The organism is uncultured Thiodictyon sp. (assembly GCA_903837595.1).
Classification (GTDB): Bacteria; Pseudomonadota; Gammaproteobacteria; order Chromatiales; family Chromatiaceae; genus Thiodictyon.
On the sequence record CAILVI010000099.1, the window covers coordinates 1 to 57,671 of the forward strand.

The 57,671-nt window shown below is 63.8% G+C and carries 37 protein-coding genes and 2 pseudogenes (1 of these 39 running past the window's edge); 26 read left to right on the forward strand and 13 right to left on the reverse strand.

Annotation, left to right across the window (positions count from 1 at the left end):
- The first annotated feature begins 194 nt into the window (after positions 1–194).
- From QZY44_RS05460 to QZY44_RS05485, 6 genes are all read left to right on the forward strand, one after another.
- On the forward strand, positions 195–443 hold the full coding sequence (locus tag QZY44_RS05460; protein ID WP_295443344.1) for a DUF433 domain-containing protein: 249 nt from the start codon (positions 195–197) through the stop codon (positions 441–443).
- A complete protein-coding gene (locus QZY44_RS05465) occupies positions 440–631 on the forward strand; it encodes a DUF5615 family PIN-like protein (protein ID WP_295443347.1) in 192 nt (63 codons plus the stop codon). The genes QZY44_RS05460 and QZY44_RS05465 overlap by 4 nt, the downstream gene beginning before the upstream one ends.
- A gap of 349 nt (positions 632–980) precedes the next feature.
- Complete coding sequence (locus QZY44_RS05470) at positions 981–1,232, forward strand: type II toxin-antitoxin system ParD family antitoxin (protein ID WP_295443350.1); 252 nt, start codon at positions 981–983, stop codon at positions 1,230–1,232.
- Positions 1,225–1,515, forward strand: coding sequence for a type II toxin-antitoxin system RelE/ParE family toxin (locus QZY44_RS05475; protein WP_295443353.1), 291 nt, complete (start codon positions 1,225–1,227; stop codon positions 1,513–1,515). The genes QZY44_RS05470 and QZY44_RS05475 overlap by 8 nt, the downstream gene beginning before the upstream one ends.
- A gap of 379 nt (positions 1,516–1,894) precedes the next feature.
- Entirely contained in the window at positions 1,895–2,365 is a 471-nt protein-coding gene (locus tag QZY44_RS05480; RefSeq protein ID WP_295443356.1) for a type II toxin-antitoxin system VapC family toxin, read from the forward strand.
- A 1-nt stretch (position 2,366) separates the two neighbouring features.
- Positions 2,367–2,552, forward strand: a complete 186-nt coding sequence (locus QZY44_RS05485) for a hypothetical protein (RefSeq protein ID WP_295443359.1) — start codon at positions 2,367–2,369, stop codon at positions 2,550–2,552.
- 317 nt (positions 2,553–2,869) lie between these two features.
- On the opposite strand, the gene QZY44_RS05490 is transcribed toward QZY44_RS05485, so the two are convergent.
- Positions 2,870–6,550 (reverse strand): ATP-binding protein, encoded by a 3,681-nt coding sequence (locus QZY44_RS05490; RefSeq protein WP_295443361.1) that lies wholly within the window; start codon positions 6,548–6,550, stop codon positions 2,870–2,872.
- Positions 6,551–6,922: 372 nt separating this feature from the next.
- Here QZY44_RS05490 and QZY44_RS05495 point away from each other — a divergent pair, with 372 nt between their 5' ends.
- From QZY44_RS05495 to QZY44_RS05510, 4 genes are read left to right on the forward strand one after another with little or no spacing between them, the layout of a single operon-like run.
- Positions 6,923–7,654: a CerR family C-terminal domain-containing protein gene (locus QZY44_RS05495; RefSeq protein ID WP_295443364.1), complete on the forward strand. Its 732-nt coding sequence runs from the start codon at positions 6,923–6,925 to the stop codon at positions 7,652–7,654.
- A complete protein-coding gene (locus QZY44_RS05500; protein ID WP_295443366.1) occupies positions 7,651–8,799 on the forward strand; it encodes an efflux RND transporter periplasmic adaptor subunit in 1,149 nt (382 codons plus the stop codon). The genes QZY44_RS05495 and QZY44_RS05500 overlap by 4 nt, the downstream gene beginning before the upstream one ends.
- A complete protein-coding gene (locus tag QZY44_RS05505; protein WP_295443369.1) occupies positions 8,800–11,985 on the forward strand; it encodes an efflux RND transporter permease subunit in 3,186 nt (1,061 codons plus the stop codon). It begins immediately after the preceding gene.
- Complete coding sequence (locus tag QZY44_RS05510; protein WP_295443372.1) at positions 11,982–12,893, forward strand: Rpn family recombination-promoting nuclease/putative transposase; 912 nt, start codon at positions 11,982–11,984, stop codon at positions 12,891–12,893. Before QZY44_RS05505 ends, QZY44_RS05510 begins: the two co-directional genes overlap by 4 nt.
- A gap of 356 nt (positions 12,894–13,249) precedes the next feature.
- Here the strand turns inward: QZY44_RS05510 and QZY44_RS05515 are convergent, their stop codons facing one another.
- The 3 genes from QZY44_RS05515 to QZY44_RS05525 all read right to left on the reverse strand — a co-directional run bounded on the left by QZY44_RS05515 (position 13,250) and on the right by QZY44_RS05525 (position 16,348).
- Entirely contained in the window at positions 13,250–13,858 is a 609-nt protein-coding gene (locus QZY44_RS05515; RefSeq protein WP_295443375.1) for a hypothetical protein, read from the reverse strand.
- Complete coding sequence (locus QZY44_RS05520) at positions 13,851–14,537, reverse strand: uracil-DNA glycosylase family protein (protein ID WP_295443472.1); 687 nt, start codon at positions 14,535–14,537, stop codon at positions 13,851–13,853. The genes QZY44_RS05515 and QZY44_RS05520 overlap by 8 nt, the downstream gene beginning before the upstream one ends.
- Positions 14,538–14,674: 137 nt before the next feature.
- On the reverse strand, positions 14,675–16,348 hold the full coding sequence (locus QZY44_RS05525; RefSeq protein WP_295443474.1) for a glutamine--tRNA ligase/YqeY domain fusion protein: 1,674 nt from the start codon (positions 16,346–16,348) through the stop codon (positions 14,675–14,677).
- A gap of 553 nt (positions 16,349–16,901) precedes the next feature.
- Between QZY44_RS05525 and QZY44_RS05530 the strand changes: the two genes are divergently transcribed.
- The 4 genes from QZY44_RS05530 (at position 16,902) to QZY44_RS05545 (ending at position 27,306) form a co-directional block, all read left to right on the forward strand.
- On the forward strand, positions 16,902–18,575 hold the full coding sequence (locus QZY44_RS05530; RefSeq protein WP_295443378.1) for a hypothetical protein: 1,674 nt from the start codon (positions 16,902–16,904) through the stop codon (positions 18,573–18,575).
- A 140-nt stretch (positions 18,576–18,715) separates the two neighbouring features.
- The gene (locus tag QZY44_RS05535; protein WP_295443381.1) at positions 18,716–21,253 is read left to right on the forward strand and encodes a carboxypeptidase-like regulatory domain-containing protein; all 2,538 of its coding nucleotides are present in this window, start codon (positions 18,716–18,718) and stop codon (positions 21,251–21,253) included.
- A gap of 913 nt (positions 21,254–22,166) precedes the next feature.
- On the forward strand, positions 22,167–25,970 hold the full coding sequence (locus QZY44_RS05540; protein ID WP_365303396.1) for an Ig-like domain-containing protein: 3,804 nt from the start codon (positions 22,167–22,169) through the stop codon (positions 25,968–25,970).
- 151 nt (positions 25,971–26,121) lie between these two features.
- Positions 26,122–27,306: an aminotransferase class I/II-fold pyridoxal phosphate-dependent enzyme gene (locus tag QZY44_RS05545; protein ID WP_295443383.1), complete on the forward strand. Its 1,185-nt coding sequence runs from the start codon at positions 26,122–26,124 to the stop codon at positions 27,304–27,306.
- Here the strand turns inward: QZY44_RS05545 and QZY44_RS05550 are convergent.
- The 4 genes from QZY44_RS05550 to QZY44_RS05565 form a co-directional block, all read right to left on the reverse strand.
- Positions 27,294–28,583, reverse strand: coding sequence for a CBS domain-containing protein (locus tag QZY44_RS05550; RefSeq protein ID WP_295443386.1), 1,290 nt, complete (start codon positions 28,581–28,583; stop codon positions 27,294–27,296). The genes QZY44_RS05545 and QZY44_RS05550 overlap by 13 nt on opposite strands.
- A 16-nt stretch (positions 28,584–28,599) precedes the next feature.
- Positions 28,600–28,941, reverse strand: coding sequence for an STAS domain-containing protein (locus QZY44_RS05555; protein WP_295443389.1), 342 nt, complete (start codon positions 28,939–28,941; stop codon positions 28,600–28,602).
- A gap of 69 nt (positions 28,942–29,010) precedes the next feature.
- A complete protein-coding gene (locus QZY44_RS05560; RefSeq protein WP_295443391.1) occupies positions 29,011–32,496 on the reverse strand; it encodes a carboxypeptidase-like regulatory domain-containing protein in 3,486 nt (1,161 codons plus the stop codon).
- The gene (locus tag QZY44_RS05565) at positions 32,454–34,901 is read right to left on the reverse strand and encodes a LamG domain-containing protein (protein ID WP_295443394.1); all 2,448 of its coding nucleotides are present in this window, start codon (positions 34,899–34,901) and stop codon (positions 32,454–32,456) included. The genes QZY44_RS05560 and QZY44_RS05565 overlap by 43 nt, the downstream gene beginning before the upstream one ends.
- Before the next feature lie 490 nt (positions 34,902–35,391).
- Here QZY44_RS05565 and QZY44_RS05570 point away from each other — a divergent pair, with 490 nt between their 5' ends.
- Together QZY44_RS05570 and QZY44_RS05575 are read left to right on the forward strand one after the other, a co-directional pair.
- Positions 35,392–36,432 (forward strand): ABC transporter substrate-binding protein, encoded by a 1,041-nt coding sequence (locus tag QZY44_RS05570; RefSeq protein ID WP_295443399.1) that lies wholly within the window; start codon positions 35,392–35,394, stop codon positions 36,430–36,432.
- On the forward strand, positions 36,429–38,819 hold the full coding sequence (locus tag QZY44_RS05575; protein WP_295443402.1) for a SpoIIE family protein phosphatase: 2,391 nt from the start codon (positions 36,429–36,431) through the stop codon (positions 38,817–38,819). The genes QZY44_RS05570 and QZY44_RS05575 overlap by 4 nt, the downstream gene beginning before the upstream one ends.
- Before the next feature lie 188 nt (positions 38,820–39,007).
- Here the strand turns inward: QZY44_RS05575 and aceA are convergent, their stop codons facing one another.
- Positions 39,008–40,315, reverse strand: coding sequence for an isocitrate lyase (aceA, locus tag QZY44_RS05580; protein WP_295443404.1), 1,308 nt, complete (start codon positions 40,313–40,315; stop codon positions 39,008–39,010).
- Positions 40,316–40,619: 304 nt separating this feature from the next.
- Between aceA and pdxH the strand changes: the two genes are divergently transcribed.
- Both pdxH and QZY44_RS05590 read left to right on the forward strand, forming a co-directional pair.
- Positions 40,620–41,264, forward strand: coding sequence for a pyridoxamine 5'-phosphate oxidase (gene pdxH / locus QZY44_RS05585; RefSeq protein ID WP_295443407.1), 645 nt, complete (start codon positions 40,620–40,622; stop codon positions 41,262–41,264).
- 1 nt (position 41,265) lies between these two features.
- Entirely contained in the window at positions 41,266–41,619 is a 354-nt protein-coding gene (locus QZY44_RS05590; RefSeq protein WP_295443410.1) for a hypothetical protein, read from the forward strand.
- Between the two features lie 167 nt (positions 41,620–41,786).
- Here the strand turns inward: QZY44_RS05590 and QZY44_RS35630 are convergent.
- Together QZY44_RS35630 and QZY44_RS35635 are read right to left on the reverse strand one after the other, a co-directional pair.
- Positions 41,787–41,921: pseudogene (locus tag QZY44_RS35630) on the reverse strand (DUF1778 domain-containing protein); the annotation flags it as partial.
- A gap of 56 nt (positions 41,922–41,977) precedes the next feature.
- A pseudogene (locus tag QZY44_RS35635) lies at positions 41,978–42,055 on the reverse strand (hypothetical protein); the annotation flags it as partial.
- Between the two features lie 237 nt (positions 42,056–42,292).
- On the opposite strand from QZY44_RS35635, the gene QZY44_RS05600 reads away from it, so the two are divergent.
- The 4 genes from QZY44_RS05600 to QZY44_RS05615 all read left to right on the forward strand — a co-directional run bounded on the left by QZY44_RS05600 (position 42,293) and on the right by QZY44_RS05615 (position 45,564).
- Positions 42,293–42,511 (forward strand): DUF433 domain-containing protein, encoded by a 219-nt coding sequence (locus QZY44_RS05600; RefSeq protein ID WP_295443415.1) that lies wholly within the window; start codon positions 42,293–42,295, stop codon positions 42,509–42,511.
- A gap of 95 nt (positions 42,512–42,606) precedes the next feature.
- On the forward strand, positions 42,607–42,813 hold the full coding sequence (locus tag QZY44_RS05605) for a hypothetical protein (protein WP_295443418.1): 207 nt from the start codon (positions 42,607–42,609) through the stop codon (positions 42,811–42,813).
- The gene (gene pbpC, locus QZY44_RS05610) at positions 42,813–44,939 is read left to right on the forward strand and encodes a penicillin-binding protein 1C (protein ID WP_295443421.1); all 2,127 of its coding nucleotides are present in this window, start codon (positions 42,813–42,815) and stop codon (positions 44,937–44,939) included. Before QZY44_RS05605 ends, pbpC begins: the two co-directional genes overlap by 1 nt.
- Positions 44,940–45,018: 79 nt before the next feature.
- The gene (locus QZY44_RS05615) at positions 45,019–45,564 is read left to right on the forward strand and encodes a gamma carbonic anhydrase family protein (RefSeq protein ID WP_295443424.1); all 546 of its coding nucleotides are present in this window, start codon (positions 45,019–45,021) and stop codon (positions 45,562–45,564) included.
- A 569-nt stretch (positions 45,565–46,133) separates the two neighbouring features.
- On the opposite strand, the gene QZY44_RS05620 is transcribed toward QZY44_RS05615, so the two are convergent.
- Positions 46,134–48,596, reverse strand: coding sequence for an ATP-binding protein (locus tag QZY44_RS05620; protein WP_295443427.1), 2,463 nt, complete (start codon positions 48,594–48,596; stop codon positions 46,134–46,136).
- A gap of 120 nt (positions 48,597–48,716) precedes the next feature.
- Positions 48,717–52,184, reverse strand: a complete 3,468-nt coding sequence (locus QZY44_RS05625; protein WP_295443430.1) for an acyl-[ACP]--phospholipid O-acyltransferase — start codon at positions 52,182–52,184, stop codon at positions 48,717–48,719.
- Between the two features lie 313 nt (positions 52,185–52,497).
- On the opposite strand from QZY44_RS05625, the gene QZY44_RS05630 reads away from it, so the two are divergent.
- The 4 genes from QZY44_RS05630 to QZY44_RS05645 form a co-directional block, all read left to right on the forward strand.
- The gene (locus QZY44_RS05630) at positions 52,498–52,998 is read left to right on the forward strand and encodes a hemerythrin family protein (RefSeq protein ID WP_295443433.1); all 501 of its coding nucleotides are present in this window, start codon (positions 52,498–52,500) and stop codon (positions 52,996–52,998) included.
- A gap of 607 nt (positions 52,999–53,605) precedes the next feature.
- Positions 53,606–54,178, forward strand: a complete 573-nt coding sequence (locus QZY44_RS05635; protein ID WP_295443436.1) for a hypothetical protein — start codon at positions 53,606–53,608, stop codon at positions 54,176–54,178.
- A gap of 204 nt (positions 54,179–54,382) precedes the next feature.
- Positions 54,383–55,510 carry a CHAP domain-containing protein gene (locus tag QZY44_RS05640; protein ID WP_295443439.1) on the forward strand — a complete coding sequence of 376 codons (1,128 nt, stop codon included), beginning with the start codon at positions 54,383–54,385 and terminating at the stop codon, positions 55,508–55,510.
- A gap of 297 nt (positions 55,511–55,807) precedes the next feature.
- Positions 55,808–57,671: the 5' portion of a hypothetical protein gene (locus QZY44_RS05645; protein ID WP_295443442.1), read on the forward strand. The gene runs 755 nt beyond the window's last position; 1,864 of the gene's 2,619 nt are visible here — the first part of the coding sequence; it begins with the start codon at positions 55,808–55,810; its stop codon lies off the right edge, out of view.

Sequence of the window (57,671 nt, forward strand, 5' to 3'; positions counted from 1 at the left end):
GGAACTGAGTTTAGAATTGAATTTGCGAAATAGATTGCGAAGCCAGGTGCTCTACAAACGTTTCCGTTGAGGTACTTATCTGCTGGCGTCGAGCGATCCTATTTCGGCACCAGGCAAAGCGGCCGGGCACGAGTTGTATTCTGAAATTGAATTCGCCCCTGGCCCTTGAACTACTCCGACTTGAGGGTAAGACGATGTCCAAAGACGAGTTGCTGGCACGTATTTCGGTCAACCCGGGCGTCTGCTTCGGCAAGCCTTGTATCAAGGGGCATAGGATTTGGGTGTCCTTGGTCCTCGATCTGCTCGCCGGGGGCTGGAGCCATCACGAGATCCTCGATAATTATCCGGGCCTCGACGACGCGGATATCCTCGCGTGTATCGCCTACGGCGCGGAGATGACCCGCGAGCGGTATATTGACATCGAGCTTGCGCACTCGGCATGAAGATCAAACTGGACGAGAACCTTGGCCAACGCGGGGCCGAGATTTTCCGCACCGCTGGACATGATGTCGAGACAGTGGCGAGCGAGCGTCTTTCCGGCGCGACCGATCGGGAGCTGATTGGCATATGTCGCCGAGAGGACCGTTGCCTGGTCACGCTGGACCTGGATTTCAGCAATCCGCGGTACTGAGGCTGCCGCACCGCGCGACGGATACCGATTTGTGGGCGGCATGTGAGGTCTTGGTCAGGGGGCTGCGGATCGCACCGCTCGAGGGCAGGCTATGGATCGTGCACCGCGGCATCATCCGCGAATACCGGCCGGAGCAGGACGGGCCTTAGGGAATACCGGCGGAATACGCAAAAAGGGCGTCAGGCTCGACTTGTTTTGCTGGCTGATCAAAGTGAATTCGACCCTGGCCACTTTCCCGTTGGGGGCGCCTTCCCCCCTTTCCCCCTAAGAAGGCGCAAGTTCGTTCCGGATCGCTGCGACCGGTGCTACCATGATGGGGTATCTTTAGGTAATCGGGGGAATCTGCATAATGTCTGAAAACACAAGCATTTTTCTGAGCGACCACTTCAAGGGATTCGTCGAGCATCAAGTCCGAAGCGGACGGTACGGCTCCGCCAGCGAAGTCGTGCGCGCCAGCCTGCGACTGCTCGAGGAGCGCGAGCAACAGCTCGAAGCCCTGCGCCAAGCGCTGATCGAAGGCGAGGCGAGCGGCGAGGACTCCCCGCTCGATATGGTCGAGATCTGCCGCGAGGCGCGCAGGGAAGCGGGCTTGGATGTCTGAGATCGTCAAGCGCCCCCGTGCCAGGCAAGATCTGAAAGCGATCTGGCGCTACAGCTTCGAGCAATGGGGCGAGAAGCAGGCCGACAAGTATCTCGCCGAACTGGCCGCCGGGATCGCCCGGCTCGGCGACAACCCTTTGCTCGGCAAGCCGCGCGATGACCTGCGCCCCGGCTATCGGTCCCTGCGGATCAACGAGCACATGGTTTTCTACATGCTCACGCCTTCGACAGTTCGCATCGTGCGGGTGCTGCACGCGGGAATGGACCCGGACCGGCATGTCTAAGCCTGTGTAATTGACTCGCCGAGGTCATCTAGCGAAGGAACGGAGTCAGGTCTTGCAATCAAGCGTTCGCGCATCATCTCGCAGATACTTGATTGCAAAGCCGATTGGGGAAAGACCGCGATATTCCGATTAATAAGGAGCCAAGCTCAATGAATTTCCCGCCGGGGACCTGACCGCATATTTGGCGGTTGCATTGGCAGAAAGCTTGATCAGCAGGCGCGCGATTCCAGCCGAGCGCGAATGATGATGCACTGTCTGTTGCTATCGGGAGTCTATGGGCTCAGGTTGTCCCTTTTGCCTCGCGTCAGGGAAGAGGAAAGAGTCGAGGCGCCGATCACTTGGCGCGCCGACGGCGTATGCAATAGACCAGGAGATGGCCTTGAAGCCAAAAGTTTATGTGGAAACGTCTATCCCAAGTTACCTGACCGCTTGGCGAAGTCGGGACATAGTTATCGCCGGCAACCAAGAGACAACGAAAGAATGGTGGGACAGGCGCGACGACTTTGAACTCTTTATTTCAGAATTTGTGATAGAGGAATCGTCAGGCGGCGCCCCGGAAGCAGCCGCGAGAAGATTGGAAGTGCTAAGCGGAATTCCTGAAATCGAAATCTCGGCAGAAGTAGAGTTGATTGCAGAACGATTGCTGCTACACGCATCCTTACCGCCAAAGGCCAAAGTAGACGCACTCCATATTGCCATGGCAGCCATTGGTGGCATGGACTATCGGCTGACTTGGAATTGTGCACATATTGCAAATCCGGCTTTTCGCGTCAAGATTGATGCGGTTATCCGCTCTTTCGGGTACGAACCGCCAATCATCTGCACACCACTTGAAATCTTGGAGATCTAAGATGAAAGCGAATCCAATTATTGAAGAGATCCACAATACGCGAAGAGAGTACGCTGAACGGTTCGGTAATGATCTGCACGCGATCTGCGAAGATGCGCGCCAGAAACAGGGGCGTCAAGGCCGCCGTGTCGTGCCGGCAAGTCCTAAACCTGCTGAACATCAAGACATTAATAGTCACGCAGCCTAATCAACAAAGTGCCAGCGGCCTTGATCAGCGTTCTGGCCACCGGAGGTCGAGGCTTTAGCCGGTCCGGCGTGCAGGCGCCACAGACTTTTCATGGAATGTCGAGAACCTCCACCGGCTAAAGCCTCGACCTCCGATTGCAGAACGACCGCCACTGGTCGGGACGATCATCAAGGCCGTGCCAGTGATGCAGAACGTAGTCCGAGGGCGTCACCACGATATCCACGGCGGTGCTCAAGCCCTCCAGCGCACGATAAATGCGCGCAGACTCGGCCCGCGGCGATGCAACCTCATCTTTCTCGACCAAGAGGTCAAAATCGCTAATCGATGTTGCCCGAGTCGGGCGATAGGCGATCCGGGCCGGGGTCCGGCTCGGCCTCCTCATCCTGCCCCACCACCCGCGCCTCCAACAGCCGCCGCCCCTCCTCAACGCTGAAGCGGTGGCGGAACAGTGCCAGGACCTCGGCGTCCGGGTCGGGGAAGGCGGAGGCCAGGGTGATGGCATTGCGCTTCAGGATGGCGAGCAGTGCCTCGATGTTGCCGATGTCCAGATCCTTCAATTCATCCAGCGCCCAGACGATCTCTACCCGCGCCTGGCGGCGGATGCGGTTGATGAAGGCGATGAAGATGACGCACAGGATGAGATAGGACAGGCCATTGGAGGAGACGCGCTCCAGGTCGGCGGCCTTGCGGAAGGTACGGGTCTGGCCGTTTTCCACCACCTCACCTTCGATGCGGATCAGGCTCGGCAGGGCGGCGCGGATGCCCTCGCGGACCTCCCAGTGGTCGAGCAGGGTGCGCAGGGTGTCGGCGAACTCCGGGGGCGGCAGGTCCTGGCCGTCGAGGCGCAGCCAGGCGCGGTGCTCCTCGGCCATGGCCTCGATCGGCTGCCAGTATTCCAGCTCGCGGATCACGGAGATGACCTTGACGGTGACCCGCGAGACGCTCTCGAATCCCAGGTTGTCGTCCAGACTCTGCGCCAGCTCCCGATTGAATTGCTGGACCTTGCGGTGGAAGGCGTCCATGTCGCGGTGGAAGGCGACGATGGCCCCGGCGATCTGCTGGGCATCGGTCGCGAGGATGCGACGATAGGCGTCATGGTCGGAGTCGAACCAGGTCTTGAAGACCGGGACCCAGGCACGCGCCGGGGCGTCGGGACCCAGGGCCTCGCGGTGGGTCTCGTAGAACTGGTCCGGCGGGGCGTCGCGCTGGGCGCTGAAGGCGCGTTTGATTTGCTCGACCAGGGTGCGGATGCCGCGCTCCTGCGTCGTGGCCTCGGTCTGATTGCCGTTGGCCTGGGTGGTGAGTGCATCCAGGGTCCAGCCGGGGTCGAAGGGCTGACCCGCAATCTGGGCGTCGGGCGGGTAGGCACGGAACTGCTCGACGCGCCCACGCACCGCGGAGCGCTCCAGTTCCAACTGCTCATGGTCCCGGTCCAGGCGTTGCAGGCCGGCACTCAGCTCGGCGCCGCGCGTCTGCCAGCGCTTGTCCTCGGCCGTCAGGTCGGCGCGGGCGGCGGTCTCAAGGCTCCGCGCGTCCTGGGCGGCGCGGGCGTGTTCGTCTTTGCGCGGCCAGTCATTCTGCTGCCAGAGTTGCCACTGGCTGACCTCGCCGCGGCTGTGTTCGATGCGGCTGAGCGCGGTTTCCGTGTCCTTGAGGTCGCGCTCCAATGCCTGGAGTGCGGCGGTGTCCACCCCGGCGGCGCAGAGCCGCTGGTCGCGCTCGGCGACGATCCCGGCCCGTTCGACGGCCTGGCCTTGGCGCCGCTGCGTCTGGGCCCGGTCATGGGCCTCGATGGCCCCATGGCGCTCGGTCTCGATGGCGTGGCGCTCATCCGCCTGGCGCTGTTCGCGTGCCGTGATGGCCGCCTGGTGGCGCTCGTCCTGGGCCTTCTTTTCCGCCTGGAGTGCCGCCTCTGCCCGTTCCAGTTCAGCCAGTTGCTGCCTGGCCCGTTGCGCGGCCTCCTTCAAGTCCTGATCCATCCGGCGTTGTGCCGCCGCGCGCTCGGCGCGCGCCGATTCGAGCCGAGTACCGAGCTGCGCCAGCCCGGCGTTGGCCAAGGTCGCGCCGGTGTCGGCCTGCCGACGTGCCTGTTCGCAGGCGCCGAGTGCCTGTTCGGCCTGCACCCGCTGGGCGTCGAGCCGGGAGCGCTGCGCCTCCAGTTCGGCGATCTCCCGGCGCAGCCCCTCCTCGTCGGCGGCCAGGTGGGCATCGACATGGCTCAGGTCGAGCCCGACCCCGTAGAGTGTCGGGAGGCTGTCGATGAGCCCCGGGTCCAGGTCCGTGCGGATCAGCAGGTCCTCGCGGACCACCTTGGCGATGTCGAACACCCAGTCGGGTTGCCGGGTGCGCAGGAAGTGCAGCAGGGTATCCGCGCCCGGGCTCTGTTGCAGCAGCCGGGCCTGGCGCCGGCGCTCCAGGTCATCGCGTTGCCGGCGCAGGGTCGCCAGTGCCTGTTCCTGGTCCTGGTGGGCGGCAGTGGCCTTGGCAAGCGTCTCCCGGGCACGGCGCAACGCCTGGTCGGCCGCCTCCCGCTCCTGCTCCAGGGTCGTGACGTCCGCCTGCTTGGTGTCACGGATCGCGACCAGTTCCGGCTTGGCCTGGGGGGCGCGGACCTGCTGCCGCCACTCGCCCTTGGCCTCGGCGCTACGGTGCAGGCGGGTGTCGATGGCCGCAGACTCGCCGCGGTGGGTCTCGCGCAGTCGCTCCAGGTCCGTCCGGGCCGCCTCGTCGACCGCCCGCAACCGAGGCTCGAAGCCCTGGAAGAGGGCGGTGCGGGCCTCACCGGCAGCGCCCTCCGCCAGGGTGTGTCGGCGGTCCAGGTCATTGAGCAGGCGTTCGTATTTGAGTGAGATCGCCTCCTGCTCGCCGAGCAAGGCCTCGCGCCGCCGCTGTAGCTGCGCGTGCCGGGCGCGCAGGTCCGGTTCGCGCAGCACCAGTTCCGCCTTGGCCGGCAGGTCGCGGCGCAGCCAGTCCGCCTGTTGACCCTCCAGTGCCGCGACCCGCGCCGCTTGCTCCTTGGCCTCGCGCCCGGCTGACTCCAGGCGCAGGCGGATGCCCTCGGCACTCTGGCGATGGGCCTGCTCCTCATCGTTGGCCTGGGCCGCCTGGTGCGCCCGCGCCCGGCGGTTCTCGGTGTCGGTCTCGTCCAACCGGGCGAGCAGGCGCAGGATGCGGGCGTGGATGCGCCCCAGTTCAGACTCGACCGCGGTGAGCCGTGCCTCCCGCTCCAGCACCTGCCCCATCCGCCCGGACTCCTCCATCGCCCGGCTATAGGCGCCGTAATGCTGCGGCCAGGCGGCGATCTTGCGCCGTTCGGTGGTCAAGGCAATCTCGGCATCGGTATCGGAGATGCAGGAGACCACCATCCGCTGGAGGTCTTGAAAGTCCGTGCGGCGCAGGAACATGCCGCTGACGATCTTCTCGATGTGGGTCAGGTGATGGCCGGCACCGCAACAGGCGTAGTCCGCCACCAGTGCGCGCTGGTTGCTGCGCGTCTTGGTGCTCCCGACCTTGCCTTGGATGATCCCCCGGTACTCGGCGACCGAGCCGATGGCCTCGCTGTGGATGATGCCCTTGAGCTTGAAGTGCCGGCGCAGGTCCGGCGCCTGGAGGATGTTCTGGCCGTCCGGCAACAGGAACAGGTCCGGCCGGTAGGGCGAGCGCACGAAGCGATAGCGCCGCTCCCCGCCCTGTTCGTTGGCGTGCAGGACCACCAGGCAGGTGAGGTCCCGACGCTGGTACTCGAAAACGATGTACGAGGTCAGGCGCGGCAGGTAGTAGCCGTTGAAATCCAGTCGGTTGGTCTCGGTGCCGACAATGCGGGTCGGGTTTTCACCGTAGAAGATGGGTAGCAGTTGCAGCAGCGTCGTCTTGCCCCGGCCGTTGCGGCCGGTCAGTACGGCGCCGCCCTCCAGTGGAAACTCCACGACCCGTCCCGGGCTGTAGGAGTCGATCAGGATCAGGCGCAGCAGTCGATAGTCCATGCCATCGTCCGTCATTTGGTCGTCTCGCTTTTGCACAATCGCTGGGGTCGTCTCTGTGGATAAACTGTGCCGAAGCTGTGGCGGTGCCTTAGCGGACAGTGGCTTGGTCGGGGTGGTCACGCAGTGCTCGCCACCCGTGGGCGGCGCTCATTATAGAGCCTTCCGGGTTGGGCACTTCTCCACATGCGCTGTGACCGCTTCTGTGGATAACCTGTGTCGAAGCTGTCAGGGCGCTTTCCAAACAGAGGGTTGGAGGGTGCGGTCAGAAAACGCTCGGACACGGCGTGCGGTTCGGTGGCTTGCGCCTAGGCTAAACAAACGTTTGAAAGATGCAGACAAAGGGGTAGACTGCCCGGCTAGTTCCGGACCCACCGCTTGTGCTTGTCTATGCCCCCACTCGATCAAGCCCTGACCAGCCGCCTACCGGACCCGCGCACCGGCGAGACCCGTCAGCGCATCATCGAGACTGCGCTGCGGCTCTTTGCCGAGCACGGCTTTCGGGGGGTCTCGGTGCGCGACTTGAGCGCCGCCGCCCAGGTGAATGTGGCCGCGATCAATTACCACTTCGGCAGTAAGCAGGGGCTCTATCACACGATCTTTGAGACCGTGCTGGACGAGGACGAGGCGCGCTTCGCGGCGCAGATCGATGCGGTCGCGGCCTTGCTCACGCGCGCCGGGTCCGACCCGCACTTGCTGACGGCGGCGGTGCAGGCCCTGGCCCGCGGCCTGGTGGGGCGCCTCTCGGCCTTTGATCACCTGCGCCTCTTCGGTGTGCTCGTCGCCCGGGAGCTGGCCTTTCCCGGTGAACTCTTCGATCTCCTCTACCGCCGCCGTGCCGAGCCGGTGTTGCGGCTCCTGGCGCGCGTGGTGGGCGCCGCCTGGGGGCTGCCGCCCGCCTCCGAGACCGTCCGACTCACAGCCAACGTGTTGCACGGCAACATGGCGAGCCTGGTCTTCTCTCGCCCCATTCTCGGGCGCCAGTTGGGGTGGGACCATTACACCCCGCAGCGCCTGGACCAACTCACCCGCACCATCACCGACCTCATCTGCCGCGCCATCGGACTGCCTGACCTCAGTGCCCCGATGGTTTCGCGCGCCGACACTGGAGAAACCCTATGAAGGCGAAGACCGGTTTGACCCTGTTCGCGGTGGCCGCGTCCGGCCTGCTGGCCGCCCTGGTGTCCTATGGCAAGGTCGGCGCCGATGGCGCGGCGGGCAAGGCGGCGCCCACGCCGCCGCCCCGTCCCGCCCTGGCCGTGACCCTGGTCAGCCCGCGGACGGCGGACTGGCCGCGGATGCTCGAGGCGAGCGGCGGGCTCTTTGCCTGGCAGGAGGGGGTGATCGCCGCCGAGACCGGGGGCCTGCGGGTGGTGGAGGTCGCGGTGGATGTCGGCGATCGGGTGCGCCGCGGTCAGGTCCTGGCACGTCTGGACCAGGAGACCGTCAAGGCACAGCTCGCCCAGCAGGAGGCGCGGGTGGCCCAGGTGCGCACGGCGGCTGCCGAGGCGCGGGCCAATGGTGACCGGGCGCGCAACGTCAAGGACAAGGGGGCCATGTCCGAGCAGCAAGTCACCCAGTATCTGATCGCGGAGGAGGGGGCCAAGGCCAACCTGGCGGCGGCCGAGGCGGCCCTGGAGATGGAGCGTATCCGCCTGGCCGATACCCGCGTGCTCGCGGTGGATGACGGTGTGATCTCGGCCCGCGGGGCGACCTTAGGGACCGTGGTGCAGCCCGGGACTGAGCTCTTTCGTATCGTGCGCCAGGGGCGGGTGGAGTGGCGCGCCGAGCTCACGGCCGCGCAGCTCGCCCAGATCCGCCCCGGCCAGGAGGCGGAGATCCGGCTCCCGGGCGGAGAGTCCGTGACCGGCAAGGTGCGCATCGCCTCCCCGACGCTCGACGCCACCACCCGCTATGGCCTGGTCTATGTGGACCTGCCGCCGGACAGCGTGGCGCGCCCTGGGATGTTCGCCCAGGGCACCATCCGGGTCGGGGCCAGCCAGGCCCTGACCCTACCCGAGTCCTCCGTGGTCCTGCGAGACGGCTCGAGCTTTGTCTTCGAGGTCCTTGCCGACGACCGGGTTGCCCAGCGCAAGGTCGAGACTGGGCGCCGTGCCGCCGGCCAGGTGGAAATCCTGTCCGGCCTCAACAGTGCCGCCCGGGTGGTGGAGAGCGGTGGGGCCTTCCTCGCCGATGGTGACCTGGTGCGCGTCGAAGTCGACACCGGCTCCAACGCGGGCATTGGTCGCACGAGTGCGGCGCGCTAGATGAACGTCTCCGCCTGGTCCATCCGCCACCCGGTCCCTGCCATCCTGCTGTTCGGGCTCCTGACCATCATCGGGATCATGGGGTTCCGCGCCCTGGGGATTCAGAACTTCCCGGACATCGAGCTGCCCACCATCACGATCACCGCCACCTTGGAGGGGGCGGACCCGACCCAGCTGGAGACGGAGGTCGCGCGCAAGATCGAGGACAAGATCGCCTCCGTGGGCGGTATCGAGCACATCCGCACCACGATTGCCGACGGCTCCGCCACCATCCGGGTCGAGTTCCAGATCGACAAGGACACCGAGGTGGCCTTGAACGAGATGCGCAATGCGGTCGACAGTGTGCGGGCCGACCTGCCGCAGGACATGACTGACCCGATCGTCTCCAAGGTCACGACCTCCGGCTCATCGATTGTGACTTACACGGTGGCCTCCGAACGGATGGACGAGTCGGCCCTGTCCTGGTTCGTTGACAACGAGGTCAGCAAGGCCTTGCTGGCGGTCAAGGGGGTGGGGCGGGTGGCGCGGCTCGGCGGTGTGGACCGCGAGGTCCATGTGGATCTGGACAGCGCCAAGATGCAGTCGCTCGGGGTCACTGCCGAGGCCATCTCACTGCAATTGAAGCGCGTCCAGCAGGACGCCTCCGGCGGGCGGGGTGACATCGGTGGGGCGGTGCAATCGGTCCGCAGCCTGGGTGCGGTGGACACCGTGGCCGGGATCGCAGAGCTGGTGATCCCGCTCCCGGATGGGCGTCGGGTGCGCCTGCAAGACTTGGGTACGGTCAGTGACAGCTTTGCGGAGCGCGGTTCGCACGCGTTGCTGGACGGGACGGCGGTGGTTGCCTTCGAAGTGACCCGCGTCAAGGGGGCCAGCGAAGTGGCGGTGGCCAAGGCGGTCAAGGCGGCGGTGGACCATCTGGCAGTCCTCTACCCCCAGGTGCAGATCCGGGAGGCCTACAACACCGTCGACCCGGTGCAGGACAACTACCTGGGGTCCATGGAGCTTCTCTATGAGGGGGCGCTGCTGGCGATCCTGGTGGTCTATTGGCTCCTGCGTGACTGGCGCGCCACGCTGATTGCGGCCATCGCGCTGCCGCTCTCCGTCATCCCCACCTTTGCCGTCATGCTGTGGCTCGGGTTCAGCCTCAACATCCTGACCCTGCTCGCACTGGCCCTGGTGGTCGGTATCCTGGTGGACGATGCCATCGTCGAGATCGAGAACATCGTGCGCCATCTGCGCATGGGCAAGCCGCCCTTTCGCGCGGCGATGGAGGCGGCGGACGAGATCGGGCTTGCGGTCATCGCCACCACCTTCACCCTGGTCGCGGTCTTTCTGCCGACCGCCTTCATGGGCGGGGTACCGGGCAAGTTCTTTGTCCAGTTTGGCATCACCGCCGCGGTGGCGGTGGTGGCCTCGCTCATGGTCGCGCGCCTGCTAACCCCCATGATGGCTGCCTATTTTCTTAAACCCCATCCGGTGGGCAACACCGACAGTCGCACCATGATCCGGTATCTGGCCGCCGTCGGTTGGTGCCTGGACCATCGCAAGACCACCGCGCTGGTGGCCATCCTGTTCTTCGTCGGGTCCATGCAACTCATCCCGCTGCTACCCAAGGGCTTTGTGCCGGCGGCGGACCGCGGACTCTTCAGCGTCAAGCTGGAGTTGCCGCCCGGCAGTTCACTGGACGATACGCGGCTCGCGGCGGACCGGGCGCGGCGCCTCATCGCGCCCGTCGCCGAGGTGACTGGGATCTTCACCGCGGTCGGCAGTACCTCGGGTAACGGTCCGATGGGGGACGGCGCGGCCAAGGACGTGCGCCTGGCGAACCTGAACGTGAAGCTCCTGTATCGGCACAATCGCAGCCGTAGCCAGATGCAGATAGAGAAGGATGTGCGTGAGCGCCTGCGGGCGCTCCCCGGGACCCGGGTCTCCATCGGCGCCGGCCAAAGCGGCGAGAAGCTCCAGATCACGCTCGCGAGCGACGACCCCGTCGCACTCGCCACCGCGACCCAGGCGGCGGTACGGGACCTGCGCACCCTGCAGGGGATCGGCAACGTCACCTCCGGGGCCAGCCTGCAGCGCCCGGAGATCCAGATCCGGCCCGACTTCGCCCGCGCCGCGGACCTGGGTGTGACCACCTCCGCCCTGGCCGGGGCGGTGCGCGTCGCCACCTCCGGCGACTTCAAGGTCAATCTGCCCAAGCTCAATCTGCCGCAGCGCCAGATCCCCATCCGCGTGCGCCTGGACCGGGCGATGCGGACCGACCTGGAGGCCATTGCCCAGTTGCGCGTCCCGGCCAAGAGCGGTTCGGTGCCGCTCTCCGCGGTGGCTGAGCTTGCGCTCGGCAGCGGGTCGGCCCAGATCGACCGGGTGGACCGGGTGCGTACCGTCAACATCGACGTGGAACTGGGCGGGCGCCTCTTCGGTGCAGTCCTGGATGAGGCCGACGCCCTGCCGGCGTTGAAGGGCCTGCCGCCCGCCGTGACCCGGATCGCGCAGGGCGACGCCCAGCGCATGAATGAGTTGTTTGCCTCCTTCGGCACCGCCATGCTGATTGGCGTGCTGTGCATCTATGTGGTGCTGGTCCTGCTCTTCCATGACTTCCTGCAGCCTGTCACCATCCTGACCGCCCTGCCACTCTCGCTCGGCGGGGCCTTCATTGCGCTCCTGCTGACCCATAACAGCTTCTCCATGCCATCCATCATCGGTGTACTGATGCTGATGGGCATCGTGACCAAGAACTCCATCCTGCTGGTGGAATATGCCGTCATGGCGCGGCGTGAACGCGGCCTGGAGCGTCGCCTCGCGCTGCTGGACGCCTGCCACAAACGCGCCCGCCCCATCGTCATGACCACCATCGCCATGGGCGCCGGTATGTTGCCGGTGGCGTTGGGGATCGGCGCCGAACCCAGCTTCCGCTCCCCCATGGCCATTGCAGTCATCGGCGGGCTCATCACCTCGACGTTCCTGAGCCTGCTGGTCATCCCGGTGGTCTTCACCTTTGTCGATGACCTGCTGCGGTTGATCAAGCGGCTGGTGCCGCGCGGACAGGATGGGCATGGTTCGGGTGCGCCGGATCATGACGGCGATATGCGCCATAGCGGCGATGCCGCCGGGTCCGGCCAGGCATCGGTTCCCATCGCCTTGCGGATACTCCGTGACCCGGGGGCCGGGGCACTGTCATGACTCGCCCCCGCCGCCTGATCAGCTTCGACTGGGCGATGAAGCGCCTGCTGCGCAGCAAGGCCCACTTTGGGATTCTGGAAGGATTTCTCAGCGAATTGCTGCGCGAGGAGATTCAGATCCTGGAGGTCCTGGAGAGCGAGAGCAACAAGGACACGGCGTTCGACAAGCAGAATCGGGTGGACCTGAAGGCACGCAATGCCGGCGGTGAAATCATCCTGATCGAGGTGCAGTACCAGCGGCAGTTCGATTATTTGCAGCGGATTCTTCACAGCACGGCGCGTACCGTGGTAGAAAATCTCCAAGAGGGCCAGCCCTACGGTGAGGTGGTCAAGGTCATCTCGGTCAGCATCCTGTATTTCGACCTAGGCCAAGGCCAGGATTATGTTTATCACGGCGCGACCCGATTTATCGGAGTGCATCAGCACGACGAATTACAGTTGAGCCAGGCGCAACGGGACCTGTACGGACGGGCCGAACCCCAGGCCCTGTTCCCGGAATATTACCTGATCAAGGTCAACCAGTTCGACGACGTAGCCCGCGACTGCCTGGACGAGTGGATCTATTTCCTCAAGCACGAGGAAGTGCCGGACGGTTTTCGGGCGCGGGGGTTGCAAGAAGCCAAGGAGCAGTTGGACATACTGAAACTCCCCGAGGCGGAGCGGCGGGCCTACGAGCGTTATCAGGACGACTTGCACCAGCAAGCGAGCATGGTGCAGTCCTCCTATGGCTGGGGGATGCACCAGGGTCGCCAGCTGGGGCGTGAGGAAGTCCGCGAGGAAGGTCAGCAACAGGAGCGTTTGCGGATAGCCCGGAGCCTGCTGGGGACGATCGCCGATGACGGCCTGCTGGCTGAGAAGACCGGCTTGGACGAGGCGCAGGTGCGGGGATTGCGGGAGGAGCAGGGGTGAGTGCGCGCGGACGGTCGGGGCGACTGGCCCAAGGGTTGCGCAACCATGTTAACCGCTACTTGTGTCAGTTGGAGACTCATTAGGGGGAATGTTTGATGTGCGGTCTGAGTTGCTCTCCCATCTCCAGGTCGGCGACGTATTGGAAAGCTGAAGCATTTCGCGAATAGTCATGTTTCTATGATAATTACACGCGGAGGACGCTAGGGTGAAGGCTTCGCTAATGCATCTGGCGCGACGCCACGCGGCCTTGTTGGGCCTGCTTGCCAAGTCGGGGTGGCTGGCGGGTGATCCTTCGTTGAGGTATAGGGGGGTGCATTGGGTTAGTTGGAGCGGCCGGTGCTCAAAGGTAACCGTGATTAGTTCAAGAAACGTCGAGGTATCGCCTTCCGAATCAATGTATTGCCAGGCCATGACCAGCGGAATTTCGAATCCATTAATGTCTTCCAAGTGCGATGGACAGGAGCAGCCGAGGGGGTGTTGGCAGCGGTCAAGCGATGCACCAACTCAAACCACGCTTGCGGCGATTGAGGTCGCGAATGTTGGCGGATGGCAGCCATGGCGGTGATGGCATCAGGATAAACAGGAATTACCGTGGTCATCCGCGAAAACTCCATCCACGAAAGAACCTCATCGCTGACACCAATGACGGCAACGATCCGAAACGCTCCATTCTTGCGGATTGGACCTTGTCTCAGCCACACCAGTGTTGCGAGGATCGAATCCACTGCGTAGGCGCTTGGAATGTTCTTGAGATCCACGATCAGGCATGGACAAGGCGCTGGCGGGTCTTGGCTGAGGGGAGGGGAATCCTCTAGGGCACGTGCCCGTAATTCGGCCTTGGTTCGAGTGGCCATGTCAGTATCCAAGGCGCCCTTGGCCAGGCAGATGAGTCGTGCCTGATAGCCATCCAGTATCACCGTTTCGATGGTGAACAGCGCGAGTTCTGAGTCTTGCGGGTCAGGCATTGTGGCTGCTGGGTTCAACGATGTGCCGTCGCAACAGGTCCTGCCACGCTGGATGGGCGGCGATCAGCCCGAGCCCCGCGTGCAGCAGGCTCTTCCCCGGCTCCATCTTGAACCAGGTGGAGGCCCCGGAGGGGTGGGGCAGGGGAATCAGGTCCGCCGTCAGGCCGGCCGCCGAGCGATAAGGCCATTGCTGGCCGACAAGACCGTCGAGTCGCGCCCCGGCAGGCAGTTGGTCCGCGAACTGGGCGATGGCGAGCTTGCCGACCGGGATGATGAGGCGCGGGCGGCTGATCTGCATTTCACCGCGCCACCAGCCTGAGCAGTTCTCCACCTCAAGGCGATCCGGCACCCGATCGCCGGCCTTGGGGTTCTTGCCGGGAAAGCAGCGACAGACCGCGCTCATCAACACCCGCTCGCGGAAGGTCGCCTCGTCCATCCCGATCGATTGGAACCAGCGGAACAGGGTCTTGCCGGCGGTCCAGCAAAAGGGGCGGCACTGTTCGATCTCCTTGGTCCCGGGGGCCTGACCGATCATCATCACCGGCGAGATGACCGCCTGACCGTAGACCGGCGGGCCGAACATGCCCGGGCAGCGGCGGCAGCGCAGCAGGTCGCGATACAGTGCTGAGAGCTGACTCAACTGATCCGACCCGGCCGCCGCCCCGCCCGCTTTCTGCATGGTGACATCATTAACCTCATCCATATCGTGGCGTCCCGAAAAAATCTTCGTCAAAGCGCGCAGCGCAGCACTGACACCTCCCCGAGCTGCAAGAGTTAGCACCAGCATGCGCTTACCTGGAAGCCGGGCGCTGCACGCTAACGCTGCGCCTTCCCCCAGGTATCCCGCAACCCCACGGTCAGGTTGAAGACCGGCCGCGCCGCCGTGCTGTCCGGGTCGGCGACGAAATAGCCCTCACGCTCGAATTGGTAGCGCTCGCCGGGGGCAACACCGGCGAGCGCAGGCTCCGCCAGACTGTCGGTGACCACCGTGAGCGCCTCCGGATTGATGTCGGCCAGAAAATCCCCGCCGCCCGCGCCGGGGACCGGGACGCTGAACAGCCGGTCGTAGAGCCGCACCTCGCAGGGTACGGCATGGGCGGCGCTCACCCAGTGGATGACGCCCCCGACCTTGCGGCCCTCCGGGTTGCGGCCCAGGGTCTGCAGGTCCGCGGTGGCGCGCAATTCAGTGACTTCACCATGCGCGTTCTTGATCACCTGATCGCAACGGATCACATAGGCGTTGCGCAGCCGTACCTCACCGCCGGGGACCAGGCGCTTGAAGCCCTTGGGCGGCTGCTCCGCAAAGTCGTTGCGGTCGATGTAGATCTCGCGGGCGAAGGGGACCTCGCGCGTCCCCAGTGCCGCGTCCTTGGGGTGGTTGCCGGCCGCCATCTGCTCGACCTGACCCTCCGGGATGTTCTCGATCACGACCTTCAGCGGGCGCAGGACCGCCATGCGCCGGGGCGCGGTGGCGTCGAGGTCGTCGCGGATGGCGCTCTCCAGGAGCGCCATCTCCACCCGGTTGTCGGCCTTGGTGACGCCGATGCGTTCGCAGAAGTCGCGGATGGCGGCGGCGCTGTAGCCGCGGCGGCGCAGCCCTGCGATGGTCGGCATCCGTGGGTCGTCCCAACCGGTGACGTGCCCCTCGGTGACGAGCTGGGTCAGCAGCCGCTTGCTCATCACCGTGTATTCCAGGTTGAGCCGGGAGAACTCGATCTGGCGCGGCTTGGAGGGGACCGAGACGTTGTCCACGCACCAGTCATAGAGCGGCCGGTGGTCCTCGAACTCCAAGGTGCAGATGGAGTGTGTGATGCACTCCAAGGCGTCGGAGATCGGGTGGGTGTAGTCGTAGGTCGGGTAGAGGCACCAGAGGGTCCCGGTCTGGTGGTGAATCACCCCGTGGCGGATGCGGTAGAGCACCGGGTCGCGCAGGTTGATGTTGGGTGAGGCCATGTCGATGCGGGCGCGCAGGCTGCGGGCGCCGTCCGGGAACTCACCGGCGCGCATCCGCTGGAAGAGATCCAGGTTCTCCGCAATCGAGCGGTTGCGCCCCGGGCTCTCCCGGCCCGGCTCGGTGAGGGTGCCGCGGTACGCCCGCAGCTCCTCCGCTTCGAGGTCGCAGACGTAGGCCAGGCCCTTCTGGATCAGTTCGATGGCGAAGCCGTAGAGCTGTTCGAAATAGTCCGAGGCGAAATAGCGCCGGTCCCCCCAGTCGTACCCCAGCCAGCGCACGTCCGCCTGGATGGAGTCGACGAACTCCACATCCTCCTTGTGCGGGTTGGTGTCGTCGAAGCGCAGGTTGCAGGTGCCCGGGTAGTCCTGGGCCAAGCCGAAGTTGAGACAGATCGACTTGGCGTGCCCGATGTGCAGATACCCGTTGGGCTCCGGCGGGAAGCGCGTGGCGATGCGCCGGTGGCGCCCGGCGGCCAGGTCCTCCTCAATGATCTGACGGATAAAGTTGGAACGGTGCGAATCGACAGGGTCAGTCATCATGCTCGGGGGCCGAAAAAAGGGGGACGCCGGGGCAGGGCGGTAAACCGTGCATTCTAGCCCGGAAGCTTCAATCGCGCTGCGTGCCCTGGTCGAGGGCCGAAGTCGCGCTCCAGCGCCGCAGTCTTGGGCTTTACTTCGACCGCCAGCCCGCCAGCCCGCCAGGCGCGCGGGCCTTGACGTGACTGCACCGCAACGAAGCCCGACTGATTTTCCATGTTGATGCGATTGTTGAAAGCGTGTATATCGTCAACGTTGAGCCCGCAGTCACCTCTTGCCTCGCCGGGCCAAGTGATCCACAGGGAGTAACCGACCATGACGCTGTCAACGCCCTCCCAGGGCTGCACCCCGACCCTGCTGCCCGTGGTCGAGTCTCCAAGACGACCTGAAGGAAGCCCAAGGCCGGCTCACAGCGATTCCTTCCAACCGTTCGCCGCCGCCGCGCAGTTGCGGGCGGTCGGGACAATCCGCTCCTGCGCAGCACTAGGCGAGTCGGATAGCGTAACGCAACGGCCAATGCCGACGCGTCCCCTGCCAGCTACAACGAATGCCAATGCCTGAAATGAAAAACTCTTTTTTCGTTATGATTTCTCGTTTTCCATTTTTCGATGATTCAAATGTGGCAGGAGTCAGCAATACAGCCGCAGTCAGCCTCCAACCTGGTTGGCAAGAGAAGCTGCTTCGCTTACCGACCAGCCGGTCGCGCATTCTTGCACTCATTGCAATAGTGTTGCTTCACCTAATCCCTACTACGGGTTATGCCGAGGAAGCGCTGGAGACTTGGGCGAAAGGCTACATGCAATGGACTGATATTTTTCCTGAAATGGTCGCAGGCACTGACCTGGTGATAAAGGATAATGCGGTCGGCGAAAAAGAGTTGTTCATTGCCAATGAAAAGAAATGGAGTGTTCTGGTTCGAATTTATGACGACAATCACGCACTGATCGCGGAGAAGATCGTGATACCTCGAACCAGGACAATGATCGGTGATATTGTTGACCTGATCGAAAATCCTTTGATGGTAGATTACCAAGCCTACCTTGATGGGACCTTTATGTCTGCCCTGACCCCTACTGGTTTAACGGCCAGTAACGCCCCGCCGGTGGGATCGGTTGACTTTGTCTTAGGCAGCAAGAAAGCGTTGACCGCCTCCATTATTTGCGCCATTGGATCCCTGCTCGACGTAGGCGTTGATCTGTTGGCGATTGTGGTTCCGGAAAATCTTGATAAGACGGGCTTTTTGTATTTTATTCGCACGGCTTTCATAAGTGAGGCGTTGCATGATCCCGAGTTGCTGACAAATGTCGGGATCTTGATTCCCGGCATTATCGAAGGCCAGACCATCCAAGAACGCGAGAACGCACTATCCAATATCGCGGGTGTCTATGCTGATTGGGCGATAATCAAGCTGGAGACGATTTGGGCCAAGTATCTGACTAAGACATTTCTTGAGCCGCAATTTCAGATGACGGATGCCATGAAGACGGGCTTCAATAAAGCATTTGTCCAACTCAAAGCATTGCGAACGCTGTCCAAGATCGGCGGCGTGGCCGCCGCGATCAGCGCAATCACTGCGGAAATGAAGCGCGGAAACGAAAGAGTTTACGCGATCCAGCTTTTTCAAAACCACAGTACGGCCAGGCCCAAGCTTGCCGTGGATGTACCCCCGAACTCACTGCTTGGCAATGGTATCGAATACTTGCTGATGCAAGGAGTGACCGAGGTGACTTCGCTGCTGGACGACAATGGTTACTTGCACCAGCAAGATGCGATAACCACGGCTGAATTTGAAGGCTTGGTCAATGGTGTTAATCGGTCGGTGACAAAGGCCGCTTCAGCGCCCGGAATGCTCTATGCGTGGTTGCCGTCCGCGTATCCGACCAGACTAGATACACTTGATGCCATGTATATGATATACGAAAAGCTCTATCCAGTATCTCTTCAAAGCATGACGATCTGCGCATTGGGAAATAATATTAATCTGACACGTGTCAAGCGAAAGTATTTCTTTGATAACGAGTTCATCGATATCAAGAATAACTATAGCATTGGCTATGCGCTCAAAGCCTATGCGGTGGTTCCGGTCATCTCCCATCGAGATATTTTTCTGCCTGCCGAGCACCTCCTGACGGACACGCTAACGAAGGCCGAGGCGATCTATTTGATGTACGACCTGGCGTTTTTCCATTCGACCCGCTCGTCTCAAGAGAGCGATCCGGTCAACTAATCCGCTACCGGACAATCATCATGACTCACTCCAGTCCTGGAAACGTCGCCGGCGCGGTGGCTATGACTCTCTATCGTCAGATACACGTGGGGTGGCGGTTACCTACCCTCGGTCTTTTTCCGGTCTTCTCGAGAACCCTTGTGGCCAGCGGCAGCCAGCGGGCACTGGCGCTATTGCTGATGCTGGCTTTGCTTGCACCGGCCACGCCGGCGTTGAGCGCGCTGCCGGCCGCACCGGCTATCGAGCCGCTCGTCGCCGACCTCAGCGCCACCAATCCGTTGGTGGACCGCATGCAGTTGCTGCTGCATCTCGATGATACCCTGGCGCGCTCTGACGCCGTCGTTTTGCTCGATACTTTTCTGATCCATCTCCAGCCGCTGTTCAACAAGAATTCTGCCGCGTTTACCAATCCCTTCGCTGACGTCGATGAGGGCGCCGAGTACTATCCGTCTTTGGCCAGGCTCGCGCACTACGCAGGGACCGCCGATCCGCGCACGGTGCTCACTAAGACCAACACCCTCTTCAATCCGTTGGATGCCGTGTTGCGACAGGAGTTCGTCGCCATGGTCTTACAGGGCATCGACGTGCCGCTGTCCGGCGCGCCGGACGTGCTGGCGGATTTTCTGGATGGAGAAAGCATTCGTGGGCTGTGGCCGGCGCCTTATTTCAATACCGCAGTGGCGCTGGGGATCATTGCCGGCAACGCCGGCTATCTGTACCCGGCGAATGCGTTGACGATCCGGGAGGCGCTTTACATACTGCAGCGGTCCATTGCCCAGGCTCGGCACACTGGCGATGATGCCTCCTTCGAGCTACTCGCTGCCTTGGCGGTCGACTCCATGCTGGCCCGTGAACTGGGGGCAGATCATGAGCCGACACGCTATCTGCCGGATGCCGTGGCGATCAAGATCCAGAACATTGAGGTGATTGCTGACGCCGCCGCGCATGATGCCTGTGGGCCTAATGCCGTCGTGCTGCGGGTGAACAGCAGTGTGGCGGCGCTGCCGGAGGTGAATCCGTATTATTGGTGGAAGAGTCAATATGGATATTTTCGCCGCCACCCCGCCGGACCGCGTTTCGATCAGGTGTGCTTTTTTGGTGATCATTTCCCCCCGGCCACCGGTTATCGTATTACGGTCAGTGGCGGTGACGATATCGGCTTTATCGATTCCTTTGACAAGACGATTCCCTCTGATGTCTTTGCCTACGGTGGTGTCACAACATCCGATGCGTGGGTGGTGTCGACTGGCGTGCAGATCGCCGGAATGACAGCGTCGATGCGCGCCCGTGGCGCTTTCAGGATCGATCTCGGGGGGACCCGGGCGACCAAGACCGCAGTCGACCTGGGCATCGAGCGGGTCAACATTACTCTGCTTTTTACTGACGGCTCAGAGACCAGCGTGTTTTCCGGGCAACCGCAAGGCAAGATCGTCCGATTCATTGCGCCGGACCTTCCACCAAGGTATGGCCAACGCGTCAGGCTCAGGATCGAGGCGAATACTCAAGGCGTGCAATCACAGTTCACCACCGCTGAGATTTCCTATCTGCCCAGGTTTTTTGTTCGTGGACGGGTTTACAATGCACCCGCTGGCGCCCAGCAGGCGAGCTTCGTAACGATCGGCGCGGAGCGCGCTACTATTGATAGCGAAGGCTTTTTTGTTCATGAGCTGACATCGTTGGAAGTCCCTCAGACGTTCAATGTTGCGCCGCAGAGTTTCGCTGGCACGAATGTCTTTACCCCCCAGAGTGCTGTTCTCGATTATCGAACGCCAGCGCCCTTCCTGATCTTTTTCGGAGAAAACCTCTATGGTGTCGCCCCCTATCGCTTGGCTGGAGCCATCAGCGATGCGGGCGGATCGCCGCTAGCTGGGGCGCAAGTTGAGGCATTCCAGTGGAATACCTCTGGTTACTGGAGTGGCACCGGTCGTGTCCAATCAGCGGCCGACGGTCGCTTTCGTTTCGATGGCCTGGCGGCGGGCAATTACCGTATCTGCGCACATTGGGTCTTTGCCAATGAGTCCTTTGACGATTGGGTCTTTGCCAATGAGTCCTTTGACGCGTGCTATGGCAGCGGTACTTCGGCGGGTGACGCAACTGATATCGAGTTGACGAGCGAGGGTGCTGCCGTTGCAGACCTCGGGATCTCAGTTCCGGTTTCGACCGGCGGGATCGCCGGTAGTGTGCGGAGTGTGGCGGGCGATCCACTCGGTGTGGGAGTCAGCGCCTATCGTTGGAATGCCAGCGCCGGCACTTGGCAGGGCGCTGGCTGGAGCACGAGCGACGGCACCCCGACAGGTGCCGGTAACTATGCCTTTGCGGGCTTGCTCGCGGGTACCTACAGGGTCTGCGTTACCGGTAACGACGCCTATGTCGCTAGCTGTTTCAACGATGCCTCGGCCCTGGATTCGGCGAGTGATATCGTTGTGTCAGGCAATGCGGTGGTTTCTGGTATTGATGCCCGGCTAAAGCCGGCGGGACATATTGCCGGTACCGTCACTGACGCGACAGGAGCGGCCCTGGCGGGAGTCGGTGTCGGCTCTTTTCTCTGGCGCGGTACGACTGGTGTTTGGGAGCGGGTGGGGTTCGAGCGTGACCGAAGGCGATGGCAGCTACGAACTCGGCGGTCTCGGCAGCGGGGATCACCGGGTCTGCTTCTTCTATTGGTTCGGCGGCAATGACTTGACTGAATGCTACGATCAGGCTCCCGATCAGACGGGCGCCCGTGCCATTGCCATCAGCACTGGGCGACGGGTTGCGGGAATCAATGCCCAGATGCCTGATGGGGGATCAATCTCCGGCGTGGTAACAGATGACGGGGGACAGCCCCTCGCGGGGCGGCGCGTCAGGGCGATGGTCTGGCGTGACCTCGGGGTCAACGCGGGCTATTGGGCGGAAGTCCATGTGATAGATAGTGGCATGGATGGCAGTTATGAACTGGCACGCTTGAGACCAGGCAGCTATCGCATCTGTGTCGATGCCACTCAGCAATCCGTGGGGGGCTGTTGGTCCGATGCCTTTGGCGTGGCTGATGCTAGAGACATTGCGATTGGTCCGGGAAGTCGGGTGGTCGCCATTGACTTTACTCTGGGAACGGCGGGGCATATCGCGGGGAGGCTACTGCTTAAATCGGGCGCGCCGCCGTCCCAATGTTATATCCAGGGCTACGTTCAGGGCTCCGACACGATATGGAGTTACTCTGTTAATGGTGTGGGAACATATTCCGATGCGAATGGACATTACGATCTGGGGGGATTGAGGGCCGGCAGTTATCGGGTCTGCTTTTTCTGCTCCGATGGAACGATCGACGTTTCCGAGTGCTACGATAATGTTTCGCAGCTCGACGCCGCTTCTACGATTCCGATTCAGGTGGTTGCGGGGGCAACCACCGACGGGATCGATGCCGTTGCGGATAAGGCGGGTGCGGTTGGGCCGGTCACCGGATATCTCTCAGGGAAAGTTACGGATGTGCAGGGCAACCCGTTGAAGAACGTGCAGATTAGCGCATACCAGAGGGCTCAGCCGGCTGGGTCATGGTCGGGGGTTGGGGGTGCGGCGACCGATGCACTGGGCCGCTACGAAGTAGCTGGATTGGTGCCGGGTACTTACCATGTCTGCTTTTATGACAGTGCGCAGGGAGACTATGTTGATTCCTGCTTCAATCGTGCTGCCGAGGTCGCTCAGGCCACTGACGTTGTCGTGAATGCGGGGGCCACAACCGCTGGGATCAATACCCAATTGGCGCTGGCCGGGCACATTACCGGTACCCTCACCGGTGCCGGCGGCAGCCCTTTGTCGGGTTTTCAATTGGCGGCCGAGACCTTGAATGCCAGCGATAACACCTGGCAATGGGCCGGGGCAGAATATGGCTTGACCGGACCCGGCGGGAACTACGATCTCGGCAGGTTAGATACTGGGACCTACCGGGTCTGTTTCTTCGACTACAGCGGAATCTATGTCCAGGAGTGTTACAATGATGCGCTATCCGTTGATAGCGCCGTTGATTTAGCCGTGACCGCCGGGCAGACCAAAGGCGGAATCGATGCGCAATTGGCGCTGGCCGGGCACATCACCGGCACCGTGACCAGTGCCGGCGGCAGCTCCCTGTCGGGTATTCAGGTACAGGCCCAGACCTGGGATGCCAGCCGTACTACCTGGCAATGGGAGGGGGCAGTGATGACCGGAGCCGGTGGGACCTATGATCTCGGCGGGCTGGGTGGCGGGACTTACCGCGTCTGTTTCTCCGACACCAACAACGGAACCTATGCCCAGGAGTGTTACAACGACGCGATCTCGGTGGACAGTGCCGTAGACGTGGTTGTGACCGCCGGTCAGACGAAAGCCGGGATCAATGCCCAATTGGCGCTGGCCGGACATATCACTGGTGCCGTGACCGGTGCTGGTGGCAGTCCCCTGGAGGGCATTCAGGTAAACTGGGATGTCCGCAGTAATACCTTGCAATGGGGCGGGGCGGTAGCGACCGGGTCCGGCGGAACCTATGATATCGGCGGTCTGCGTGCTGGGACTTACCGGGTGTGTTTCTCCGACGCCAGCCGGGGCACCTATGCCAAAGAATGCTACAACGACGCGCTATCCATTGACAGAGCCGTTGACTTGACCGTGACCGCCGGACAGACCACCGCTGGGATCAGTGCCCAGTTGGCGCTGGCCGGTCATGTGACCGGTACCGTGACCGCCGCCGGCAGTCCCGTCTCGGGATTAACAGTACAAGCCCAGGTCTGGAACGCCGGCACCAAGTTCTGGGATTGGGTGGAAAACACGTTCACTGCTGTCGACGGAACCTACAATCTCGTATTGGGCGCCGGCATTTATCGGGTCTGCTTCGGCAACTGGAATAGCGACAGCCGCTATGTCACCCAGTGTTACATCAGCGGCTCTAGTCAGAATGGTGGCACTGACGTGACCGTGATCGTCGGGCAGACCGTTCCTAACATCAACGCCCAATTGGTGTCCCCGGCGCACATCACCGGCACCGTGACCAACTCGCTGGGGGGGGCGGCGGCGGGTATCCAGGTGCAGGCCCAGACCTGGAATGCCAGTGCCAATTACTGGCAATGGGCGGGAAACACCACCACCGGTCCCAACGGCACCTATGACCTCGGTGGACTGGGTGCCGGCACCTATCAGGCCTGCTTCTATGGTTGGAATCCCTATGTCCAACAGTGCTCAACCGGCAGCGCAGGAGTCTACGTTACCAACGTGACCTTGGCCGCTGGGCAGACGGTCGCAGGCATCAATGCCGTGGCGGTCGATGCGCTCCCGCCCACGGTTCTCAGCCTGCAACCCACTGACGGCACCTCGGGTGTGCCGGTGGATCAGCTGATCGTCGTGCAGTTCGATCGGTCCATGGATGGCAATTGCCAGGTGCAATTGTCCGATTGGTTCGGCGGCTCCAATCTGACGGGTCAGATGACCTGGTCGCAGACGGCGCGGCTAAACGATACCCTGACCTTTGTGCCCGCTGCGCCCTTGCGTTACAGCATGGGATACGATCTGGTCGTGTCCAGGTGCCATGACACCAATGGGATTGCGGTCGGTGGCTACGAGTGGAGCGTGCATCACTTCTTCTCGACCGCCGGCGCTCCCGGCGACACCTCGGCCCCCCAGTTGACCTCGACTGCGCCTTATGTCGGTCAGGTGGGCGGTGACGCCTCGCACATTCTCATCGTATTCGACAAACCGATCGATGCGGCGACGATCAACTCGCTCTCGGTGTCGCTGAACGGTGCGTCGTCTTACCGGCTGCAGCCCGAGGGTTTTGACCTGAACATCTGGCCGCAGGGCTTGCAGGCTCACAGTCAATATCAGGTCGTCTTGACGACCGCCGTGGCCGATGCGCAGGGGCACCCCTTGGCCGCGCCCTATACTTTCAGCTTCAACAGCGGCGCGGGGGATACCATCGCCCCGACGGTCGTGCAGACGCGCCCGGCCGATCAGTCGCCCGGCTTGGAGTGGGAGTCGATCGGGGTCTTTTTCTCCGAGAGCATGAACCCGGACACCATCAGTCTGACCACTGTGCGGGTCTTCGACGAGACCTCAGGGGGTACCCAGGTCGGTATCCACATCTATAAGGATCGGGTCGCCGAGGACGGCGCGCGTGCCAAGATCGAGATCGACCGGGCCTTTGCCGAGGGCGGGCGCTGGCAGCGGGGTCATACCTATCGCGTCGAACTCGCCCCGACCATGACGGACCTGGCCGGTAATCCGTTGGCCAGCGCCTCGGTGTTTCGCTTTGCCGTTGCCAGTTCGCCGAATACACCACCCCAGATGATGGGCGAAGGTGACATCCTGGCCTACCGCCAACCGGACGGGCGGGTGACCTTGGATATCGCGGTTATTGCCAGCAGCACCACCGGCGGGACGCTCGCCGTCTCGGTGGCGGACCTGACCCAGTCCGGTAAGGTCTGGAGCAATCTTCAGCAGAGTGGCTGGCAATATGTCTACACGACTCTGGCCGGCGGGAATGAGGGTCTGAACATCGGTCCGCACCAACTGCGTATCACCGTCACCGATCCGTCCAACGCTCAGACACGGACACTGCTCCGGACCATCCATGTATTCGACGCTGTGCCGGTGCTGACCGGCGGTCCGGCCGATCAAGCGACTGGCGTGTCCCTGCAGCCCAGTTTCAGCTTCAGTACCACTGGGGTGACCGGGGCCGCGTCTTACATGCTGGCGATCATGGACGCGACCAGTGGCGATATGATCTTCCTGCGCCCGATCCTGCCGAATGCCGGGACATCGTATTCATTGCAAGTCCCGCCGTCGCAGGCCCTGGCGCCGAACACCGCCTATCGGTGGTCGGTCTCCGCCTTCGACTCGCTGGGATGGCCGGTGGGACAGGCCTTGAGCCTGGAGCACGGTTTCACGACCGGGTCCGGCGGTGCGCCCCTAAATCATACCCTGACGGTGAACCAGACCGGTACCGGAGCGGGCACCGTCGGCGGGGGCGGGACCTATGGCTACAACACCCAGGTGACCCCCACGGCCACCGCGGCGGCTGGGTCGACCTTCGCCGGGTGGAGCTCAACCGGTTGCGCCAGCGCCTTCGCGCTGACCGCCAACACCACCTGCACCGCCACCTTCACGCTCAACGCCCCCGCTGCCATCGCCATCACGACTGGCGCGACGCCAGCTGCGGGCGTTACGGTGACTTGTACCCCCAACCCGGTCCCCGTGGGCGGCGCCAGCACCTGCACCGCCACGCTCAACCCTGGTTACCTCTTCAACGGTTGGCGCGGAGACTGTGCGGGCCAAGTCGGAGCGATCTGCACCCTAACCAATATCACCTCAGCCAGGACCGTCGCGGCGACTTATGTCGAGTGGACCCAGGTGCTGCCCAGTCGCGGTGGTTGGCGGGCGACCCTGGGGCAATGATTGCAGCAGGGCGCGTAGCGCCCAACACCGGCGTGACATCGTTGGAACGGTGTCACGAGAAAGATCGAGCAAGACCTTGCCGGGAGTCCGCCCGGCGGCTAACATCGGGCACTCTGCGGTTTCCTATCCGCTTTGGAGTGACCGGAAAGACATGCCAGCAACCAGTGATCGCATCCTTGGGTTTGGCGAATCGGTGATTCGCCGCATGACCCGTATCGCCAACGAGTACGGGGCGATCAATCTGTCCCAGGGCTTTCCGGATTATGACCCGCCGCCGCAACTCATCGCCGCCGGCGTGGCCGCCATGCAAAACGGGCCGCATCAGTACGCCGTCACCTGGGGGGCGCCCGATTTTCGCCAGGCACTGGCCAGGAAACAAAGCCGCTTCATGGGGCTGGACCTGGACCCCGAGCGCCACCTGGTGGTGACCTGCGGCAGCACCGAGGCCATGATCGCGGCCATGTTGACGGTCTGCAATCCCGGCGAGAAGGTGGTCGTGTTCTCACCGTTCTACGAGAATTACGGCGCCGACGCCATCCTGAGCGGGGCCGAGCCCATCTTCGTCCCCCTGCGGCCGCCGCACTTTGAGTTCGACCTCACCGAGTTAGAGGCGGCCTTCGCCCAAGGCCCGAAGGCGATCATCCTGTGCAACCCATCCAATCCGTGCGGCAAGGTCTTCAGCGAGACGGAACTGCTGACGATCGCCAGGCTGGCGCAGGCGCACGACACCTTTGTCATCACCGACGAGGTCTATGAGCACATCGTCTACGCCCCGCACCGGCATTGCTATCTTGCCGCGCTTCCCGGGATGTTCGAACGTACCATCTCCTGCTCGTCGCTCTCCAAGACCTATTCGATCACCGGCTGGCGACTGGGCTACGCCATCGCGGCGCCGGCGGTCATCGATGGGATCAAGAAGGTCCATGACTTTCTCACCGTCGGTGCCGCCGCCCCCTTGCAGGCCGCGGCCCTGGCGGGGCTGGCACTCCCGGATGGGTATTACACCGAGCTGGCGCAGGGCTATACCCATAAGCGTGCGCTCTTCCTGCGCTGGCTGGAGCGTGCCGGTCTCACCTATTTCCCGCCGCAGGGCGCCTATTACGTCCTGGTGGACATCGCGCCGGTGGTGGGCGAGAGCGGCATCGACGACCACGCCTTCTGTGACTGGCTCGCGCGCCGCGTGGGCGTGGCCGCCGTGCCCGGCTCAAGTTTCTTCCGTGAGCCGGTCCACCATTACATCCGTTTTCACTTCGCCAAACAGGACGCCACCCTCAATGCCGCCGGTGAACGTCTGCTCGAACTGCGCCGACTCTGGCAGGCCGATCAGAAATCGTAGATGCTGAGGATAATGGCCCCGCGGGTGATTTCGCCAACCAGTACGCCGTCTTCAAGTACCGGTAAGAAACCCAGATCCGAGCTGGACATGAGCTGCAGCGATTCGCGCAGCGACCGATCTGGATGGGTCGCGGCGAGGCCGCGCCGCATCTTTGCGGTCACGGGCTGGTCCCACTCCCGCTCCTGCTGGACCTTGGCCAATTGGCCGGCCGCGAAGGTGCCCAGCACCTGACCGTCCTCATCGACCACCAGGAGCGCCTGGCGCCCGGTGCGCCGCAGCATGGCGTCCGCGTCGCTCAGACGGTCGCGGGGTGACAGTACGTCCGCCACCGGTGCCATCAGGGTGCGCACCCGCACCTCGGTGACTTCAGTCTGGTCAATGAGGTTCTCGAGCCGGCGGTGCGCCTGCGCCACCGGGGCCTGAACCATCGCCGAACCGGCGCCTGGATGCCCGCCGCCACCGAGCTGGCGCAGCACCGCCCCGACATCGAATTCACGCGCGCTGGCCCGCCCGATCACCGCGGTGCGCTCGGGGCCCATGGGAAAGACCCCGAAGGCCGCGTCCAGTCCCTTGATCTCCATGAATCGCCGCACCACGGTGGGCAGCAGGTTCAACCCCTTCTCCGTGTCCTCGATCACACAGACACCCAGCTGCAGACTGCCCAGCTGGCGCGTTTGCGCGAGCTCCAGCATCCGGCTGAACAGGTCCAGGTGCCGCGCATCCAGCGCGCTGTCGAGGTAGGAGGACACGACGTTCAGGTCGGCGCCATTCTCCAGCAGGAAACCGACCATATGCGCGTCCCGCGCGGTGGTGCAGGAAAAGCCGAGCGAACCGGTGTCGTCATAGATACCCAGCAGGAAGAGTGTCGCATGGATGGGCGACAGGGCCAGGTCGCGGGCCTGTATTTCCTCCAGCAGCAGGGTCACGGTCGCGCCGACTTCCTCGCGGTGCAGTTCGGTGGCGGCAATGGTGCCCGGCAACAAGTGGTGGTCCCAGACGGTGGCGACCAGCCCCTCGCGTGTCGCCAGTTCATCCATCCCGTCCAGACGCCCCCAACTGGAGGTATCGGTCACGATGAGGTGTTGCACCGTGCTGAGATCCATCCCCTTTCTGGCACGCAGTCGGAATAGGTCCCAATGCACGGCCAGGAATTCGCGCACGTCCGGCTTGACCTGGTTCGGCAGGACTGGTATCGCGCCGGGATACAGGAGCGTTGCCGCGATCATCGATGCCAGGGCGTCGAAGTCCGTATTGCTATGGGTGGTCGCGATGATCATCTGGTGCCGGCCGTGATCAGGCCGCGCCGGCGGCCGGCAGTGCGTCTGTGCAATCCTCGACGACCCGCAGAATCGTCAGAAAACCGCTGACCTCGAAAATCGTCCGGATCTGTTCGTTCATACCGCACAGGACGAACTGCCCCTGGGCGGCCTTGGCCCGCTTGGCCACCATCAGGATGACCCGCAGTCCGGCACTGGAGATGTAGTCCAGTCCGGACAGGTCGAGGATCAGGTTCCCCGCGGGCGCTGTGGCCAGGGCCAACAGCCGCTGCTCGGCCTGCGGGGCGGTCGTCGCCTCCAAGCGACCGCTGAGTGCAACGATGGTGCGGTCGTCACTGATGGTTTCGTCAATGGTCACTGGTTGGTTACTCGGTCGTGGGTGGGATGGCGGCCGGTCGCATCACTGCCCCTGATTGGCGACGAAATATCACTCGGCACGGGAAAACAGTCTTCCCGCCACTTTGGCGGAGACGGTAAAGTCCACGCCGGGGATATCAGCGGCGGAGACGGAGACAGCTTTGGACGGGGGAGCGAAGGACGTGGCGGCCTTGGCCGGTCGGACGGTGTAGAGTCCGGGCTTGAGACCCGATATGGAGTGTGCACCCGTATCGTCCGTTGTGGATGATCCGACGACCGCTCCCTTGAGATTGGCGTTGATCGCAACGCCTTTCAGCGGGGTTCCGTCGTCCACGCGCACGCGGCCGCGGATGCCGTAGACGCCATAGTCGCTGGAGAAGCAGAGATCGCCGACGTCGGAGGCGACGACCTGCACAGGGAGGTCCGCGGGGCTGAACGAAAAGCCCGGCTTTTCCGGGGTGAGGCCGTATAAACCAGGCAAGACGGCTGGGATATGGAAGCTACCGTCGGCCCCGCACGCGGCCTCCCCCGCACTGAGGCCGCTGCCGTCGCGTAGCGTGACGACCACGCCCTCGGCGCCGTTGCCCGTGATGACTCCCCGGACAGCGAAGGTGGCTAGAGGCGAGCCGGTGAAATCAATCCCCGAGGCGGCTTGCGCCTGCGTCGTGACCACTAGGTTCCTGGACGCCGGCGAGAACCCAAAGCCAACCTTGGTTGGCACGATGGTGTAAGCGCCTGGAGCCAAGAGGTCGAAACAATACTTGCCCTCCGTTCCCACCGCGGCGGAAAGGGCTTCTCCGGCGCCGTCCCGGGAAAGAGAGACCGTTGCACCGGTAACGCCTGAAACGGTGCCCGCGATGGAGCATGGGGTGTCGATCGCCCGGAAGTCAGGGATCGTGGTCGTCATCGGCAATTGCCCCCTCAGAAGCTCGAAACGGCGACTGCCGGGTACAAAGGTGACCCCCGCCATGGACGGTGTGGCGGTATAGACGCCGGGCTTGAGATTGGCGAAGGCGAATGTGCCGTCACTCAGCGACCGTGTGGACAAGGACGCGGCGCCGGACAACGCGACGGACACGCAAGGCTGGCTGGCCTTGCCGGAGGCGTCGAAGGCAATGGCGCCGACCGCGCCATAGGCCGCGTAGTTTGCCTGGATCGCCTTGTAGCCGTTGGGGAAAGTGGACGCGTTCAGGGTGATGGCCGGCTTGTCGCAGAGGAGGTTCCCCTCTGGGCTGGTCCATCCGGCAAAGGGGGCGCCTGTGTAGGACACCGGCGCCGTCACTGTGACGGCGCCGCCTTCGAAAACGCGGCGGAAGGCGCCCTGACCGTCCCGGCGTTCAAACGTGTCGGCCACGCTGAGGAGGTAGTCCGGCGTGAGGTCTCCGGCGGTGGAGACATCGAGGATCTTGAGCCCGGACGGGACCGGGTTGTACTCGTAGTCCAACTTAACGATCAGTTTCCTCAGGAGGATATGGGCGTCCCTGCCGCCGGCGTTCATGCTGCCTTTCTTGATGTTGATGACAGCATCGGCGGCGGGGTAGCAGTAGAGGTCCAAATCGCCGCTCTTACTGATGAGCGCTCCAAGCAGTGAGGCTTGGGAGGACGCGGGCCCCGTAATGGGGTTAGGGGTCTGCAGCTTGGCGTCGCATTTGAGTACCCATTTGAGCGGAGTCGCGGTGGAATCCTGGTAGTGTACGAACGCGAAGGGCTTGCCCTTGAGTTGGAGTCTCGACTCGCCCGAGTGGATGAATTCGAATTCCGTGTTACAAACGGCAAGCCCTTGCGGATCGACCGCGTTTCCCGCGGAGTCGAGCACGGAAAACAGCATGGCATCGACGGTGATGCCGGCGGCGCCGCCCGTCACGAACTTGAAGCGGAGATTCTCCTTGTCGTTGGGGAAGAGTCCCACCTTGGCGAAATTGATGGGGATGGACTCTCCGGGCGCCAAGGTGTTGATGGCGTCGAGCAGCGACTGGGAGAATTCAAAGCCGACGCTGGTGTCGAATTTCGGGGCGTTCTTCTGGCGTTCGATGAGGATGCTTTGGGCGACCGTGGAGAGCTGCTCCTGGTAGACGAGCTTGAGGGCGTTGAACTGGGCGGGGGAAAGCGCAAGGGAGGTCGAAGGTTTGGCGGCGTCAGCAATCTCTCTGAACTGGTCAAAGAGCTTGGTGAGGTCGAGTTGCCCGGGATATTGCTGAAGGAGGCGATATTCGTAGGCCTTGCTCAGGTAATAGTGGTACAGCAGGAGGCGTTCTCTGGCGCGGTTGTCCATCTCCCTCAGATAAGCAAGGGTCCTGAGGTCGATCACCAATGGCTTAACGGAGAGCGCCCGATCCATATCGGTAATGGCGGCGATCGTGGCGGCGATGTCGCTGGGTATTGTCTCGATGTCGCTTAAGGCATTGAGAAGCTTGGTGGCGATGTCGCCGCGGGCCGTGATGAGTTTCTCAACCTCTGCCTTGATGTTTTTGAACTCTTCGTTGTCAACGTGGAGTCTGTCGAGCTCCTGTTGGACCTCCGGCATGGAGGCGGTATTCGCGCTGAAGGTGTCGTGAATCTCGGTCATGATCTCACTGACGCCCTTGAGACCGCCGGAGATAAATTCACTAACATCTTCGAGTTTTTCGAACCCCTCGGAGTCTTTTTCGTGCTTCTCATAACGTTTCTTGAACTTCTTTCCCCACTCGCGCATCTTCCGTTCCATTTTTGCTTTCGAGCTCTTGTGCTTGGCCTGTGAGCTCTCGTCCTTGGCTATGTCGGCCAACTTCTCGAAGGCATCGCTTGAGGCGTCCAATCCCATGCCGATGATCTTGTTCCAGTCCTGGGGTGCACTGCCCCCCTTGATGGTATCGATCATTCTTCCGGTCGCTTTGAGCGCACCGCCGATGGGCCCGCAATAGGGGATGACGCAGGCGATGGTGCCGAGGCTCTTGAGTGTGCAGGAGGTAATCTTTTTCCAAAGAGGATTGACGGCCTCGTCTGCCTGTCTGAGGAGCTTCTCATCGAGCTCCCTGAGCTTCTCCTGCTGCGTCATGATGTTCTTGGCGTTATCGGCCGCGAGCGGCTGCTGGGCTTGAAAATCAGCATCGGCCTTCGTGTAGCGCCCTATCAGCTCGACGACCAACGCCGCCGCATTCTTGCGCGCGAGGGTCATGGCCTCGCGGCGGCGCACGATATCCCTGGCCGAATTGCCCATCCAGTCGTTGAGGTAGAGGGTATTGATGGCAAACTCGATCTCCTGCTCAAAGGCGGCGTAGGCGACTTCGAAGGAGAGCAGGGGTGTCCAACCGGGACTGTTGCCGAAGTAGTCGTTGCCGGCGAGGGCGCGGTTGACCATGAGGCGGATCGCCGCGCGGGCGGCCCCGATGTCGATGCGCGCCTCATTGGAAAGCGCGGCAAAGGTGGGCGTGTCGGAGTAGGCCGAAAGGACTTCAAGCCAGTAGGACATCTCGGCGTAGACGTCGAGCCCATGTCCGGCCAGCGAGGCATCCTTGAAGAAGGCGGCGGCCTGCATCACGGCAGCCGGATGTACCCAGGAAAAGGGGCTTTCGTCCAAGGCCTGGTAGGTGCCGGGGATGCCGCTGTGGGACCGTGGCGCTGCGGCGTCGGTGCCGTCTTTCGTCTCTGCGTCGCATCACAGATCTCGGGCTGCCATCCTGAGGCGACCAGGCGTATTGCGGGGTTTGGTGTCCCGGCCTTTCCGCCGACACATGGTGGCGCATCGGTGCCATGGACGCCCCGCCCGGCCCTGATGAGCGCGCAGATATCCACGGAGCTGGAAACGCGGCCACCGTCGCCGGACTTGCCTTGAGCGACGGCATTCACACCATCTGTGGGCTTCCACCCGTTGCGTTTGTCCCAGGAAACGTCTTGGCGTTCGGGTCTTGGTTCCCCGCACACAAACCATCCGAAATCAAAGGGGGGTACCCAATCGTAAAAGGCGACTAATGTCCAATGCTCCAGGTCTTCTTCGGTCCTCATATATTTCTTTATGATCGGCCCAACGTTCTTTTCACACTCTTTCCAATTGGCGCGCTCTTTGACCGGCGTAATGCAAAGTCCATCCGGGCCATTGGCCCCCAATCCGCCGGGTTGCCCGGCGCCGCCGTCTGTGACGAAGCGGGCAACTCCGGTCGCGGTCGAAAGGACCGCCTGAACGCGAAGGGTAATGTCCCCGCCCCTGAGACCGTCTTTCCCGGGCGTGGCGGGTGTGGGCTTCTCATTGTTTTTTCCGGTGACGGCGTCCTGCGCGATCGTCAGTTGGGCCGGCGCGGCCCTGATGCTCAGCGCTTTGGGCGTGAGATCAAACCTGGCTTGCTCCGAACCGCAGTCCTCGAAGCGTAGCTCGCGCGTCCAGATGTTGAGGTTGGTCTGCGGCAAGCGCAATGCGTTGCGGACAATGACGACATCGGCCATGATGTTCATTTCGCGGATGTTGAGGTTCGTCGCCACGCCGTCGCTGTTATAGGCGTTGTAAATGCCGTTGGGGTGGTCTTTGGCGATGACCACTGTCTTGCCCGAGATATCGACCTTGACCCGTGTGGCGACAGCGTAATTTTGCGCCTCCTCCTGAAGGTCCTCGGTGCGGACGACTGAGACATAGTCGGTCGATGCCGGGTCGGGCAACGGCCTCTCATAGGTAAAGAACGCGGCCTCTGGGGTGGGTGCGAGCAGCGGCGTGAAGCATAGCGTCTGGCTGTCGGATGCGTCGCCCCGGGACGCCGTGATCGTGAGGTTGAACAGGGTCTTGTCCAGGGGGGACGGCGTATAGCGGAAAAGGCTGTCGGTGATGCCAAGACTGCCTTGGATGGGCCTGTCGGGTGTGACCGTGAAGACGGCGCCGGTATCGAACGTGGCGGAGTGGACGATGAACTCGACGATTGCGCCTCCGGGGCGGTATGACTGCGGCGGTATTGCCCCGATCCACACGGTGGCGTCTTCGAGCAGGCGCAGCGCGGGTGTCACCGTCTGCGCGCCGATGACAGCGACGGTCATTGGCGGCCAGGAGGGGCGCCAGCCGCGCGGGCATTGGACTTGGATGGTGTAAGACCCGTCGGAGACATCATTCCAGCTTTCTTCGGAACTCTTCCACGCCATGCCGTCCAGGCTCCATTTGGCGCCGGCCGCGGCGGCCTCCTTCGGGAGTATGGTGGCCTGGACGCAGCCCTTGGGCGTCGGCGGGTGGTAGAATCCGAAAGGCCTCTGAGTACGCCACTGGGGGCCTTGTCCTAATTGGTCGCCGTGGCGCAGTTCGCACGCCCTCTGCGGTTTCAAGCAGTTGGTGATGGCGCCCTTGCCCTCATTGAGCTTGCAGTAAAGCAGCAGCGGCTGGGACTCCGGGTTGGGTATTTCGCAGTACATGTAGTCGAGGATCTGCCCGCGCGTGCGCACGCCGTCCCAGATGCGCAGCTCGCTGATCATCCCTTTAAATGGCTGGAACCCGGTGGTATATATCGTTGAGCCGGCAGCCAAGGTGTTGCCGATGCTGGGTGCGCCGAAATCTATAAGCGGCATATGGCCGCCGCCCTGAGGGACCCCGTCCCGGTAGAATTCTACTAATTTGACGGGAATGTCTCGTTTTTGACAGGTGATGGCCCAGTAGTGCCAGTCACGATCATGCGGTGTCCGGCACCCTAATAAGCGCTCGCGGCCGAACGTGACGAAGAAGCCGTTTTCCTCGTTGAACCCGGCTTGGAATAGCCACTGCACTGATTCAGATACTCCGCCGTCTCCCTCTTGGAGCGCGGTGAGAATCCGGTCTTTCCGGTTGGGTTCGGCGCGCTTGGCCCAGAACTCGATAGTGAAGTCTCGGCCCTGCCATCCGGGATCGAACAGCTTCACGCCGTCGTCTATGCCATTAAACTCCAGGCAGTAATGGCCGGACTCGGTTGGCATGTCTTCAGCGGTTATGATCTGGGCGGCCGGTGAAGTGGATGTCAGGGTGGGGTTGCGCGTCGTCATTGTTTCATCTCTGTTGAAAGTGAATGGATCAATGATGCTGACCGGTCAGGCGCTGCTTCCAATACTTCGTGATAATAGGCCGCTTGCCTCCCGCGCAGTTCAACCGCCGTCCGTGAGCTGCTGATAGGGTTTGGCCTGCTCGTTCATCGCGCTCTGTGGTGGCGGATGATGCCTCCCCAGATCACCCGCGACAGTCCGGGCGCGGCGCGGGCGCCGGACTGGACGTGGCACCCCACGCCCGCGAGACCGGCCCGGTAGACGCGGACGCCAAGATTCTAGCGCACAAGGCATCCTCCCGAAAGGACGATCAGGGTCAGTCGTCTTGTAGCCCACCTCGTTCGTCGAATACAATCAGGCCGGCAGGCAGAGCGGGCCCGGGTTTCGCGGCATTGAGCAGACACGATGAGCAAGACAAGCAAGAAACCCGCCAACCTGGCCTATGATGTTTGAGAGGGGTGGTGTTCCGCTGGCCGCTGCTTGGCGGCACCGAGTGTCACTCAGCGCTATCCTTGCCGTTGTGCTCCTGGTTGCCGTGCGCTCGGCAATTGCGCAAGCCTTCGCACCGGCCGCGTCCCCGCCGGCCCTGCCGGCATCCGGCGCCCCGGCAGCCGTCGTCCGCCTGGCCTTGCAGTGGCAGCCGCAGAGTCAATTCGCCGGCTTTTACCTGGCGCGCGATAAGGGGCTGTATCGGGCGGCTGGACTGGACCTGCGGTTGCTCCATGCGAGCGTCGCGCAGTCGTCGCTTGACTTGCTGCGCACGGGCTCGGCAGACCTCGCCACGCTCTTTCTGACCGACGCGATCATTGCGGCGCGGCCACCGGCGGACGGGGCAGGGCGGTCCGAAATCGTTCAGGTGATGCAACTGGTTCAGCGCTCCAACCTTATGCTTCTGGGCTGGAAGGAGACGGGCGTTAGTCAGGCCGCTGACCTTGACGGCAAGCGGGTCAGCTATTGGCAGGGGGGCTTCTCCTCGGCATTCCAGGCATTCTTTGCCGCCAACGCCGTCAGGCCCGAGCCCGTCCCCCAGTACGCCTCGGTCAATCTCTTCCTGAACCATGGCGTGGCCGCTTGCGCGGCCATGGAATACAACGAGTACCACCGGATCTGGCAGGCCGGAATTGACAGTGAGCGCATCACCGTCTTCCGCATGCGCGACTACGGGCTTGGCTTTCCGGAGGACGGGCTCTATACGACGCTGGCCTGGGCCAGTCGCAACCCGGAAGGGGTGCGCGCCGTGCGCGCTGCCACCCTGGCCGGCTGGGACTATGCCCGCGCCCATCCGGAGGAGGCGCTCGACGCGGTCCTGGCCGAGGCCCGCCGGGCCGGACTGGCCGCCAATCGACCCCACGAGCGTTGGATGCTCAGCCATATCCTCGATTCCATCTTTGTCCCCGGGACGGCGCCCACGGCGATGGGCCGCCTCGACCGGAACACATTCGCGAGCGCCGTGCTGGCGCTGCGTTCGGCCGGGTTGCTTGACCAGGCGCCCGAGTTCGCGGACTTTGCCCCATTTGAGGGGGAGGCGCCGTGAAGCAGCCACCGCGGCAGGGCGCACCCTGGCTCTTCGGGCACAGCATCCGGACGCGCTTGCTCCTGTGGACGATCGGTGTGACTGGGCTCATCCTGATCGCGGTCGTCACCTGGAATTACCTGACGACCCGTGACCAACTGCAAGCACAGGCGCGCGAGCGTGCGGCCTTCCTGGCGGAGGCATCGGCCGCCAAGATCGATGCCCGGCTGGGGCCTTTGCAGGGATTGGTTCACGGGATGGCGCTCACGCTGCAGGCGCAGGCGCTTGCGCTGCCGTTCGCGCAGGTGCGGGCGTTGCAGGACGCCGCGTTGCGCGACTATCCGGAGATTTATGGGACGGCCGTGGCCTTGCTGCCTGCGCTGAAGCCCGCCGCCTGGCCGGATGCCGCCCCCTATGCCTATCGCGACCAGGATGCGCTCGGCTACCAGAACCTTGATGAAGGCAACCGCAGCTATCTCGGTGAGGATTGGTTTGCCCTTGCCAAAGGTCTGGATCGGGGGGTGTGGAGCGAGCCCTATCGCTGGTCAACCGGCGTCAAGATGGTGACGTACTCGGTGCCGATCCGTGTCCAGGCGTCGACCGGAGCACTGTTCGCGGGCGTCGTCACCTGCGATATCGACCTTGAGTGGCTGGACCGCATGCTGGCGGACCTGCGACTGGGTGAGCTCGGGTATGGGCTACTGATGACCCACAACGGCACCTACATTGCCCACCCGGTGAAGGAGATCGTGCTCACCGAAAGCGTGTTCAGCATCGCTGAGGCGCGCGGCAGCGCGTCGTTGCGCCAGACCGGTCAGCGCATGGTGTCCGGTCGTCCAGGGCTCATTGACTGGGTGAGTTGGGCCAATGGCGAGCCGGCCTGGCTCGCCTGGCAGCCGCTCAAGACGGCCGACTGGACGATGGGGACCGTGATCTTCCAGGCGCAACTGCGCGCCGAGATCCTGCGGCTCAGTCGCAACGAGGCGCTGGTCGGCGCGGCCGGGCTGGTCCTGCTGGTGCTCGCGGTCTGGCTCGTTGCCCGCTCGATCACGCGCCCGGTGGGCGCATTGAGCGTGGCGGCGGCCACCCTGGCGGCGGGCGACCTCAACGCCGCGTTGCCGGCGCCGCGGGGCCGGGATGAGATTGCGCAACTCACTGCGGCCTTCGGGGCCATGCGCGACAGCCTGAACCGTTACATGGCCGATCTGGCGGAGACCACCGCCGCCCGTGAGCGCATCGGAGCCGAGCTGCGGATCGCCCACGAGATCCAGATGGACTTGGTGCCCAAGACCTTCCCTGTCATTCCCGCACGATCGGACATGGATCTCTTCGCGCTCATGGAGCCGGCCCGCGAGGTGGGTGGGGATTTCTATGATTTCTTCTTCCTGGATCACGACCGGCTGGTGGTGGCGATTGCGGACGTCTCCGGTAAGGGGATGCCGGCCGCACTCTTTATGGCCGTCACGCGCTCATTCTTCCGCTCGGCATTCAAGGCCGACGCCGATCCCGGGCGGGCCTTGGCGCGGGTGAGCGATGACCTGTCGGAGGGGAACGAGTCCTGCATGTTCGTGACCCTGTTCTGCGCGGTGATCCACCTCGCCGGGGGGCGCGTCGACTTCGCCAATGCGGGGCATAACGCCCCGCTGCTGGTGCGTGCGCACGGGCGGACGGAATGGATCGCGACCCCTCATGGGACGGCCGCGGCCATTGTGCCCGGCGCCCGGTATGAAAGCGGCCGGTTGACCTTGGCCGCGGGCGACACCCTGCTGCTGTATACGGACGGTGTGACGGAGGCCATGGACGGCGAGCACCGGCTGTACGGTGAAGAACGGCTGGCAGCGCTGATGCTTCGGTCCAGCGACTTGACCTGCCGGGAGTGTCTCAACGCCCTGGCTGGGGATCTCCTTGCCCATGCCGCCGGGGCGCAGCAGTCCGACGACATCACCATGCTCATGTTCAGGCGCCTGGCGATCAGGGCCGAGCACGCCTCCTGGGATGAGGATGCCTGTTTGCGGCTGGAGATTCCCAATCATCTGGAGGGATTGGCGAGCGCGCTCGAGCGGCTGGACGGATTCCTCGCGAGCGTCGAGGCGGCGCCAACACTGCCCTATGTCGCCCGACTGGTGCTCGAAGAACTGGTCACCAACATCATCAAGTACGGCTATCCCGACGCAGGCGTGCATTGCATCCGCGTGGTCTTGCGGGTCGGACCGCCCGCCACCATGACGATCGAGGACGATGGGCAGGCGTTCAACCCGCTGCTGGACGCACCGACGCCCGATCTGGAGGCCGTGACCGAAGCCCGTGCCATTGGGGGCCTGGGCCTGCACATGGTGAAGACCATGGCCGGGTCCCTGGCCTACCGGCGCGAGGGTGGAGTCAATCGACTCGATATCGTGTTGGGATAAGACTGCGGTCGCTATCTTACTGTATTACTTGGCGCGCTTGGCGCCTTGGCGCCTTGGCGTGAGATCGTCGGGCTAAACTGCTGCCAAGATCAACCGCCGTCGGGAGTGCGGGGAGCGGGAGTGCGGGGAGCGGGGGAGAGTGGTGCGGATACGGCCATCCCTGGCCGTTTACGATCAGCCGTCAGCGATCAGTGGAACTGCTCTTCTTCGGTCGACCCGGTCAGGGCGGTGACGGAGGAGTGGCCGCCCTGGATGACGGTGGTTACGTCGTCGAAGTAGCCGACACCGACTTCCTGCTGGTGGGAGACGAAGGTGTAGCCGCGCTCGCGGGCAACGAACTCGCGCTCCTGGACTTTTTCCACATAGTGCTTCATGCCCTGGCCGCGGGCATAGTCGTAGGCCAGGTCGAACATGTTGTACCACATGTTGTGGATGCCGGCCAGGGTGATGAACTGGTACTTGTAGCCCAGATCGGCCAGGCCGTCCTGGAAGCTGGCGATGGCCTTGTCGTCCAGGTTCTTCTTCCAGTTGAAGGAGGGCGAGCAGTTGTAGGCCAGCAGCTTATTGGGGTTGGCCTTGAGCAGCTCATCGGCGAACTCCTTGGCGAAGCCCAGGTCCGGCGTTTCCGTCTCGCACCACACCAGGTCGGCATAGGGGGCGTAGGCCAGACCGCGGCTGATCGCCTGCTCGCCGCCGTTGCGCACCTTATAGAAGCCCTCGTCGGAGCGCTCGCCGGTGAGGAAGGGCTTGTCGTTGGGGTCGACATCGTTGGTCAGCAGGTTGGCCGCCTTGGCGTCGGTACGGGCCAGGATCAGGGTGGGGACACCCATGACGTCGGAGGCCAGGCGGGCGGCCTTGAGCTTCTCGATCGCCTCACGGGTGGGCACCAGGACCTTGCCGCCCATGTGGCCGCACTTCTTCACGGCGGCGAGCTGGTCCTCGAAGTGGACCCCGGCGGCACCGGCGACGATCATGTTCTTCATCAGCTCGAAGGCGTTGAGCACGCCGCCGAAGCCGGCCTCGGCGTCCGCCACGATGGGCAGGAAATAGTCGATGTAGTCCTTGTCACCGGGGCCCATGCCGCGCGACCACTGGATCTCGTCGGCGCGCTTGAAGGTGTTGTTGATGCGCCGGACCATGGTGGGCACCGAGTCATAGGCGTACAGCGACTGGTCCGGGTACATGGTCTCGGAGGTGTTGCCGTCGGCGGCCACCTGCCAGCCGGACAGATAGATGGCCTCGATCCCGGCCTTGGCCTGCTGCATCGCCTGACCGGCGGTGATGGCGCCCATGCAGTTGACATAGCCCTTCTTGGAGCCGCCGCGCACCAGCTCCCACAGGCGCTGCGCACCGCGCTGGGCCAGGGTGTACTCGGGCTGCACGCTGCCGCGCAGACGTACCACGTCGGCGGCCGAGTAGCCGCGCTTAACGTCGGTCCAGCGGGGGTTTTCTGCCCAGTCGGTTTGCAGGGCCTTGATCTGTTCTTCGCGGGTCATGTGGTGAATCCCCTCAAGTGGTTGAAAATTTTCAGCTGTCTCCCCCCGCCCCGCCCTGGGAGGGTCCCGGCTGGAGATCAGCGCGAGCCCTTATGATTATTGACCGACAAAAAGTCTCGGTCTTAACCGAATCAAACTACCGGGCCGTGAACGATTTGACGAAGCAATTATACTAATGTCTTTCATTGGTCTTTCAGCGAGGCCTGGTGCCGCCTGCTGCCCAGCGCAAGTATCGTGGCGGGCCGGTCGCGCACCGCCCCCGCACGCGGCATACTCCCCGCACACCAGACACAGGACCCTCCAGATGAATGTGAACCCGGAAGCCTTCCGCACCGCCGCCATGGCCCACGGCCTGAGCGAGGAGGAACTGAACCCGGACCCCGTCCGCCAGTTCCAGTCCTGGTACGAGGACGCCATCGCCCAAGACCTGCCCGAGCCCAACTCCATGAGCCTGGCGACGGTCGACCCCGACGGTCAACCCTATCTGCGCACGGTGCTGCTCAAGCTCTACGACCGCCAGGGGTTCGTCTTCTTCACCAACTACGAGAGCCGCAAGTCGGCGCAGATCGGGACCAATCCGCGCGTTGCCTTGCTGTTTCCATGGGTTGGCCTGGCCCGTCAGGTCCAGATCGTCGGGACCGCGCGGCGCATTTCCACTGCCGAGTCTTTGGGGTATTTCGTCACCCGCCCGCGCGGCAGCCAGATCGGCGCCTGGGCCTCGCCCCAGAGTCAGGTGATTACCTCGCGCTCGCTCCTGGAGCAAAAGGTACAGGAGATGCAGCGGCACTTCGCCGACGGCGCCATCCCGCTCCCGGACTTCTGGGGCGGCTATCGGGTGGAGCCGACCGAGATCGAGTTCTGGCAGGGCCGCGACAGCCGTCTGCACGACCGCTTTCGCTATCGGCGCTCCGCGTTGGGGGAGTGGAGGGTGGAGCGGTTGGCGCCCTGAATTGCCTACGCAGCAAGCCCTTGTCGCCGAAACGGGGAGATGGCAAACACCCCGTCATTCCGGCCGGCGCGTAGCCACGCAGTTGGGAACCAACTCGAGTTTAGAACACCTTGTTCTATTCGGTTTTAATAGCGGCGGACTGAAGCTGGACCTGTCACTGCTCGCCGACATCAAGAAACTGCGTTTTCTTTCTATTAACCCTCTCGATATCGATGATCTGACGCCCTTGTATCGGTGTGAGCATCTCGATTATTTGGGCCTCACTAGCACGAAGCTTGCTGACGGACAGCTTGAAGCTTTACAGCGCGTCAGACCTGAACTCAAGGTCGACGTCAATGACTTAGCGCTGCCCTGATCACTCGCATCCTGAAGATGCCCATGTGTCGGCTTCGCGGGCCTCGGGGCGCAGAGCGCCCAACACCTGCGTGACACCGCTGGAGCGGTTTCACGAGAGGGGGGTAGGTTGGTTGGCGCGGTGCCCCGGGCGGGACGGGGCATTCGTCCGGTGCCCAAGTTTTCCATTCAGTGCCGTGCCATCAAGGCGCGGAGCGCCTCGTTGGGTTCTGATGGGTTCTCGCAGGTCGTGAGGAAGGCTTCAAAGGCGGCCTGGGACAGCACCAGATTGTCATTGTGGGCGACAATGCGTCGGGTGGCCTCATAGGCGTTTTCGGCATCAAGCCTGAGACGGTGGTTCCCATCGGCGTCGCGGCACGCTCGATGAGGGCCTTGGCCTCCGGGCTGGTGCGCAGGTTGATGCGGGTGGATTCGGTTGGCGCCGCGATGGTGGACATGGGCAAACCATAGGATAGACATCAGTATTGTACCTCATACTGACCCATCGGTTCCGCAGGAATGGTCTAGGAACATCTTACCAGCGAGGCGGGACATTCCCCCCGTCCCTACGGCTGATCAAAGGTTGCGACGCGGCGACTGTCGGGTTAGCCTGTCCAGGCGGGCGCTGCCTGGTCGGCGCCCTGCCAACATCTACCTCACCGTATCCGACTGTCTTGCGTCAATTGGAGGTGCCGATGGAAAACACCCTGATCACCCGTGATCCTGATGTCATGAGCGGAGCCCTGTGCTTCGCGGGGACGCGCGTTCCCGTGCAAAATCTCTTTGACGACCTCGAAGGCACCTCCTCGCTTGATGAGTTTCTTGTGGATTTTCGCTCCGTTAGTCGGCAGACGGCGATCGCGGTGTTGGAGGACGCCCGGGCACGGCTGTTCGTCAATGCGGCTGCTGCTTGACGAGTCGCTGCCCCGGCGCTTGCGGGGTTACCTGCCAAACCATTCGGTCAAGACGGTGCTTGAGATGGGCTGGGGCGGCATCAAGATATGGCCAATTGTTGGCGCTGGCGGCCGGGCAGTTCGATTGCTTTCTGACCGCTGACAAGAACCTTCGGTATCAGCAGAACCCGGCAACACTGCCGCTCTCGGTGGTGGTGCTCGACGCCCGGTCAAACGAACTTTCGCATCTTCTGCCATTGGTTCCACGGTTGGAGCAAGCGCTGATTAATCTGAGCCCGTGTAGCTTTGACAGGGTCGGCTAATGAATTTGCATTTATTTGCGTGTGTTCGCGGACTCGCCCCAAAGTCTGCCCGCCATCGCTTGGCCCGCTGGCTGCCGCTTGCGCTCTGTGGCCTGGCCGTGCTCGGCCTGGCTGCCTGGCTGGGTCTGACCGCCCTGGTGGACCACACCGCAGTGCCGAACCTTCAGGTCCCGACCTCCACCCTGGTCCTGGATCGGGACGGCCGCCTCCTGCGCCCCTTCACGGTGGACCGCGGGCGTTGGCGCCTGCCGCTGGACCTCGCCGCCGTGGACCCGCGCTTTATCAAGCTGTTGCTGGCGGTGGAGGACCGGCGCTTCTATAGCCATCACGGCGTAGACCCGCTGGCCCTGGTGCGCGCGGCGACTCAACTGGCAACGCGCGGGCTCATCGTCTCCGGCGGCTCCACCCTGACCATGCAGCTCGCCCGGCTGCTGGACGGCGGCGGGACCCGCTCGGCGGCCGGCAAGGTCCGGCAGGCGCTGGGCGCGCTGGCCCTGGAGCGCAACGCGGACAAGGCGCAGATCCTCGCCGCGTATCTCACCGTCGCCCCCTATGGCGGTAACCTGGAGGGGCTGCGCGCCGGCTCGCTCGCCTGGTTCGGCAAGGAGCCCAAGCACCTCACCACCGCGGAGGCGGCCTTTCTGGTTGCGCTGCCGCAGGCCCCGGAGGCACGGCGGCCCGATCGCGATCCGGCCGCCGCACGGCGGGCGCGCGACCGCGTGCTGGGGCGCGCCCTGGCACTGGGGCTGATCGACGCGCAGGCCGCCACCGCGGCGCGCCGCGAGCCGGTCCCGACCGCCCGGCGGCCCTTTCCCATGCTGGCCCCCCACCTGGGGACGCGCCTCGCCCTGGCCTTCCCCGGACGCTCCGTCCACCGCACCACCCTGGATACCGGTGTGCAGGGCCGTCTGGAGACCCTGGCGGCGGATCGGGCATCCGCCATCGACCCACGGGTCTCGGTCGCCGTGCTGGTGGCCGATCACGGCAACGGCGAGGTGCTCGCAACCGTGGGCTCGGCCGGGCTCTTCGACGGCGACCGCCAGGGCCATGTGGATATGACCCGGGCGCTGCGCTCCCCCGGGTCGACGCTCAAGCCGCTGATCTACGGCCTGGCATTCGAGTCCGGCATCGCCCACCCCGAGAGCCTGATCGAGGACCGGCCGACCGCCTTCGCCGGCTATGTGCCGGGCAATTTCGACCGCTCCTTCCAGGGCACGGTGACGGTGCGCCGGGCGCTCGCACTGTCGCTCAATGTCCCGGCGGTGCAACTCCTGGACGCGGTGGGGCCGGCGCGTCTGCTTGCCCGGATGCGTCGCGCCGGGGCCGCCCCGGTGCTGGCGGATGGCGCCCCGCCGGGGTTGGCCATCGGCTTGGGCGGCCTGGGGCTGAGTCTGTTCGACCTGGTGCGAATCTACGCCGCCATCGCCCGCGGCGGTGAATCACTGGACCTGCACGAGACCCTGGACGGCCCGGCGGTGGTCGGTCCAGGTCGCCGGGTGCTGGAAGAGCGCGCCGCCTGGTACCTGACCTCCATCCTCTCGGAGGTCCCGGCCCCCAATGATGCCGCCCCTCAGGGGATCAGCTACAAGACGGGGACATCTTATGGTTACCGCGACGCCTGGGCCATCGGCTACGACGGGCGCCGCGTGGTCGGGGTCTGGGTGGGACGGCCGGACGGCGCCCCGGTGCCCGGGCTCAAGGGGGTCGACATGGCCGTCCCCATCCTGCTCGATGCCTTTACCCGCCTGGGTCCCCGCAGTCCCTTGCCGAGCGCCCCGCCGGGTGCACTGATGGCGGCGACCAACGCCCTGCCACCGACGCTGCGACACGCCCGGGTGCGCGACGCCGGGGTCGGCGCCGCCCCGGCCGGCCCCGAGATCGCCTTTCCGCCCGATGGCGCCAGGCTTGATGTCGGTTTTGATCAGGCCGATCGGTCTGGCGCCACCCTGGCGCTGAAGGTCCGCAACGGCCATCCCCCCTTCACCTGGTTCGCCGACGGCCGGCCCATCGGCCAGGAACCCTTCGCCCGCACCATCGAGTGGCAGCCGGCCGGGCCGGGCTACGCGGCCATTTCGGTGGTCGACGGGCGCGGGCGTTCCAGTCGTGTGCGGGTCTATCTGCGTTAGCGGATCGTCGGATGCGCCGGCTGACTGCCCTGGCGATACACTGGGCATTCCTCTCACGATGACATCCGGCGGTGCCGCCATGGACCCGATCAGACCCTTTGAAGGTCAATACCCTGACATCGACCCCAGCGCCTGGGTCGACCCCACCGCCGTCGTGATCGGCGACGTCACCCTGGGACCCGGCGCCTCGGTCTGGCCCCTGTCCGTCATCCGCGGCGATATCCACCGGATCAGGATCGGCGCGGGAACCAACATCCAGGACGGCAGCATCCTGCACGTCTCCCACGACAGCCGCTTCAGACCCGGTGGCGCCCCCCTAATCATCCATGAGCGGGTGACGGTCGGGCACCAGGTGGTGCTGCATGGCTGCGAGATCGGCGACCTGTGCCTGATCGGCATCGGCGCCCGGGTCCTGGATGGGGCGATCATCGAACCCGGGACCCTGCTCGGCGCCGGCTCACTCGTGACCCCGGGCCAGGTACTCACCGGCGGTGCACTGTGGGTCGGCGCCCCGGCGCGGCGGGTGCGGGCACTGACCGAGCGTGAGTTGGAGTACCTGGAGTATTCGGCGGCCAATTACGTCCGCCTGGCGGGGCGCTATCGCTCGAGCGGGGAGGGCGCATGAGCACCATCCTCATTCGCCGGAATCGAGGTCAGCGAAAGCACGTCCTCAACCGGCACTGCGGCTGAGCGCACCTCTTTCGGGGATGGGCGCGCGCGCCGCTTACGCCAGCTACGCCAACTCCGGTTCGAGCGTCGCGCCGGGATACCACGACTGGACTTCGGTGCGGCTTGCGGGGGGACTGAATGAGTGCGATGCCACCGACCCGTCCCGGTGACAGATCAGCCACCGGTACTGGGGTGAATCGGGGTCGGGGAGGGGGCGCGCGTCCGCGGTTCTGGCCAAGTCGAGGAAGGGGGTGGGCGTCATACCGCGACCTCCCCCGGTCGGGCGTGGTGCGCGGCCGGCAGCCGCCCCGGGGCGCCTTGGCGTCCCGGGGGGCGGATGCAAGACCGGACGGCCGCGGGGTCCGGTGCGCGTTCTTCGAGGGTGTCGTGATCAACCATGGGTGTCGATTCCTGCCTGCACGAAGGGACCTGTCTAAGTGCCTAATCATACGACACAACCAACTGAGAAAGCGCAAAAAATTTCAAACGCCATTTCCCGGCAGAAATGACTGACGATTCTCCGCTTTAGGTCGACAGCGGGTCCGCTGTGGCCCCGGCCGCTGCCGGGCGGTTTCTCATTACCCGTTGTACGGTCTCCAGCATCTCCTCGCGCTTGAAGGGCTTAGTGATGTAGTCGTCCATGCCGGTGGCGATGCAGAGTTCCCGATCGCCGGCCATGGCGTTGGCGGTCATCGCGATCACGGGGGTGTGGCGATCACGCAGGCGCTCGGGGAGGCCAGCGGGTACCACTGCCGGTCGTTCGGGCGACTGTCCGGCCTCCAAGGCGCGGATGATGCGGGTGGCCTCCAGTCCATCCATCGTCGGCATCTGCACATCCATCAACACGACCTCGAAGTCCTCGGCCGCGAGCGCGTTCAGAGCGACCGCGCCGTCCAATGCCTCCGTCACCTGGTGGCCGTCCTTCTCCAGGACGCGGCGGGCGATGACGCTGTTGACGTGATTGTCCTCGACCAACAGGACGCGATAGGTCCCCCGCGGTGGCGCGCTGGTCGGAGCCGCGGTGCCGACGGCCGCCAGGCGCTGGGCCTGCGCGAAGTCATGCAGATGATTGATGAGCTCGCCCACGATCAGGGGCTCGGTGATGCACAAGACATGACTGCCGTCGGCGAGCCGGTCACTCTCCTGCTTGTCCGGCTCGGACAGGGCGATCAATGCCAGCTCCGGTGCCACCGGGATCTCGCGCAGGAAGGTGAGGATGTCGGTGGTGGTCGCATCGCACAGACACTTCTCCAGCACCACGACACGGAAGGGGTCACGGGCGGCTGCCGCGGCCTTGAGTCGGGCGTCCGCAGCGGCGGCATCGAAGACACACTCGGCGCGGCAGCCCAATTGGGTCAGACGCTCACACACCAGCCCCATCGCGATGGCGTCGGTACCGGCGACCAGGATTCGCGCGGTCCCCAATTTCGGCAGCGCTCTGCCCTCGGCCCGCGGCAGGCGCACGGTGAAATGGAAGCGGCTGCCCGCGCCCGGCTCACTCTCCACCCACATGCGCCCGTCCATCAGTTCAGCGAGTTTCTGGGAGATGGAGAGCCCGAGTCCGGCCCCCCCGTGCTTACGATAGATGGTCTCGTCCGCCTGGGTGAAGCGGGAGAAGATGCCGGCCTGGCGGTTGCGGGGGATGCCCACACCGGTGTCGGAGACCTGCAAGCGCAGCGTGACCAGGCCAGCGCGCTCCTCCGCGAGCCCGGCGTCGATGCGTACATGGCCCTGGGTGGTGAACTTAAAGGCGTTGCCCACCAGATTGACCAGGATCTGGCGCAGGCGTAGCGCGTCGCCGACCGCGGCGCGCGGGAAGTTCGCCTCAATGCGGTAATACAGTGCCACGCCGCTGCGCCGGCTGGTATCGGAGAAGGTCCGGACCACCTCCTCAATGACCTCCACCAGATCGAATGAACGCTGCTCCAACTGGATCTGCTGGGCCTCGATCCGGGAGAAGTCGAGGATGTCGTTCAAGAGCCCAAGTAAGGCGTTAGCTGAGTTGAGGATGGTCTTCACATCATGACGCTGTTTGGGTGCCAGCTCACTGTCGAGCACGAGCGAGGTCATGCCGATGACGGCGTTCATCGGCGTACGGATCTCGTGGCTCATATTGGCCAGAAAGACCGACTTGCTGCGGTTGGCGGCGTCTGCGGCATCGCGCTCCCGGGCGACGGCGTCCTGGGCCAGGCGCCGGCGGCGGTTTTCGCCCTCGAGGCGCGCGGCATAGCCGAAGGTCAGGGCCAATACCAGCAACACCACTGCCGCCACCAGCAGCGCCTCACTCCCGCGCAGCTGGCGCCGCTGGGCGGTGATTTGTTGTTTGAGGTCGGCGAAGCGCTGCCGGCCGTCGTCGAGCAGCCGGGTGGCCTGCTCGCTCAGGCGGAAGAAGGTGGGCGGCAGGTCGCTCAGAAATGAGTGTAACGCCTCATTGGCTTGCGTCTCTGCCTGGTCGTCCCGGCGGGTCCGGGCGGCGTCGCGCTCGCCCAAGAGCCGGGTGAGGAGCGCCACCTGATCGCTGAGCGTCGTCAGCGTGGGTACCAGGTCCCCAACTTCCAGCGGGTAGTCGCTGAGTGCCGTCGTGATCGTCTCGCCGGTCTGGGGCGAGTGCACATCCGGCCGATTGCGGGCCCCCGCCATCGCGGTGAGTCGCGCCTGGGTGCTCTCAATGAGGGTACGCAGCGCCCGGCCAAGCCGGGCCTGGGCCAGCCCCCCACGGGTACTAGCCAGCTGGTAGACGGACGCCTCAATGCGGATCAGGTCCTGGACCACCTGCTCTACGCCCTGCAGTCGTATCCATCCGTCCGCGATCGGTTGGTCGAATTGATCGCTCAAGTCATCGACATAGAGCGCTATCCCGACCAGGGTCAGGAACCCCACAAGGACCAAAACGACGGGGCCGAGTGCCCGCACGAGTGGATGCGTCTTGGATGGTTCCGCTCCCGCGAAGCCGCGCTCGTGCGTCTTGGTGCTGACTGATCGGCTCATATCCGGCCCGCCCGCCGGGGTGATGCCGCCGGTCTGCCGCTGAGTCTGGAAAAAACACGGTCTATTTTGTGTCCAATGCGGTTCATTGATGGCCAATCCTGATGATAGAGTTCCAGTCTGTTAGGCCGCCAGCGCTAGGCGCCGGACCCCGCTAAAATCGGTCTTGCCGCTGCCGAGCTTGGGGATAGCGTCGACGCGGCGCACGTCCGCTGGGATGCTCAAGGGGTTTACGCCGGCTGCGAGCAAGGCGCGGCGCAGGGCATCCCAGTCCAGATCCGCGGCCACCAGGAGCAGGATACGCTCACCCTTCTTCTCGTCCGGCAGGCTGACCGCGGCCAGTTCCAGTTCAGGCTGGGCCAGTACACGGCGCACTTGCTCCTCCACCGCGCCCAGGCTGATCATCTCACCGCCGACCTTGGCAAAGCGCGAGTAGCGGTCGACGATGGTCAGGAACCCGTCCGGGTCCAGATGGCCCTTGTCCCCGGTGCGGTACCAGCGCCGGCCGTCCAGTTGCGTGACGGCCGCGGCGGTCTGCTCCGGGGCCTTGAGATAGCCCTTCATGACCTGCACCCCGCCGATCAGGATCAGCCCGTCGGTGCCGGCCGGCAGGGTCGTGAGCGAAACCGGGTCGACCACCCGGAAACTGGTCCCGGGCAGCGGCATGCCGACGGTGCCGGGGCGTGAACCGGTCTGGATCTTCCAGTTGTCCAGATCCAGGGTGTCGGGCACGTTGACGCTCGCCACCGGTGTGGTCTCGGTGGCCCCATAGCCCTCGAAGATCGGCCGCTGGAATTTGAGCACGAAGGCCTCGCGCACGTCCGGAGCCAGCCGCTCGGCCCCGGCCACCACGATCCGCAGTGAGTCCAGCATGAGCGGGTGGACCTTGCGGTTCTTGGTATAGAGCCGCAGGAAGGTGGACGTACTGCAGAGCACGGTGGCGCGGTGCCGGGCGATGGCCTTGGCGGTGCCGAAGGCATCCGTGGGGTCCGGGTGGCAGACGATGGGGATGCCCTCCACCAGCGGCAGGAAGGTCGTCACGGTGAGCCCGAAGGCATGGAAGGGCGGCAGGTTCGCCATGATGATGTCGTCGGCCTGCGTATTGAGCACGTCTGAGATCTGCCGCAGGTTGGCCATGATATTGCGATGGGTCAGCTCCACGCCCTTGGGTGTTCCCTCGCTGCCGCTGGAAAAGAGGATGGCGGCGGTGTCGCTGGGGCGGGTGTGTTGTGCGAACAGGGCGAGCAGGGCGCGCGCCGGGAGCGCCGCGACCAGCGCCAGCGTCCCGAGCGACTCCGCACGGCCGATGCCGGCGCGCAGTTCCTCCATGGGGTGCAGGGTGACCTCGCCGAAGGCGGCGCTCAGATCAATACCGCGCCCAGTGAGTCGCTTTAGGAAACGGTCCGCCGTGATGACATGACGAATGCCCGCGGCAGTGATGGCGGCGCGCAGTGCCTGCGGGTTGGCGGTGTAGTTGAGGTTCACCACCTGCTTGCCGGCCATCAGCCCGGCCAGGTTGGCGATGGCACAGGCACCGCTTGCGGGTAGCAGGATCCCCAGGGCGGGTTCCGGGGCCAGGCGCCGGATGCGCGAGGTGAAGAGCAGGACCGCGGTGATGAGCCGCCGGTTGGTGAGCGTGGTCCCGGCCGACTCGATCACCGACACCGCTGCTGGGGTGCGTTTGGCCGTGCGCAGCCAGGCGACCGGCAGGGTCGGTAGCCCCAACACATAGTTCTCCCAGGAACTCACCGACAACTCGAAGACCGCCTGTTTCACCCGCTCCGCGTCCGACTCCAGGGGCAACGGCGCCCCGAACGCGACGACCACGTCCTGCACCTGTCCTGCCCCGCGAGTTTCCTTGAGCTTGGTGCTGGCGTAGGAGAAGCGGCTGCCCCAAAGTCCACGCAAGTAGAAGGGGACGATGGTCACATGGGGGACGGCGCCGGTCCCCACCACGACCTGGCGCGCGGAGAGTTCGTAGCCACGCTTGAACTCGGAGAGTTGACCGTTCTTGCTGATGGTCCCCTCCGGGAAGATGCACACCACCTCCCCCTGTTCGAGCAGTCGGGCGACGATGGCGATGGCGTGGCGGCTGCTGCCGCGCGAGATCGGCACCACCCCGAAGAAATCCAGGAACCATTTCAGGTACCAACGCTCGTAGATCTCGCGCTCCATCACGAAGCGCACGGGGCGCGGGCAGGCCATCTGGACCATGGCCCAGTCCAACCAGCTGATGTGGTTGCCGAGCAGCATCACCCCGCCCTGGGCCGGCAGGTGATCGAGCCCGATGACCTTGAGCCGGTAGCGGGTCGCCACGATGCGCAGGACGACGAAGCGCACCAGTGACTGGGGCAATTGGTAGATGGTATAGGCCGCCCCGACCAGGGCGATCACTGCGAGCGCGACCATGAGTGCAAAGCCGCTCACCTGCGCGTAGGCGGCGGCCACCGTCAGCCCCAGGAAGGCCAGCATCCAGATGTTCTGGATGAAGTTGCTGGCGGCCAGGACCCGCCCCAGGCCGGCCTCCCCCGCGTTGAATTGGATCAGGGCATTGAGCGGCACCAGGAAGAAACCGGCCAGGACGCCGAGCAGCAGGAAGTTGACACCGTGGGCCCAGGTCGAGTGTAACTCCGGGAGCAGAAACAGGGCCGCGGCGATGCCGATGGCCCCCACCGGGATCAGGGCGGTCTCGATGTGGTCGCGCGAGACCCGCCCGGCGATGACGGACCCCAGGATAATGCCGATCCCGGAGCAGGCCAGCAGGCCCTGGATCACCACCGTGTCGGTCTCCCCCAGGGTCTCCTTGGCGTAGGCCGGAAAGACCGCAAGGAGCACCTGGGAGATGGACCAAAAGACCCCGAGCCCGATGATGGAGAGCCAGATCACCTGATTGTCCCGGGCGGCCTTAAGGTTGACCCGCAGGTAGCGACCGCTGCTGTACTGCGCCCAGTCGAAGGCGATCTTCTCTCCCGGCTCGGTCAGGGGCAGGCGATAGGACAGGCCGACCTCGACCAGGGAGGCGAGCACCAGGACCCAACCCACGGGTGCGATCAGGTGCATGACCTCGCCGGGTGTGCTGAATTGCATGCCGCTCAGGTGTCGCTCGAACAGCACTGAGAAGAAGAAGATCCCGGCCAGGATGGCGGTCGTGGTGGTTGCCTGGACCCAGCCGTTGGCCGTCGCCAGTGCCTCGTTACCAACCAACTCCTTGATATAGCCATACTTGGCCGGGGAGTAGATGGCCGCCTGGAGCGCCAGCAGGAAGGTCATCGCAAAGGCCGGCCAGAACAGTCCGAGGTAATAGCAGGCGGTGATCCCCAGCGTGATGGCCACCGCGGCCCAGGCGGAGACCCGCATCACCTGCGGCTTGGGGAAGCGGTCGGCGAGAAAGCCGGAGGGTGAGAACAGTAATACAAATGGCAGCAGAATCAGGGCGTTGACGATAGCGGTAAAGAGTATCTGGGCGTCACCGTCGTACGTCTTGAAGACGGTGTTCTGGATGACGATCTTATGGCCCAAGTCAACGAACGCATTGAGAAACATCATCCCGATAAAGGGCCGGAAACCGCTGATGCGAAACAGACGCGCCATGACCTCTAGTCTCCTGTGCTGTGCGATGTCCGCGGACCCGGCCGGGGCCGGCGGAGGATTGTTTTGCCGTCACCCCCGGCGGGTGAGCGGCCCGATGCCGGGCGGCGCGTGTCCGCGGCGCGTCGCCGCCTGACGCAGCGACGCGACGGTCCGCCGCTGTCCTGCCGGTCGGCCGCCCGTGCCCATGCTAACGCGAAGGAAGCGAGGAATGGTAAGGAATGTCGACTAAGCTATGTTCAGACAGACCGGCGTACGCGGGGCGCGCCCGCGTCTGCCCCCTGAACCGATCCTATCCTCAAACTTGGTGCAAGTTATGGCCGCTTTCCTGACGTGGCTGAACCAGTGGCAGACCGGTATCGACTGGATTGATGATGACCACCGGGAGATCGCTGCGATCCTCAACCGGCTCGTGGAGGTGAATGGACATCCGCTCACCCAGGACCCGGAAATCGCCCAGTGCAGGGTTTTCATCGTGTTGGACGCACTGATCGAGCGCACGCGTCGCCATTTCCAGGCCGAAGAGGCGTTCCTGCGCACGATCCGCTTCCCGGGGTACGAAGGGCACCGTTGCGAGCACGCGATGCAACTCGCCGAGTTTGCCGACCTGCGCCGCAGCCTGGAGCAGGACGGGGCCATGCGGCTGAGTCCAGACACCCTGGAAGAGTTCAAACGCTGGTTCTTTAACCATGTGGTCGTCGAGGATCGGGACTATGTGGACTACTACGTCGGTGAGGTCGTGACGAGTGCCGCCTATCGGGCCTTCCACGCGGACGGGCGGGTGCCGGGCGGTCCGTACCGTGACCGGACAGATTGAGCGGATACGGTTTCCAAGTAACAGGCGGGCAGCCAATCGGTGCACGAGCCATGCGCCTACGCTTGGGCAGATACCCTGCGGTCCCCGGCGAACCTCGCTTGCCGAAAATGCCCCTGTCCCTGCTCCTGCCGGCGCGGCGCCACGCGCCCGGCGATGTCTGCCACGTAGCGCCTACATTTGGCAATGTGAAGTGGCTCGTAAAACCCGACTGACACGGTTGGGTGTTCGCCCCATGATTCATTACCGCATGCCTTGACAGGTCGTCTCCGTAGTGATATTTTCCTTATTGAGCTAGGTTAATTTTTCAGCGGTGGCGTCGTTTGAAGTAACCAGTCGACGGCTCGCGCCGCTACCGCCCTGGTCCGCTCGTTGCGGAGGGAAGCGAATCGTGGTGGTTCAGCAGTGCGGACTATGGAAGAGCAGTATCCAGGTGTTGGTGGGTGTGCTTATTGGCTACATCCTGCATGCACTCCTCCAGCCGCTACCATTGCCCTGCCCGCAGGACGGGCGAGAGGCATTGATGGAGCATTGTCCAGCCCAAGCGGTTTGCGGGGAGCGCGGTCCGCAGGTTGGCGGCGCTGCTATCGATCGGCCTCCGAGTCCCCCCTTGACCAAGATCGACACCGCTACGACCGACAGTCGCTCGCTGGGCGGCGCGTTGCAACCAGCCCCCGCCAGGATGAGTTGCCCTTCATTGACACAGGTCCTCGAGTCGCAGGTCGGGGGTGCCGCGCTTGCGGCAACGTCCGGCATTGACTCGTCCTCTCGCCGCAAGGGGCTGCGGGCGTTGGCGGTTCTCGATTCGGATGATACCCGTGGGCTGGTCCTGGCGGCGGTGTCCGACGTCTCCGAAGATGCCGGATTGCGGCGCGACTTGATCGGCGAAATGGACTGGCATGGCTCCATCCAGAATGCCGTCGCCTTGTTGGCCGGAGATGCCGATCAATCGATTCGGGTCGCGGTTATCAATGCCGTGCGCGACAGCCGATTGGATCCAACGGAGTTCGGCCTCTTTGCTCAGTCCCTGGTCGCGGTGGCTCCAGACGAGTCTGATCCGTTCGTCCAGCGGGTCATATTGGATTACTTCCTTGCCAGCGACCAGGCTTGGCTCGCTTCGCTGCGGGATGCCTTTCTTGCCCATGGGCAGTCCGTGCCCCCGGTGCTTGAGCCCTATCTGTGACCGCCGGTCTCGATCAATACGCCGGTCAGCCTGCGGATGAGATTCGCGGTTGGGGGTGTTCCTGCGCCCGCAGGAACGGCGCTCCGGTCGTGATGGGGTGCCGCGAATGGCGATGGCCGGAGTGATGGTCAATGCCTGACCCGCCTGCTGCAGATATCCTGATGTCTCGATCTCTCATGCACACATCACCAGGGGAATAGGATTATGTCTTGTAAGATCGCACTGAAGACGATGACCGCCTTGGCTTGCCTGGCACCGGTGTCCTTGTTTGCCTTCGATACCGGTTATTGTACCTATGGGGTCGATTTGATCAAGGGGGGGGTGCCGTGGACAGGCGATGCCCAATACTGGTATAAGAACGCCCAAAATGTTCTTGGAACAGCTTCTGTGGGCAATACTCCAATAGTTGGTGCCATCATTGTGTATAAGGGGGGCACGTATGGACATGTTGGGGTAGTCTCGCAGGTCGACGCCGACGGTAAAGTTTCCAAGGTGATCGACATGAATGGTGGCGGTGCCTTCTGCGGCACGCTCGACTCAAAAAGCAGATGTATGCCGGACCCGGCTAGGTCAGGGACTGGGACATTTGGTAAGTTTGCCGAAACCGCTAAACCTGTGGCATTAGCGGTCGAAGGTTATATCTATTACAAAATGGGTAAATTCTGTCCGCCGATCGGTAGTTCTGACGCCAACGAGATAACCTCTTGCCGCTTCCGGATAGCCTGTACTGAAGCCCTGATCGAAGGAGCAAGTGGGAGCTGCCAGGCGTATTTCAAGGGAAAGCCGGTTACGACTGGCAGTTGGTCAAGCAGTAATAAGAATATCCTGGCCATTTCAGCGAAAGGAGGACTAACGGCGCCAGCCGTGACGGCCAACGCCAATGCCACCATCACGGCTAGCTATTCGGAAAACAAGCAGATCTGGACCGCGACCACCGAGGTGTCGGTTCGCAACCTATTCAATCCTGGCGACAGCGCTGCCGGCGCTGGATGCAAGAACGATCTTGCGGCGACGAGCGCTACACTCAAGGACAGCAAGGGAAAAACAGTCGGATCAGCGACTTTGTGGTGGGGCGGGAATTGCTCGAACGGCGTGTGGCCGTCGCCGTCTTCCGGCAGCAAAGGTAATTGGGGAGCGGCGAAGGCGACCGATAGTAAGGCGTCTGTCAAGGTTAACATCTGGTACAAGGCCGACACGACCAAGAAAGATAAGTTGATCTTGACCGGCTCCGGTACGGGGTCCGCCTTAACCGGAATTCTGGACGGCAGTCAGGTGGTTTGCATATCCGCGTCGGTTGGAACCGGACCTGAATCGGCAGCTGTCTGCAGGTAGATCATTAGATCGTGACGTAATTTTTTCAGGGACGAGGGTCGGTGGCGCTGCCACTAGAGACGGCGTGCCACCGGCCCTGTGTCTGGAGTTTGATAGCCAGCTCCATTGAATCGAAATTCTCTTTTTCCGGTGGTCGGCCCCCGGAGGGACGGCGGCGCCCGATCAAGCGTCGCTTAGGTCCGCTAGGAACCCACGCGGGCGCGGTCTCCCCTCGCGGGGGTAAACTAGGGCCTCCAGCCGCTGACTCGCTGCGTCCGCGGCGCCTGCCGAGGTGGACCCCAGCCCTTGAGCCCAACCATGACCGCGATCGCGATCACCCCCTCGCGTGTTGGCGCCTGTGCGTCCCTGACGCGTCCGGGACGACGGTTAGGGCGCACGGGCACGGGTCGGCGTGCCGACCGGCCTCCGGCATGGGCCGGCGTTTTTTCTTGCGGTGTACTCATCGGCATCTTCCTGCTGGGTGCGGCCGAGGCCGTGGCGGGCGCACTGGACCTGGGCTCCACCGGGGACCATGTGCGCGTCATCCTGGACACCTCCAAGTCCATGTGCGGGGCCGCCTGTGGCTGGCAGGACCCGCCGAACGACCCGGGGCGCCTCGCGATCCTCTCCACGCTGTTGCTACACGACCTGCTGAAACCTGACCCCAACAAGGCCGAGCATCCGGACAGCTTTGCGGTCATCCCATTCGATCAACAGAAATGGACCGGCGAGCAGCCGCCGGTGAGCAGCGTGACGCCCAGGCGGGCCACCGGGATGGCGGCGCGCGCGCAGTTCATCGCCGCATTGAGCGCGGGGCAGTTGCCATTCGATGCGATGAATACCTATTATTCACCGAGCCTCATTCAGGCACTCAATGATCTCCCGCCATTGTCGAGTACCGACAGCGCGGCGATGACCCGAACCATTGTCCTGATTACGGATGGGCTGTCGGTCAATCCGGGGCCCGACCAGACCTATATCGAAACGCGGCTCTTGCCGGAGCTCGCGGCCCGGCAGACGCGACTCTATGTGATCCTGTTCGGTCCGGATGCCAGTAGCCGCGGTGAGGCATTCTTCGCCGGCATCAAGCAGGCCGACGAGGCGAATGTGCGCTCCGGCCGCTATAGCCATCGCGTCTTTCCCGACTTCTTTATCGTGCGCACCGGCGAGGAACTCCCGGCGACGATGATCAAGCTGTTCTCCGAGGGCTTTGGCTATCTGCACCTGCCCGATGATCGCAAAGACCGCATCGGTAGCGGTGCGGTCGGCCTGAATCTGCATCGTGAGGTGGGTCCGCCCGAGGCGGCCATCGTCGCCCTGAGGTTGGACCCGGGCGGGCTCTCCACCCCACCCCCGCCCAAGCAGACACTGTCCCCGCCCCCCGGCGGCACCGTCAATCCACAGCTGCTGCTGGAGGCGCGCGAGCCGGGTGGGAGCTATGCCTTGCGGTGGGAGTTGAAGCCCTCGCCCGGAGACTATCCGTTGCGGATCACGGACGGCGCCGACGTGTCGGTCTTCGTCCTGCGCCCGACCAACCTGCGCGTGGAGCTGCGGGAGCATCTGGAGCACCACGCCGGTATAGCGTCGAACCAGACGCCGTCCTGCTTTGCGCCTGGTTCACTCGTCACGATGGCCGACCGGCCCTGCCAACTCAACTTCCTCGTGACCGCGGCGGCCGGCACCCAGGGCATACCGCCGCGATTGACCCTACGCTATTGGATCAAACAGCCGCGGCCCGACGGGTCTGAGCCCTGGAATAGCAACGATGCCGATGGCGTCGGTATTGCCGATACCCACCATTGGGATGATCTGGCCGCGGGGGGGCAACGCTATTGGTCGCAAACGCAATTTACCAAGAACCAGTTGCCCGGCGGTGCGGCGGCGGCCTATACGGCGCATGCGACCGTCAGGGTCGACTTGGAGAACCGTACCGTGGCCGCGCGCGGTGCCGATGACCCATTCGAGGTGCTGGTCTATCCGCGGCTCGGACTGTCGCCGCAGCCGCCGGCCATCAAGCTGAAGCATCCGGGCAGTGGGGCGCTCGGGCGTCAGGCGAGCAGTTGTGCGTCCTTCGACCTCACGGAGGATTTTGGCACCCGGCTTGAGAGCGCCCAAGGAAATCAGACGGCCCAGGGTAGCCCGGGCTTCAATATCCGGGGGTATCTGCGCGCCGAGCGAGCGA

Bases quoted from the DNA above. Each gene is read 5' to 3' on its own strand.
- QZY44_RS05460 (WP_295443344.1), top strand. From the start codon at position 195: ATGTCCAAAGACGAGTTGCTGGCACGTATTTCGGTCAACCCGGGCGTC.
- QZY44_RS05465 (WP_295443347.1), top strand. From the start codon at position 440: ATGAAGATCAAACTGGACGAGAACCTTGGCCAACGCGGGGCCGAGATT.
- QZY44_RS05470 (WP_295443350.1), top strand. From the start codon at position 981: ATGTCTGAAAACACAAGCATTTTTCTGAGCGACCACTTCAAGGGATTC.
- QZY44_RS05475 (WP_295443353.1), top strand. From the start codon at position 1,225: ATGTCTGAGATCGTCAAGCGCCCCCGTGCCAGGCAAGATCTGAAAGCG.
- QZY44_RS05485 (WP_295443359.1), top strand. From the start codon at position 2,367: ATGAAAGCGAATCCAATTATTGAAGAGATCCACAATACGCGAAGAGAG.
- QZY44_RS05490 (WP_295443361.1), bottom strand. From the start codon at position 6,550: ATGACGGACGATGGCATGGACTATCGACTGCTGCGCCTGATCCTGATC.
- QZY44_RS05495 (WP_295443364.1), top strand. From the start codon at position 6,923: ATGCCCCCACTCGATCAAGCCCTGACCAGCCGCCTACCGGACCCGCGC.
- QZY44_RS05500 (WP_295443366.1), top strand. From the start codon at position 7,651: ATGAAGGCGAAGACCGGTTTGACCCTGTTCGCGGTGGCCGCGTCCGGC.
- QZY44_RS05505 (WP_295443369.1), top strand. From the start codon at position 8,800: ATGAACGTCTCCGCCTGGTCCATCCGCCACCCGGTCCCTGCCATCCTG.
- QZY44_RS05510 (WP_295443372.1), top strand. From the start codon at position 11,982: ATGACTCGCCCCCGCCGCCTGATCAGCTTCGACTGGGCGATGAAGCGC.
- QZY44_RS05515 (WP_295443375.1), bottom strand. From the start codon at position 13,858: ATGCCTGACCCGCAAGACTCAGAACTCGCGCTGTTCACCATCGAAACG.
- QZY44_RS05520 (WP_295443472.1), bottom strand. From the start codon at position 14,537: ATGCAGAAAGCGGGCGGGGCGGCGGCCGGGTCGGATCAGTTGAGTCAG.
- QZY44_RS05525 (WP_295443474.1), bottom strand. From the start codon at position 16,348: ATGACTGACCCTGTCGATTCGCACCGTTCCAACTTTATCCGTCAGATC.
- QZY44_RS05530 (WP_295443378.1), top strand. From the start codon at position 16,902: ATGCCTGAAATGAAAAACTCTTTTTTCGTTATGATTTCTCGTTTTCCA.
- QZY44_RS05545 (WP_295443383.1), top strand. From the start codon at position 26,122: ATGCCAGCAACCAGTGATCGCATCCTTGGGTTTGGCGAATCGGTGATT.
- QZY44_RS05550 (WP_295443386.1), bottom strand. From the start codon at position 28,583: ATGATCATCGCGACCACCCATAGCAATACGGACTTCGACGCCCTGGCA.
- QZY44_RS05565 (WP_295443394.1), bottom strand. From the start codon at position 34,901: ATGACGACGCGCAACCCCACCCTGACATCCACTTCACCGGCCGCCCAG.
- aceA (WP_295443404.1), bottom strand. From the start codon at position 40,315: ATGACCCGCGAAGAACAGATCAAGGCCCTGCAAACCGACTGGGCAGAA.
- pdxH (WP_295443407.1), top strand. From the start codon at position 40,620: ATGAATGTGAACCCGGAAGCCTTCCGCACCGCCGCCATGGCCCACGGC.
- QZY44_RS05600 (WP_295443415.1), top strand. From the start codon at position 42,293: ATGGAAAACACCCTGATCACCCGTGATCCTGATGTCATGAGCGGAGCC.
- pbpC (WP_295443421.1), top strand. From the start codon at position 42,813: ATGAATTTGCATTTATTTGCGTGTGTTCGCGGACTCGCCCCAAAGTCT.
- QZY44_RS05615 (WP_295443424.1), top strand. From the start codon at position 45,019: ATGGACCCGATCAGACCCTTTGAAGGTCAATACCCTGACATCGACCCC.
- QZY44_RS05620 (WP_295443427.1), bottom strand. From the start codon at position 48,596: ATGAGCCGATCAGTCAGCACCAAGACGCACGAGCGCGGCTTCGCGGGA.
- QZY44_RS05625 (WP_295443430.1), bottom strand. From the start codon at position 52,184: ATGGCGCGTCTGTTTCGCATCAGCGGTTTCCGGCCCTTTATCGGGATG.
- QZY44_RS05630 (WP_295443433.1), top strand. From the start codon at position 52,498: ATGGCCGCTTTCCTGACGTGGCTGAACCAGTGGCAGACCGGTATCGAC.
- QZY44_RS05640 (WP_295443439.1), top strand. From the start codon at position 54,383: ATGTCTTGTAAGATCGCACTGAAGACGATGACCGCCTTGGCTTGCCTG.